Source organism: Streptomyces griseoruber (genome assembly GCF_001514205.1).
GTDB lineage: Bacteria > Actinomycetota > Actinomycetes > Streptomycetales > Streptomycetaceae > Streptomyces > Streptomyces griseoruber.
This window is the reverse complement of record NZ_KQ948764.1, coordinates 54,278-111,325: the sequence shown is the minus strand read 5'-3', so window position 1 is coordinate 111,325 and position 57,048 is coordinate 54,278. Positions and strand designations below refer to the sequence as shown.

Sequence of the window (57,048 nt, the reverse complement as noted above, 5' to 3'; positions counted from 1 at the left end):
CGAGGACGCGGCGTACAAGATCGCCCGGCCCTGGGTGCCGTCGTACGAGACGACCGCCTGGCCCTCCCTCGTCGTCCGGGACACCTGGATCGACCCCGGCATCGACGCGGCCGCCCCCTACACCAACATGCGGGACGCCTACCCCTGGCAGACCATGCGCTTCCGCGAGCGCGCCAACTCCGGCCCCGGCGCGGAGATCTCCGTACCGGAGAACCGCCCCCAGCTCACGGCCGAGGAGGCAGCCCTCCACACCCCGCGGACCTACCTCGGGAACTGGAGGCCGTATGACCGGCGGCCGTGACCGGCTGGGACGGCGGGCGTTCGTGACCGGGGCGGGTGCGGCCCTGCTGGCCGGGGGAGCGGCGGGGCCTGCGGCGGCGAAGGACACCGGGTCGGCGGGCGCCGGGCCGAGCGGCGTTGTCACGTCGGCCGGTGGCGGGGCGGCGCGCGCGGGGGCGGGGCGCGCGGGGCCGACCGGCGTTGTCCCGTCGGCCGGTGCCGGGACGGCCGAGGCCGAGGCGACCGGTGCCGAGGCGACCGGCGTCGCGTCGCAGGCCGGCGCCGCCGCCGAGACTTCCGCCGACACCACTGCTGCCGAGACTTCCGCCGACACCACTGCTGCCGAGATCTCCGCCGACACCACTGCCGCCGAGACGGCCGGCGCCGGGGCTGCCGACTTCGAGGCTGCCGTCGCAGAGACCGCCGTGGTCGACGGCCCGCTCCCCGGCTTCCACCCCGCGCTCGAGGCCGCCCTGACCTTCCCCCTCGCCTGGGGCACCGCCCCGGTGCGGGACTTCCGGGCCTGGCGCCGGGCCGCCCGCTCCAAGGTGGACGAGCTGCTGATCGTCGACCGGGAGGACGGGACGCCGTACGCCCCCGAGTTCGGGGAGCCCGTCCGGCAGGACGGCTACCGGGCCCAGTCGGTCACCCTCTCCCTCACCCGGCACGAGCGCGTCCGCGCCGCCCTGCTCACCCCCGACGGACCGGGCCCCTTCCCGGCGGTCCTGCTGCTGCACGACCACGGGGCGAAGTTCGACATCGGCAAGGAGAAGCTGGTCCGGCCCTGGGACGACGACGTCCGGCTGGCGTCCGCGCAGGCGTGGGCGCAGAAGTACTTCGGTGGACGGTTCGTCGGCGACGAACTGGCCCGGCGTGGGTATGTCGTGCTGTGCGCGGACGCCCTCGGCTGGGGCGACCGCGGCCCCCTCGCCTACGACCAGCAGCAGGCGCTCGCCTCGAACTTCTTCAATCTGGGCTCCTCGCTCGCCGGCCTCATGGCCCGCGAGGACGCCCGCGCCGCCGGCTTCCTGGCGGGCCTCGACCGGGTGGACGCCCGCCGGGTCGCGGCCGTCGGCTTCTCGATGGGCGCCTACCGGGCCTGGCAGACCGCGGCCCTGACCGACGCCGTGCGCGCCGCCGCCTGCGTCTGCTGGATGACCGGCCTCAAGGAAATGATGGTGCCCGGCAACAACACCCTGCGCGGGCAGTCGTCGTACTACATGCTCCACCCGGGACTGCCCCGGTTCCTCGACTTCCCCGACGTGGCGAGCATCGCCGCACCCCGGCCGATGCTGTTCTTCTCCGGAGCACTGGACCCGCTGTTCCCCACCGACGGCGTCCGCACCGCCCACGAGAAGCTGCGTGCCGTCTGGCGCTCACGCCACGCCGAGGAGCGGTTGCGACTGGAGACCTGGCCCGACCTCGGCCATGTCTTCGTCGACCGCATGCAGGACGAGGTCTTCGACTGGCTCGACCGCGTCCTGTGAACCACCCCTCTCCCCACACGAGAAAGGACCCGCACTCCATGTCTCGTCGCACCGCCTTCGCGCTCGGCGCGGCCCTCGCGCTCGGCGCAGGTCTCGCCGTCCTCCCGACCCAGGCGCAGGCCGCCACGGTGGTCGTCAGCAACTCCACCGACCTGTCCAACGCCATCAAGAACGCCACCGCGGGCACGGTCATCCAGGTCCGGGGCGGCACCTACTACCCGACGGCCACCCTCCAGTCCACCGCCAACGGCAGCTCCTCCTCGCCGGTCACGCTCACCGCGTACGGCTCGGAGACCGTGAAGATCGACGGCTCCTCGCTCCCCGACGGCGACTGGATCTTCAAGCTGACCGCCGACTACTGGAACGTCTCCAACATCACCTTCCAGAACTCCCCGGACAGCGCGGTCGTCTGCCAGTCCTGCACCGGGACGAACTGGAACAACATCAAGACGATCAACGGCGGCGACTCCGGCTTCACGCTCACCGGCGACGGCACGGTGAACAACACGGTCAGGAACATCGACTCCTACGGCAACTACGACGCCGCCAACCACGGTGAGAACGCCGACGGGGTGGCCGTGAAGTTCGGCTCCGGGACCGGCAACCTGATCACCGGGGCCCGCCTCTACAACAACGCGGACGACGGGATCGACTTCTGGTCCTTCTCCTCGCCGGTCACCATCGAGCACACCTGGTCCTTCGGCAACGGCGTCAACCGCTGGTCGGACTCCGCGTTCGCGGGCGACGGCAACGGCTACAAGCTGGGCGGCGACGGCGAGGTCGTCGCGCACGTCATCAACAACTCGGCCGCCTGGGGCAACGCGGGCAACGGCTTCACCGAGAACTCCAACACCGGGGCGATCGTCATCAACCGCACCACCGCCTACGCCAACAGCAAGTGGGGCTACTACTTCGCGACCAGCTCCGCCAAGCTCGGCAAGAACCTCGCCGTGAGCAACGGCGGCGGCTCGGTCAACAAGGGCTCCTCGGTCACCTCGGCCGGCAACAACTGGGACAGCGGCGTCTCGACGCCCGCCTTCCGGTCGACGGACGCCTCGACGACGTACAACGCCCGCAGTTCCAGCGGCACTCTGCCCACCACCACGTTCCTGACGACGGGTTCGACGACGATCGGGGCGACGATGGACTGACCCCGCCGCTGAGCCAACCGGGCGCTTGACCCGATTTTTGCCCGCCGAACGGGTATCGATCGGGCAACGGGTCTCGCGCCCGACCGCGTGACGCGCGTAGAAAGCCTGTCATGCATAAGTCACTGCGCATCGCGGCCTCCGTCGCCGCCTGTGCCGTCGCCGGTGCCGCGCTCTACGGCGCCGGCGCGGCCACGGCCGGCCAGTCCACGGCCAACTCCACCCACGAGCCCTACAACATCGGGCTCCTGGTGAAGGACATCGACACCTACTACGGCACCGCGGCGGACGCCAACGGCGTGTACCAGGCGTCGCCGACCAGCCCGTACGCCAAGGACCTCGCGGCGATCGACAAGTCCGCGCGGAAGTACATCGACCAGGCGGCCCGCAAGGCCCGCCACCACGGCGAGAAGCCCGCGGTCGTCTTCGACATCGACGACACGCTGCTGCTCAGCCTCGACTACGAGAAGAAGACCAACTACACCTACAACTCGGCCACCTGGGCCGAGTACGTGGCGAAGGCGGACCGTCCGGCCGTCTTCGGCAGCCCCGAGCTGGTGCAGTACGCGAAGTCCAAGGGCGTCGAGGTCTTCTACAACTCGGGCCTGAAGGAATCGCAGCGCGTCTCCGCCGTGGAGAACCTGAAGAAGATCGGCGCCGATGTGAACCTCGACGCCGACCACATGTTCCTCAAGGACGCGGCCAACCCGCCGGCCTACCTGAGCGCCTGCGCCACCCCGAACAGCTGGACCTGCACCACCGTCCAGTACAAGGCGGGCACCCGCAAGCACATCGAGAACGACCTCGGGTACGAGATCATCGCCAACTTCGGCGACCAGTACTCGGACCTCGAGGGCGGCTACGCCGACCGGCGCTACAAGCTGCCGAACCCGACGTACTTCGTCAGCTGAGACCGCGTACGCACCCCGGGTTGGACGGTAGGGCCGGCAAAGGGTTCGAGCGCCCGTGAACCTCAGCTCGTGAGGGCTGGAATCCCTTGGCTTCGGCCAACCGAGGATGTCAAGGGGTGCTGACCGGTGGCCAGGATGCCGTGATTCGGGATGCTTGGACAGGATCGTCCCCCGCTCGGTCCACGGGCCCAGCGGGGACGGTCCCGTCGCGCTCGGCGACCGCCGGCGCCCAGGCGTACCTCTCCGCCCAGCCCACGGCGGACCCCGGATCGAGGATCACCCCGTGGTCCTTCCGGTGGACCAGGTCCTTCGAGGCGCGTCCCGTCGGCCGCCGTCACCGTGTACGTCCGCGGTCCGCGGAAGTCCCGGCGGGTGCCGGAGCGCGGGCTCACCGTCGCCCCCTCGCCCACCCACAACGCAGGTGCCGGTGAACGCAGTTCCGCGTCCGGCCGCATCGGCGTACTTCGAGTGCGTCACGGACGGGGCTCCCGAGGGTCTGTGGGGCGTCGGGCCTTCGGAGTGTCACCAGCGGCGGACGGCGCGTCAATCGGTGCGGGTGCGGGTGCGGGTGCGGGTGCGGGTGCGGGTGCGGGTGCGGGTGCGGGTGCGGCGGGGGGCGGCGAAAGTTTCGTCGATCCTTTCGCCCGGCGCGGCAACCCTTTTCGGCCATGGCGGCGACTGGTGTGCGGAAGCGGGCCGGGGCGGCCCCTCCGGCCCGCTTCCTCCCGGCAGCCCCACGTTGAAAGGAACGCCCGTGCGTTTGAGCACCGGACGCCACCGCAGGACGCGCACCCTCTCGATCGCCGCCGCCGTGGCGCTCGCCTCGGGGGGCGGCGGGGTCTACCTCGGCCTGTCGGGCGGCGGCGCCCAGGCCACGTCCGCCACCGTCACCGTCTCCACCACCGCGCAACTGGAGTCGGCCGTGAGGAACGCGGTCGCCGGCACGGTCATCCAGGTCCGCGCCGGCACCTACTACCCGACGGCCACCCTCAAGTCCACGGCCGACGGCACGAGTGCGTCGCGCATCACGCTCCAGGCCCACGGCGGCGAGAAAGTGAAGATCGACGGCTCCAAGCTGCCCGACGGCTCCTGGCTCACCGGCATCTACGGCAGCTACTGGACCGTCCAGAACCTCACCTTCCAGAACTCCCCGGCCCAGGGCTTCGTCGTCACCTCCTCCACCGGCGGTGTCTTCAGGAACCTCGTCACCGCGAACAACGGCGACTCCGGGTTCACCCTGCGCGGCGACGACACGGTCGGCAACCTCGTGCAGAACCTGGACAGTCACGGCAACTACGACGCCTCCGGGCACGGTCAGAACGCGGACGGCATCGCCGTCAAGTTCGGCTCCGGCAGCGGCAACAGGATCACCGGCGCCCGTCTGTACAACAATTCGGACGACGGGCTCGACCTCTGGCAGTTCTCCACGTCCGTCACGATCGAGCACAGCTGGGCCTTCGGCAACGGCAGGAACCGCTGGGGCGACTCGGCGTTCGAGGGCAACGGCAACGGGTTCAAGCTGGGCGGCGGGGGTGTCGCCGTCGCGCACGTCGTCAACAACAACGCGGCCTGGGACAACACGCTCAACGGGTTCACCGAGAACTCCAACACGGGCGCGATCGTGCTGAACCGCAACACCGCTTACTCCAATGCGGCGGCGGGATTCTATTTCGCCACGGGTAAGGCGCGGCTCGCCCGGAATCTCGCGGTGAGAAACAAGGGCGGATTGTCGAAGCTGGGGTCGTCGGCGGTGTCCGCCGCGAACAACTGGGACAGTGGGGTGACTGCGCCCAAGTTCGTTTCCACCGACGCGAGTTCCGCGTACGGGGCGCGGAAGTCGGATGGGGCGTTGCCGGTCACGACGTTTCTCACCACCGGGTCCACGATCATCGGGTCCACCATGAACTGAAGAAGTCGGGAAAGCCCCCGCCGGGTTCCAGCGACGGGGGCTTTCCCTTTTTGCCGACCTCAGAGGGGCTGAAGCCGGCAAGTCCTTTTCAGGCGAGGAGATCCATGCAGTCGAAGGACGTGCCCGGGCTCAGATACGCCGTGCCGGACGAGCCGCTGACGATGGTGAGCTTGAGGACGTTGTACTGCGAGACGTCCGTCCTCCAGGCGGTCGCCGGGACGTGGTACGTGAAGGTGTGGTTGTTGCCCCGGTAGGACCCCGTGGTGAGGGAGCGGGTCGAGGGCTGGGTGACGGCCGCCGGGACCGCGGAGACCCAGTCGTTCACGCTGACGCGCGGACGGCCGTTCGCGAAGGCGTCGGTGACGCCGATGCGGAGGGTGTGGGCGGCCGCCGCCTGTTCCCCGGTCAGCTTGAAGTAGATCAGGACGCCGTCGTTGACGTCCTTCCACAGGTACGCGGGGAAGGACCGGGCGGGGTCGCCGCTGCCGATCGTGACGTTGCCGGTCCACTTCGCCGCGCGGGCGTCGGAGGGGTGCGCGTACGTCATGAGCCGGGCGTTCTTGAACTCCCCGGGCGTGCCGTCCCAGTCGCCGAGGCGCCAGACGGTCTTCGCCGTGGAGGGGTCGCCGGTGATCGTGAGGGTGTGCAGGCTCGTGGTGGTGCCCGCGGTCACCTTCACCTGCTGGGTCAGGACCGCCAGTTCGCCCTTGAAGACGGTCAGCGTGTACGTCCCCGGCAGCATCCCCTTGCAGGAGAACGCACCGGTCCCGGCCGCCGCCCTCGCCCAGTACTGGGCGTCCTTGTTGGCGAAGCCGACCGTGTACGGGTACTGCGCGTCCATGCCCTTCAGGCCCACGCCCGCCACCTTGCCGCGGCCGGCCTTCCCGACCCAGCCGGTGATGCCGAGGCCGTCCACCCAGGAGGTGTCCAGGTTGGCGGCGGAGAGGGACGAGGGGGGCGTGCCGCCGTCCGTGAAGGCGAGGACGTACGGGCCCTGGAGGCCGAAACGCTCCGCCTCGGTCTGGGCCTCGTTGTAGTGCAGGATCTCGTAGAGACCCGCGCCCTTGTCGTTGGAGTGGCGCAGCAGCGAGCGGTAGAAGGGGCCGCCCGAGGCCTTCTCGTGGTGGGAGCGGACCAGGTACAGGCCGACCGAGCCGGTGGTGAAACCGATGTGGTCGTAGTCGATCGTCCGCTTGCCCGAGTAGTGCTTGGAGTGGGTGGTGCCGTCCGCCCGCTTCCAGACGTCCCCGGCTTCGATGACCGTGTCCGAGGCCTCGATCCAGGAGTCCGGGCCGGTGTTGGGGAACATGCCGGGCTTGAGGCGGACGATGTAGCGGGTGGCGGTGAAGGAGGCGTCCGCCTTGTCCGTCCACAGGTAGACGTTGTTCTCGCCGTTGCGGGCCGCGTACCACTGGGTGATCGCGCCGTGCACCACCTTGATCAGGATCGTGGACCCCGACTGCCTGATCGTCACCGTCGAGGCGCCGAGGCCGGACTCCACGTGCGAGTGCCGGCCGCCGTAGCCCTCGTACTCCTTGCCCCGGTAGACCAGGGAGGTGAGGTCGCCGGTGGTCTTGGAGACCTTGAAGACGAGCGAGGACCCGGTGTCCACGACGTAGTTCCGGCCGTCGTCCCGGTAGCCGAACGCGGCGGCGGACGCGGACGGGAGCAGTCCGGCACCGCCCGCGACGGCGGCACCCGTGGCGGCGACCCCGATCGCGGAGGCCCCGAGTACGCGTCGCCGCGTGAGAGGTCGTCTTCTGTGCGTGCTCAAGGGCCGTTCTCCGTCGCTCTGTGCGGAATGTGTCACTTGTACGTGAGGGCAGATGACGAGAACCTGCAGGTGGTTCCGTCCGCACCGGACCCGATCTCGGTGGGCTCCCTGTCGGTGTTGTTGCCCTGGAACCGCACGCAGATCCTGACCTTCTTCTTCGGGTCGTTCTGGATGCGGATCTTCGACAGGGTGGCGGTGTCGCCGTGGTTGGCGTTGACGCCGACGATCGCCTTCAGCGGGGCCACCACGTCGATGTCGCTCAGCACGACGTGCGCGCCACCGCCGATGACCTTGTACACGGCCGAGGACGACGTGCCCTTGAAGCTGGCCGCGTCCTCACCGACGTCCGGCCACCACACGTTCCGCAGCGTGCAGGAGCCCTTGCAGTGGACGCCGTCCGCCGCCGGGGACCCGATGATCACGTTCTTCAGGACCGCGCCGTCGGCCAGTTCGAAGAGCGCACCCTGCGACTCGTCCTGGTCGGAGGTGCCGAGCGCGCCCTTGCCGTAGAACTTCCGCAGCCTGCCGTCGTGGGTCCCCGAGACCTTGATCGTCGAGGGGACGGCCTTGCTGCCGGTCGCCGTGGGCCAGGCGGTCGTGGCGCCCGCCGAGGACAGCGGCGTCGTGGTGACGAGCGCCGCGCCGGTGATGCCCAGGGCGGTGGAGCCCGCGATCAGCGCCCGCCGCCCGGTGACGCTGCGGCGGTGCCGGATGCGCGGTTCTGCGGAAGCAGTCATGTGCCGGATCCTCGGGTGGTGGTGACTCTTGCGCCGTGTGGTCGCCACCGGTGAGGAAAGGGTTGCCGCCGTTCCGGAAATTTTCTAGGAGTCGCCGCCGGAGGTGTCCTGGGCGGCGAAGCCGCTGCCCAGGGTGAGGGCCTTGCCGTCCGACCGGCCCGTGATGACATAGCTGTCGCCGCCGGCGTCCCGGCCGCCGCGGTCGTGGTCGTACTGCCCGGCGAACACCCACTCGCCCACGGGGACCGTACGGCCCTCCTTGAGCACCCAGGTGTAGACCAGGAAGCCGTCCTGCTCGGTGACCGTGAGGTCGAAGTCCTGCTCCGGCAGCGACCGCCAGGCCCCGGTGTTGGACACCCCGCCGGTCTGGGCGATCCTCAGCTGCACGGTGAGCGCGGTGGCCACCTGCTTCGCCCGGACGGTGATGTTGCTCTGCGCCCAGAAGTCGTTGCTGTGCGGATCCACGGAGCCGTCCGACCAGAGCGGCCCGTCGTCATCGTCGTCGGTGCCCGGCAGGAGCACGACGGCCGATGTCGTCGGGGACGAGGTGGCGGAGGGCGTCGGGGAACCGCTCGGCTTCTCCGGATCCTTCGCCCCGCCGCCGGACCCGGAGGTCGGGGTGGCCTTCGGGGAGGCCGGCGGCCGGCTCGTGGCGTCGGGGGACTGCACCGGCGTCGGCGAGACGGAGACCGTCTGCTCCACCCGGGTGTCGTCCTTCACCGCGGACGCCACCGCGTAACCGCCGACCGCGAGCATGCCCGCGACCGCGGCCGTGGCTCCCACGACCCGCGTCCAGCCCCAGACCAGCGGGCGGGTCGCGCGGTGCGCGCGCCGGTCCTGGACCTGGGTCTCGCCCGCCATGCCGCGCTCGACCCGGGCGAGGATGCGCGCCCGGTCCGGCTCGTAGCCCTCGGCCGCCTGGTGCAGCCGGGCGCGCAGTTCGTCGTGCACGTCCCGCTGCATCGTCATCGGTTCCTTCCCGAGGTCTCGCGGGTGCGCGCCATCGCGTGCACCTTGAGCGGAGCTCCCTGTGCGCCGAGCAGCTTCTGCAACTCGGCCATTCCCTTGGAGGTCTGGCTCTTCACCGTACCCACCGAGACCCCCAGAGCGAGCGCGGTGTCCTTCTCCGAGAGGTCGAAGGCGTGCCGGAGCACCACGCAGGCCCGTTTGCGGAAAGGGAGTCTACGCAGCGCGGACTGCACGTCCACCACGCCGGCGACATCGGGGTTCTCGGTCTTCTCCTCGCGCTGCGACCAGAACAGGGCGATCCTGCGGCGCTCGCGGACCGCGCTGCGGATCCGGGTGCGGGCCAGGTTGGCGACGACGCCGCGGGCGTACGCCACCGGGTGCTCGGCCGCGCGCACCCGGTCCCAGCGGTTCCACAGCGCGAGGAGCGCGTCCGCCGCCAGGTCGTCGGCGGCGTCCGCCTCACCTGTCAGAAGGTGGGCGAGCCGGGCCAGTTCGGCGTAGTGGCGGTCGAAGAAGGCATGGAATTCCACGGAGGCGGCGTCGTCGACGACTGTGCCCACGGGTGACCTCTTCTCGATGGCTGCTGTGCGTGTCATGCGAATGACATGGGGATGTCCCGGGGAGGGTCTGGGACGAGATCCGGAAGCGTAGCAGTGATCATCCACTTGGTTTGGTACTGGGGTTCGAACATCATGTGGCCGCCCGGAGCTGCGCGGGAGCCCGATTCCGTAACACGCAGAAAACCTGAGCACGGTTCAACGACGCAACAATCCAGCCGGCATCCGCACACGTTCGAACAGGCAGCAGGGAGTTACACGTGGACAGAGTCGACCAGTTCTTCAAGATCTCCGAACGGGGTTCCACCTTAGGCCGGGAGATACGCGGCGGCTTCGCCACGTTCTTCACCATGGCCTACATCCTCGTGCTGAACCCGATCATCCTCGGAAGCGCGAAGGACAAGTTCGGCCACAGCCTCGACACTGTCCAACTCACCACCGCCACCGCCCTGGTGGCCGCCGTGATGACGATCATCATGGGTGTCGGCGGCAATCTGCCCCTCGCGCTCGCCGCCGGCCTCGGCCTCAACGCCGTGGTCGCCTTCCAGATCGCCCCGCTGATGAGCTGGGACGACGCGATGGGCCTGATCGTCCTCGAGGGCCTGCTGATCTGTGTGCTCGTGGTGACCGGCCTGCGCGAGGCCGTCATGCACGCCATCCCGCAACCGCTGAAGCAGGCCATCAGCGTCGGCATCGGCCTGTTCATCGCCTTCATCGGCTTCGTCGACGCCGGCTTCGTCAGCCGGATCCCCGACGTCGCGAACACCACCGTCCCGGTCCAGTTGGGCGGCACCGGCACCCTCACCGGCTGGCCGGTGCTCGTCTTCTGCCTCGGTGTGCTGCTGACCGTCGCGCTGCTCGCCCGCAAGGTCAGGGGCGCGATCCTGATCAGCATCGTGACCATGACGCTGCTCGCGATCGTGATCGACTCGATCGCCGACATCAAGTCCTGGGGCCTGACCACCCCGTCCTGGCCCGACAAGATCGTCGACGCCCCCGACTTCGGGCTGATCGGCCACTTCAGCCTGTTCGGCGCGTTCGGTGAGGTCAGTGCGGTCACCGTCGTCCTGCTGGTCTTCACCCTGCTGCTGTCCGACTTCTTCGACACCATGGGCACGGTCGTCGGCATCAGTGCGGAGGCCGGACTCCTCGACGAGGACGGCAAGGTGCCGAACCTGGGCCGTGTGCTGCTCATCGACGGCGCGGCCGCGGTGGCCGGCGGCGCGTCCTCCGCCTCCTCCGCGACCGCCTACATCGAGTCCGCGGCCGGCGTCGGCGAGGGCTCGCGCACCGGCTTCTCCAACCTCGTCACCGGCGGCCTCTTCGGCCTCGCCCTGTTCCTCACCCCGGTCCTGACCATCGTCCCGCTGCAGGCCGCGGCCCCCGCCCTGATCGCGGTCGGCTTCCTGATGATGACGCAGGTCAAGAGCATCGACTGGGACAAGTACGAGATCGCCGTCCCGGCGTTCCTCACCATCGCCGTGATGCCTTTCACGTACTCGATCACCAACGGCATCGGCGCGGGCTTCGTGGCCTACGTCCTGATCAAGACGGTCCTCGGCAAGGCCAAGGAGGTCCACTGGCTGCTGTGGACGGCGTCGGCGCTGTTCGTGGTGTACTTCGCGATCGACCCGATCGAGCAGATCCTGGGCGTCAAGTAGCTTCACGGGGTCAGTTCTTGAGTGCCGCCTCCATCATCGCCCTGGCGACGGGGGCGGCCAGGCCGTTGCCGCTGACCTCCGAGCGGGCCGCGTCCGACTGTTCCACCACCACCGCCACGGCCACCTCCTTGCCGTCGGCCTTGCCGTAGGACGTGAACCAGGCGTACGGGGCCTTGCTGTTGTTCTCCCCGTTCTGGGCCGTGCCCGTCTTGCCGCCCACGGTGACGCCGTCGATGAGCGCGTTCGTACCGGTGCCCTTCTCGACGACCGTCTGCATCGCCGACTGCAACTGCTCGGCGGTGGAGGAGCTGACGATCCGCGTGGTGGACGCCTCGTCGTCGTAGTCCTTCAGCACGTCACCGCCGCTGTCGGTGATCTGCGCGACCATGTGCGGCGAGACCAGCTCACCGCCGTTGGCGATCGCGGCCGACACCATGGCCATCTGCAACGGGGTCGCGGTCACGTCGAACTGGCCGATACCGGTCAGGGCGGTGGACGACTCGTCCATGCCGGAGGGGTACACGCTCGCGTACGCGCGCACCGGCACGTCCAGCGTGTCGTCGTTGAAGCCGAACTTCTCGGCCATCGCCCTGAGCTTGTCCTGCCCGAGCTGCACGGCCAGGTGCGCGAAGACGTTGTTGCAGGAGTACTGGAGCGCCACCCGGATCGAGGCGTTCTCACAGGGGGCGGAGGTGTTCTCGTTCTTCAGGACCGTCCGGGTGCCGGGGAGCGTGTAGGGGTCCGGGCTGTCCGTCCTCTCGTCCACCGACGAGTACAGGCCGTCCTCCAGCGCGGCCGCCGCCACCACCAGCTTGAACGTCGAACCCGGTGCCAGCGGCTGCCGCAGCGCACGGTTGACCAGCGGCTTGTCGGAGTCGGAGGTCAGCTTCTTCCAGGCCGTGCCCGCGGTGTTGGCGTCGGTGAGCGAGGACGGGTCGTACGACGGGGTCGACACGACGGCCAGGATCCTGCCGGTCCTCGGGTCGATCGCGACCGCCGCGCCCTTCTTGTCGCCGAGGGCGTCGTACGCCGCCTTCTGCACGGCCGGATCGATGGTCGTGAGCACATCGCCCGGGTCGGCCCGCTGGTCGGTGACCGTGTCCATCACGGTCTTCAGCCGGGTGTCCGTCCCGTTGAGCAGGTCGGCGTAGATGCCCTCGAGCTGGGTGGGGGCGTAGGCCTGTGAGGCGTACCCCGTCACCGCCGCGTACAGCTCGCCGTTCGTGTACGTGCGCTTGTACCTGAGGTCGCCGCCCGTCGTGCGGGCCGAGCCGGTGACCGCCTTTCCGGCCACGATGATGTTCCCCAGCGGCTGCGAGTACGTCTCGATCGCGTTGCGCCGGTTGTGTGTGTCGTCCGCGAGAGCCTGGGCCTCGTAGTACTGCACCCAGGTCGCCCGGATCAGCAGGGCGAACACCAGCAGCAGCGAGAAGACCGAGGCACGCCTGATCGTCTTGTTCATTGCGATCAGGAAGACGAACGGGCCGAAGCGCATCGTTCCCTTCGGCCTGTTTTCTCACCGTACGTTCATGCGTCCAGCTTCAGGACGACCTCCGGGATCTCCTCGCCGCGTGCGGGGGCGAAGCCCGAGGCGTGTTCCGTGACCCGGAAGCCGCACTTCTCGAGCACCCTGAGGGAAGGGGCGTTGTCGGCCGCCGCCCGGGCGTACAGCGGGCGCTCGGGGGCCTCGGCCAGCAGCGCCCGCAGCGCCGCCGTCGCGATGCCCTTGCCCCAGTGGGCGCGGTCCACCCAGTACGTCACCTCGCGCTCGCCCGGCTCCCCGTACACCGCCGCATGACCGACGACGTCCCCGTCGGTCAGTACGGTACGGACCAGCGCGGAGGAGGACCTGACCCGTTTCCAGTGCGCCTCGAAGAGGGACCGGTCGGCGGGATGCTCCGGGGTGAAGGCGGCCATCCGCAGAGCTTCGGGGTCGTTCAACTGCCGGTAGAACACCGGCAGATCACTGTCGTGGACCGGGCGCAGCACGATTTCCATCACCCGAGCCTACGCCGGTCGGGCTCAGAGCCGGCGGGTGGCGAGCGTCAGCCGGTCCCGCGCGTCGAACAGGGCGTCCTTCACCAGTTGCTCGTGCGCCGGGGTGAGGCGGGCCACCGGCACCGAGCAGCTGATCGCGTCCCGGGACGGGGTGCGGTACGGGATCGCCACCCCGAAGCAGCGCAGGCCGAGCGTGTTCTCCTCGCGGTCCACGGCGAAGCCCTGCTCGCGCACCTGGTGCAGCTCCTCGATGAGCTTCTCGCGGTCCGTGATGGTGTGCTCGGTGAGCGCCGGGAGTGTCTCGGGGAGCAGCTTGCGGACCTGCTCGTCGGTGTACGTGCTCAGCAGCGCCTTGCCGAGGGAGGTGGAGTGGGCGGGCAGCCGGCGGCCGACCCGGGTGAAGGGGCGCAGATAGTGCTGGGACTGGCGGGTGGCGAGGTAGACCACGTTCGTGCCGTCGAGCCGGGCCAGGTGGATCGTCTCGGTGGTGTCGTCCGAGAGCCGGTCCAGGGTCGGCCGGGCGGCGGCCACGACCTCGTCGCCGTCGATGTAGGAGGTGCCGACGAGCAGCGCCCGCACCCCGATGCCGTACCGGGTGCCCGTCGCGTCCGTCTCCACCCAGCCGAGTTCCACGAGCGTGCGCAGCAGCATGTAGAGGCTGGACTTGGGGTAACCGACGGCCTCCTGGACCGCCGCGAGGGAGTGCATCCCGGGGCGGCCGGCGAAGTATTCCAGCAGCTCAACCGTCCGCACCGCGGACTTGACCTGGGCCCCGCCCCCCGTCTCGCCAGCCGACATCGCCCTTGACCCCTTCGTTCGACGGGAAATAGTCTCCGACAGCATATTCACCATGAGAAACGCTGTTCAGTATATCGAACATCCCTGGTGAATCAGCCAGTACCAAACGTGGCCAGTAGCAAGCGTGGAGGGACCCGCGGTGGCAGCAGCACCAGTCTGGAGTGTCGACCCCCGAACCGGGAAGCAGCGTGAACAGGTTGCGGTGGAGGCCACGGCCCAGGAGGTGGACACCGTCGTCCGTGCCGCGCACGCCACGCGCGGCTCCCTCGCCGACCGTGCCGTCCGCGCCGCCTTCCTGCGTACCGCCGCCGACAAGCTGGAGGCGGCCAGGGAGCAGCTGGTCGAGGTCGCCGACGCGGAGACCGCGCTCGGCCCGGTACGCCTGAACGGCGAGCTGGCCCGCACCTGCTACCAGCTGCGCGCGTTCGCCGGGATCGTCGACGAGGGCGCCTTCCTCGACGTCGTGATCAACCACCCCGACGACACCGCCACCCCGCCGATCCCGGACCTGCGCCGCTACAAGGTGCCGCTCGGCGTCGTCGCCGTCTACTCGGCCTCCAACTTCCCCTTCGCCTTCTCCGTCGCGGGCGGTGACACCGCGAGCGCGCTGGCGGCGGGCAACCCGGTCGTCGTCAAGGCGCACCCCGACCACCCGGCGCTGTCCGAGCTGGTCGCCAAGGTCCTGCGCACGGCCGCCGCCGCGCACGGCATCTCCGAGGACGTCCTCGGTCTCGTGCACGGCTTCGAGGCCGGCGTCGAGCTGATCAAGCACCCGCTGGTCGCCGCGGCCGGCTTCACCGGGTCCATCCGGGGCGGACGCGCGCTGTTCGACGCGGCGGCGGCCCGGCCGGTGCCGATCCCCTTCCACGGCGAGCTGGGCTCGCTGAACCCCGTGGTCGTCACCGAGGCCGCCGCCGCCGAGCGCGCGGAGGCCATCGGCACGGGCCTCGCGGGCTCGATGACCCTGGGTGTCGGCCAGTTCTGCGTCAAGCCCGGACTGGTCCTCGTACCGTCCGGCGCGGCCGGTGACGGGCTGGTCAAGTCGCTCACCGACGCGGTGAGCGCCACCGATGCGGGCGTGCTGCTCGACCACCGGATGCGGGACAACTTCATCGCCGGGGTGGCCGAGCGGGCGGAGCTGCCCGAGGTCGAGTCGCCGGTGACGCCCGGCGCGGGCTCGGAGCACACCGTCAGCGCGGGCTTCCTCACGGTGCCGGCGAGCCGGCTGACCGCCGCCGGCGACCACGATCTGCTGCTGGAGGAGTGCTTCGGGCCGGTCACCGTGGTGGCCCGCTACGAGGACGACAGCGAGGTCAGGGCGGTGCTGTCGCGGCTGCCGGGGAACCTCACGGCGACCGTGCAGCTCTCCGACGAGGAGGCCGCCGGGGCGGGACGGGGCGGGGAGATCCTCGCCGAGCTGACGCCGCTGGCGGGGCGCGTCCTGGTGAACGGGTGGCCGACCGGGGTCGCCGTGGCCGCCGCCCAGCATCACGGTGGGCCCTACCCGGCCACGACGTCCACGTCGACCTCCGTGGGCGGGACCGCGATCGAGCGGTGGCTGCGGCCGGTCGTCTACCAGAACGCTCCGGTCGCGCTGCTGCCGGTGGAGCTTCGGGACGAGAACGAACTGGGGCTGCCGCGGCGGTTCAACGGGCGGCTCGAGCGGTAGCGCTCCGCGCGTGCTCCGTAGGGGCGCGGGTGGACCGGCGGGTGCGGCGCCGTCGCGGCCGTTCACGCAGTTCCCCGCGCCCCTGAGTTGCTCCGGTCGCCTGGATAATCGGTTCATGGACGTCTCGCTTCCCGAACTGCCTTTCCCCCTTCGTACCTATGGGCCCGATGGGCACTGGGCCCATGAGGACGGGGTGCTCAGTGCCTGGGCCGGGCCGCGGCAGGATCGGTTCGTCACGCCCACCGGGGAGGCGCTGGAGCCCGCCGGGGACGCGCCCCGGCTGCTCGGCGCGCCCGAGGGGGACTTCCAGCTGATCGCACGGGTCACCGTGGGCTTCAACTGGGCTTTCGACGCCGGGGTGTTGTACGTCCATGTCGGTGAACGCGCCTGGGCCAAGCTGTGTCTGGAGTACTCGCCGGATGTGGCGACCGTCTGCACGGTCGTCACCCGGGGGCACTCGGACGACGCCAACTCCTTCACCGTGGAGGGGAGTTCGGTCTGGCTCCGGGTGAGCCGGACCGGGCGGGCCTTCGCCTTCCACGCCTCCCGCGACGGCAAGCGCTGGACCTTCGTCCGGCTCTTCACGCTGGGCGACGAGAAGGAGACCGGCGCCGCCCTGGTCGGCTTCATGACCCAGTCGCCGATGGGCGAGGGCTGTGTGGTGACGTACGACCACATCGAGTTCCGGGACCGCTGGCCGGACGATCTCCGGGACGGCAGCTAGGGCCCGGGCCCGGTCGGAACCGGGACGGTGGCTGTGTCGTCCTCCCGGGCATGATCGGAGAACCCCCCACCCCGAGCCGAGTGATCCGCACCGTCGTGCCCGCCGAGGCGGAGGCCGTCGTGGCGCTGCACGCGCGTGCCAGGGCCACGTACTACCCCGACGGGATCCCGCAGGACGGCAGTGACTGGCTCGCCAACTGGCGCGCGGCCATCGAACGGCCCGACGGCCAGGTGCTGTGCGTCGTCGAGCAGGGACGGATCGTCGGCCTGGCCTCGTTCCGGGTGCCGGAGGGCGCCGACGCGGACACCGTCAAGCTGTTCCAGTTCCATGTCGACCCGGACCGCTGGCGGGCCGGCATCGGTGCGGCCCTGCACACCGCCTGTGTGGAGCAGTGGCGGGCGGACGGGCGTCGTTCGGCCGTGCTCGACGTGCATGTCGGCAACCGTCGCGCCCAGGCCTTCTACGCGCGTCAGGGCTGGGTCCCCGACCCGGAGAACCCGCCCGCGGACGGCGACCACCATCTCTTCCTGCGCTTCCCCGTGAACGGGGAATGAACCCCGCTGCTTGAACGTTCATGCACTCGGCGGAGGGAGTCTCCGTCCCCCGTACGAGCTGGAGAGAGCCGAGAAGATGCGCGTCGAGATCTGGTCGGACATCGCCTGTCCCTGGTGCTACGTCGGCAAGGCCCGCTTCGAGAAGGCCCTCGCCGCCTTCCCGCACCGCGAGCAGGTCGAGGTCGTGCACCGCTCCTTCGAGCTCGACCCGGGACGCGCCAAGGGCGACGTCCAGCCCGTGATCACGATGCTCACCAAGAAGTACGGCATGAGCGCGCAGCAGGCCCAGGCCGGTGAGGAGAACCTGGGCACGCAGGCCGCCGCCGAGGGACTGGAGTACCGGACCCGGGACCGCGACCACGGCAACACCTTCGACATGCACCGCCTGCTGCACTTCGCCAAGGAGCGGGGCCGCCAGGACGAGCTGATCCAGCTCCTCTACCGGGCGAACTTCGCCGAGGAGCGGTCCGTCTTCACCGAGGGCGACGAGCGGCTCGTGGAGCTGGCCATCGAGGCAGGCCTGGACGCCGACGCCGCCCGCGCGGTCCTCGCCGACCCGGCCGCCTACGCCGACGACGTCCGCGCCGACGAGCGCGAGGCCGCCCAGCTCGGCGCCAACGGCGTCCCCTTCTTCGTCCTCGACCGCGCCTACGGCGTCTCCGGCGCCCAGCCCGCCGAGGTCTTCGCCCAGGCGCTCACCCAGGCCTGGGGCGACCGCTCCCCGCTGAAGCTGATCGACGACGGCGGCGCCGAGGCCTGCGGCCCGGACGGGTGTGCCGTGCCCCAGCACTGAGAACCGCAGGTCGGGAGGGACGTATAAGCGTTCCTTAGGAGTTCCGCGCAGAAATCCGCAATGGACTTCGACTTCACCCGGCCGCACAGTGGTGCCATGGAGACCTTCGAGAGCCTCGTCCGTTCCGAGTTCGCCCCGAAGAACACCTTCCTGAACACCGCGAGCAACGGACTGCTGCCGGCCCGTACCGTGGCGGCCCTCCACGAGGCCGCCCTGCTGCGGGCCGAGGGCAGGCCGCTGACCTCGCTGTACGCCGATGTCGAGGCGGCCCGCGCCGGCTACGCCCGGCTGGCCGGCGTTCCCGTCGAGCGGGTCGCGGCCGGTGCCTCCGTCGCCGCCCACACCGGGGTGATCGCCGCCTCGCTGCCCGCCGGCGCCGAGGTGCTCACCGCCGAGGACGACTTCACCTCCGTCCTCAACCCGTTCCATGTCCGCGGCGACCTCAAGGTGCGCTCCGTCCCCCTGGAGCGGATCGCCGAGTCCGTCCGCCCGGGCACCGCGCTCGTCGCCGTCAGCGCCGCCCAGTCCGCCGACGGACGGATCGCAGACCTGCCCGCGCTGCGCGAGGCGGCCCGCGACCACGGGGCCCGCACCTACGTCGACTTCTCCCAGGCCGCCGGCTGGCTGCCGCTGGACGCCGACGCGTACGACTACAGCGCAGCCGTCTGCTTCAAGTGGCTGCTCGGCCCGCACGGCGCGGCCTTCCTCGTCGTCCCGGAGGACTTCGGCGGGCTGACCCCGGTGCTGGCCGGCTGGGTCGCGGGCGAGCGGCCCTGGGACAGCTGCTACGGGCCGGTCGCCGAACTCGCCCGCTCGGCACGGCGGTTCGACCTCACCCACGCCCTCTTCACCTACGCCGGCCTGCGCCGCTCCCTCGAACTCCTCGAGGAGCTGGGCCTGGACGCCGTACGCGCCCACGACCTCGCCCTCGCCGACCGCTTCCGCGCCGGACTCGCCTCCCTGGGCCACGAGCCCGTGCCCGCCCCCGGCTCCGCGATCGTGTCCGTGCCCGGACTCGGCGTGCGCCAGCCCCGGTTGAGCGAGGCCGGCATCGAGGTGTCCGACCGCGCGGGCAACCTGCGCGCCTCCTTCCACCTCTACAACACACCCGCCGACGTCGACCGCCTGCTGGACGCCCTGTCGGACTGACCCCCTCTTGCCGCCCGCGTGCCCGGGACGCTAGGAAAGGCACCAGGGGTGGTGGTGCCGGTGGATCCGACGGACGCGGACACGGATGGTGCGGCGGGGGCGGGCCGTGCGCGTGCCCGCCCCGCCGCGGACGCCGAGCTGCACGGACGGCTGGTGTACGGCGACGCATCCGCGCTGGCCGAGACATACGCCGTGTACGGCGGACTGGTGCGGCGGATCGCCCTGCGCGTCACCCGCAGCCCGGCCGCCGTCGAGGACATCGCCCAGGAGGTCTTCACCGAACTGTGGTCCCGGCCCTACGCCTTCGACGCGCGCCGGGGCAGCCTGCGCACCTGGCTGTCGATGCTCGCGCACCGGCGGGCCGTGGACTGGGTGCGCCACGAGGCACGGCACCGCAAGGCCGCCCCCGCCGACGACAGCGCCCTGCACACCCTCCCGGACGCGGCGCCCGGCCCCGTCGAGACGGTCATGGACCGCGAACGCTCCCTGCTGCTGCACTCCGCGCTCGCCGAACTCCCGCCGTCCCAGCGGGAGGTGGTACACCTCGCCTATTTCGCGGGCCGCACCTACCGCGAGGCCGCCGCCGAACTCGGCATCCCCGAGGGCACCGCCAAGACCCGGCTGCGCACCGCCCTGCGCAGACTGGCCGAGACACTGGCCGACCCGCCCGAACCGTCCCTGGGAAGAGGCGCATGATGGCGACGGCGGAGACGGCGGAGACGGCGGAAGGAGGCGACCGGTGAGCACGCACGACGGGCAGGACGACGCGGACGACCACGACGAGCTGCGCGATCTGGTGGCCGCCGCGGCCTTCGACGCCGTCACGCCCGCCGAGCGGGAGAGGGTGACACGGCACCTGGGCGGCTGTGCCGAGTGCGCGGCCGAGACGGACCGGCTGCGCGAGACCGTACGGCTGCTGGACGTGCCGCCCGGGGAGGGCACCGGACCGCACGGGCCCGCGCCTTGGTGGTCGACCGAGGAGAGCGGGTCCGAGGACGTGGTGGCGGGACTGTTCCACGGCCGCCGCCACACGTGGCGGACCTCCCGCCCGCAGGCCACCGAGGTGGCCGCGCACGCCGCTGTCTATGCCGGAGCCGTGGCCGCCCTCACCGCGCTGCTGCCCCATGTGGACGTCAGGTGGGGATACGACCGCTGGAAGGTCCCCGTCGTGCACGACTGGAACGTCCAGGCCACCCTCGCCCATCTGCTCGCCGCCGACGAACAGCTCGCGGTGGAGCTCGGTGTGGAGCCGAGAGTGCCGCCGTCACCGGCCGTGCGGGACGAGACCTGGGAGGCGTACTGGAACCGGCGCACGGCCGACACCATCCGCCACGAACTCGCTCACGCGGCCGAGCTGACACGCCACGCCTGGCAGTCCCAGACGGCCGCGCTGCTCGCCACACCCGAGGCCCACGACGCCGAACGGGCCGCGCGCCCCGTGGAGTTGATGGGGATGCGGCTGCCCGTCGCCGACCACTTCGCCGTCCGGGCCTTCGAGACCTGGATCCACACCGACGACATCGGCCGCGCCCTCGGCCTGCACGTCCCGCCGCCGCCCGCGCCGCATCTGGAGCGGCTGGTCCGGCTGGCGGCGGGCGTCCTCGGCCAGGCCCTCGGCCCCGGCACGCCGCCCGTGCGCTTCACGGTCACCGGCATCGGCGTGTGGACCCTCGGTGCCCCGGCCGTTCCGGTGCGCGCCGAACTCGCCCTGGAACCGGTCGACTTCTGCTTCCTGGCGGGCGGCCGGCGCGCCCCGGACACGGTGCCGCACAGGGCCACGGGCGACGCCGCCGCCGTACGGGACGTACTGGAGCGGACGGCGTCGCTGGCGTGGCTGTAGTACCCGGCCCTCGGCGGCGGGCCCGGTCCTCAGCGCACCGGGGTGAAGTCCCTCGCGCCGATGAACTCCGGCCGCCGCACAGGGGCCGCGAACGGGTCGACCGCGGTGTTCTCCACGCTGTTGAACACGATGAAGACATTGCTGCGCGGGAACGGCGTGATGTTGTCGCCCGAGCCGTGCATGGCGTTGCAGTCGAACCAGGTCGCCGAGCCCGCCCGGCCGGTGAACAGCCGGATGCCGTACTCGCCCGCCAGCGCGGTCAGCGCCTCGTCCGACGGGGTGCCCGCGTCCTGCATCCGGAGCGACTTCTTGTAGTTGTCCTTCGGGGTGGCGCCCGCGCATCCGAGGAACGTCCGGTGCGAGCCCGGCATGATCATCAGGCCGCCGTTGGTGTCGAGGTTCTCGGTCAGCGCGATCGACACCGACACCGTCCGCATGCCCGGCAGCCCGTCCTCGGCATGCCACGTCTCGAAGTCGGAGTGCCAGTAGAAGCCACCGGCCCCGAAGCCCGGCTTGACGTTGATCCGGGACTGGTGGACGTACACGTCCGAGCCGAGGATCTGCCGGGCCCGCCCGACGACCCGCTCGTCCCGCACCAGCGCCGCGAAAACCGGGCTCAGCCGGTGCACCTCGAAGACCGAGCGGATCTCCTGGGAGCGGGGCTCCACGACCGACCGCTCGTCGGCCCGGATCTCCGGGTCGGAGACGAGCCGCTCCAGCTCCCGCCGGCAGACGGCCACCTCGTCGTCGCCGATGAGCTGTTCGACGGTGAGGAAGCCGTCGCGTTCGTAGGCCCGCAGGCCGTCCGCCGGGATCGGGCCCGGTGTGCCGGGGGAGCCCCAGACGACGGGGTCCCGGCGGGGGACGGCCACCTCGGTGGTGCCGCGGGTGGGATAGAGATCGGTGACGGTGGTCATGACGGTCACACCTCCTCGGGTTCGGTGAGCTCGGGTTCGGTGAGCAGGGGATAGACGCCGTTCTCGTCGTGGTCCTCCCGGCCCGTCACGGGCGGGTTGAACACGCAGAGGCAGCGGAAGTCCTCCAGGACACGCAGCGTGTGCCGCTCGTGGCCGTCCAGGAGGTACATGGTTCCGGGAGTGATCGCGTACGACCTCCCGCTCTCGTGGTCGGTGAGCTCGGCGGCGCCCTCCACACAGACCACGGCCTCGATGTGGTTCGCGTACCGCATCGATGTCTCGGTACCGGCGTACAGAATCGTTTCGTGCAGGGAGAACCCGACCCGCTCCCGGGCGAGGACGATCCGCTTGCTCTCCCAGGTGCCGGACGCGGCCCGCACATGCCGGTCGGTGTTCTCGATGTCCTCGAACGAACGGACGATCATGGTGTCCCTCTCCCTGTCAGACGGTCTCCCGGACGGCACGGGCGAGCACGCTCAGCCCCTCGTCCAGTTCCTGCGGGGTGATGGTCAGGGCCGGCAGCAGCTTGACGACCTCGCTCTCCGGGCCGGAGGTCTCGATCAGCAGCCCCAGCTCGAAGGCGCGCCGCGCGACCCGCGAGGCCCGCTCCTTCTCGTGGAACTCCAGCCCCCACACGAGACCGCGCCCCCGGTACTCCTTCACATCGGCGAGGTTCTCCTCGGTGATCGAGATCAGCCCCTCCTCCACCTGCTCGCCGCGCGCCCGGGTCTGCTTCTCCATCACGGACCCGTCGGCCCAGTACGCCTCGAGCGCGGCCGTCGCGGTGACGAACGCCGGGTTGTTGCCGCGGAAGGTGCCGTTGTGCTCGCCCGGCTCCCACACGTCCAGCTCCGGCCGGAACAGGCACAGCGACATGGGCAGCCCGTACCCGCTGATGGACTTGGAGACGGTGACGATGTCGGGTGTGATCCCGGCCTCCTCGAAGGAGAAGAACGCGCCGGTGCGCCCGCACCCCATCTGGATGTCGTCGACGATCAGCAGCATGTCCTGCCGCTCGCACAGCTCCTTGAGGGCGCGCAGCCATGCGGGCCGGGCCACGTTGATCCCGCCCTCGCCCTGCACGGTCTCCACGATCACCGCGGCCGGCCTGTTGAGCCCGGACCCCTGGTCCTCCAGGAGCCGCTCGAACCACAGGAAGTCCGGGACGGTCCCGTCGAAGTAGTGGTCGAAGGGCATCGGCGTGCCGTGCACCAGCGGAATCCCGGCCCCGGCCCGCTTGAAGGCGTTCCCGGTGACGGCCAGCGACCCGAGCGACATGCCGTGGAAGGCGTTGGTGAACGACACGATCGCCTCGCGCCCCTTCACCTTCCGCGCCAGCTTCAGCGCGGACTCCACCGCGTTGGTGCCGGTCGGCCCCGGGAACATCACCTTGTACGGCAGGTCGCGCGGCCGCAGCACCAACTGCCGGAAGGTCTCCAGGAACGTCCGTTTGGCGACGGTCGACATGTCGAGCGCGTGGGTGACCCCGTCCCGCGACAGGTAGTCGATCAACGCCCGCTTCAGTACGGGGTTGTTGTGGCCGTAGTTGAGGGATCCGGCGCCGGCGAAGAAGTCCAGGTACCGGTGGCCGTCCTCGTCGTACAGGAGGCTGCCCTGCGCACGGTCGAAGACGACGGGCCAGCCGCGGCAGTAGCTGCGCACCTCGGACTCCAGGGTCTCGAACACGCTCAGGTCGGGCTGGGTGATGGTCACGACGAATCGCTCCTCGGTGTGGGGGAGGGAGGCTGACGTTCTTCTCCGCGGCGGTGGCAGGGGGTCAGCGGGGACGGGAGAGGGGTCCGATGCGGTACAGCACCTCGGGATCGTGCGGTCCGTCCGGGAACAGCCCGGCGCCGAACAGCACCTCGCGGCCGACCTCGGCCCCGTGCCGGGCGGCGTACGAGGCGAACAGCCGCTCGGAGGCGGTGTTGCCCGGGGTGATGGTGGTCTCGACGGCCGTGATCGGGCGCTCGGCCATGAGCCGCGCCGTCAGCCCGTCCAGCAGGGCGGCGGCCAGACCGCGGCCCCGGTACGCGGCGTCCACGGCCACCTGCCAGACCAGCAGGGTGCGGGGGTCCGCCGGCCGTACGTACCCGGTGACGAACCCGACCGCATCCCCGCCCTCCGCACGCACCACCGCCGAGGTGCCGGCGAAGTCGCGGCACCACAGCAGATAGCTGTAGGACGAGTTCAGATCCAGGCTTCCCGATTCCCTGGCAATACGCCAGAGTGCGGCGCCGTCGGCCACGGACGGACGGTCGATGCGGAGTTCTGCTGGTGCGGCAGTCATGCGGAAGGAACTTACCCAGGCGAATGAGAAAACGCATGGAGAGGCCGTGGGGATTCCGTGATACAGGTGGGACGTGGGAAGGTTATGCGGCTTTTGTGGTAGCCCAAAAGCCGCATAACGCCCCACCTGTGCAATGTGTCACGCATGTATGAGGGGTGGAGAATCTCCTGGGTTTAGCAGTGGGAAATGAGGGCAGAAGAACTTGGGAATTCCCTGGATTAAGGCGCCGGTAATTCCGTCGATATGTTCCCGGAGAATGTCCGGACCGGCCCTATGCCCAGGCCTCCTCCACCGCCCGCAGCGCCCCCGCCACATCCACGTCCAGCCCCGCCCCGGCCAGCGCGTGCCCCAGTCCCACCAGGCTTCCCCGCACCGCACCCCGCGTCGCATCCACCCCGTAGTGGTTCACCCGGATCATCTCCTTGGCCAGCACGCCCCCGCCCGCCGCCAGCGGCAGCGCCGGATCCACCGCCAGCGCCCGCCCCACCAGCTCCGACGCCACCAGCCCCGCGGGGACCCGCAGGGTCGTGGCCACCGGCGCCGCCTCCGCCGCCCGGTGGACGTACGGCTCCAGACCCCCGCCCAGCGCCACCGCCCCCGCCCGCGTCGCCGCCGCGGCGGTCGCGTGGCGGCGCATCACGGTCGCCGGTCCCTGCGCCTCGATCCGCTCCAGGCACGCCTCCAGCGCCAGCATCTCCAGCTGTGCCGGGGCGTGCGGCAGCGCGGCGCGCCCGCCGTCGATCCACCGCGCCTTCCAGTCCAGCAGGGAGAGGTACGACCGCCGCGGCGCCCGCGGGTTCGCCGCCATCCGGGCCCACGCCCGCTCGCTGACCGACACCGCCGACACGCCCGCGGGCCCGCCCATGGCCTTCTGCGCGCCGATCACGCACAGGTCCACGCCCCACGCGTCCGGCAGCACCGGCTCGGCCCCCACGGAGGCCACGGCGTCCAGGTAGAACAGCGCCCCCCGTTCCTTCACCACCTCGCCGATCTCCGCGACCGGGTTGGTGTTGCCGGTCGCCGCCTCCGCGTGCACCAGCGAGACGAAGTCGATCTCCGGGTGCTCGGTGAACGCCTCCCGGATCCGCGCGGCCGTCACCGCCGTGTGGAACGGCACCGCCAGATCGATCACCGTGGCGCCGCAGTCCCGCAGCCAGTCGCCGAAGGTCTGCCCGTAGGGACCGGTGATCACGTTCAGCGCCACGGTGCCCGGCCCCGCCGTCCCCCGGATCGCCCCCTCCAGCGGCAGCAGCGCCTCCCCCTGCATGATCACGACGTCCTGCTCGGTGCCCAGCAGTCGCGCCACCCGGTCCTCGATCGACGCGAAACGGGCGGCGCTCAGCGGGGCCAGGTCCAGGAACGGGTGCGTCACAGTGGTGCTCTCTTCTCACTCACGGGGTAGAGGTCACGAGAGTAACCGCCACCCCACCCCGACCCCCGACCGGCGACTTCTTAGGTCGAGCAGCCCTGTAACCATCGGTTTGATTTGAGAGACCCAAACATCTCCTTATAATCGGAACCCATAGTTCCCTCACAGGAGGTCCCCGTGAACACCGTCCCCGGCCGCCGGGCCCGCACCCTGCCCCGCGTCCTGGCCGCCCTCACCGCGACGGCCGGTCTGGTGCTCGTGTCCGCCTGCACCTCCAGCGACAGCGGCTCGAGCGGCTCCAAGACCGCCGCCGGCGGGGTCGAGCTGGTCAAGGCCGGACAGCTCACCACCTGCACCCACCTCCCGTACCCGCCCTTCCAGTCGGAGATCGACGGCAAGGTGCAGGGCTTCGACGTCTCGCTGATCGACCTGGTCGCCAAGGACCTCGGAGTGAAGCAGCAGATCCTCGACACGCCGTTCGAGAACTTCAAGACGGGCGCCTTCCTGAACGCGGGCGAGTGCGACCTGGCCGCGGCCGGTATGACCATCACCGCCGAGCGCAAGAAGAACGTCGACTTCTCCGACCCGTACTTCGACGCCACCCAGGCCGTCCTGGTCGACCGGAACGCCGGGGTGAACTCCCTCGCCGACGTGAAGTCCAAGAACGTCAAGCTGGGCGCCCAGGCGCAGACCACCGGCGAGGACTACGCCAAGAAGCAGGGCTTCGACCCGGTCTCCTTCGAGTCCTCCGACGCCGTCCTCAACGGACTGCGCACCGGCCAGGTCAAGGCCGTCGTCATCGACTACCCGGTGGTCCAGGGCTGGCTGAAGGACAAGGCCAACGCCGACGCCTTCGAGGTCGTCGACAACCTCAACACCGGTGAGCAGTACGGCTTCACGGTGAAGAAGGGCAACACCGAACTCCTCGCCGCCATCAACAAGGCGCTCGCCGACGCCAAGGCGGACGGCACGTACAAGAAGCTCTACGAGCAGTGGATCGGCCCCTACGACGCCTCGGCCGCGTCGCCGTCCGCGTCGCCGTCGGCGTCATGACCGCCGCGGACGTACCGATCCAGCCGAAGAAGAAGGGCCTGACCCGGCGCCAGAAGCGCAGACTCTCCCGGGGCGCGCAGTACGTCGTCTTCGTCGCCGCCGTGATCGCCTTCGCGGTCTCGGCGGACTGGGGCCGGCTGAAGAACCAGTTCGCCCAGTGGGACATCGCCCGGCAGATGTTCCCGGACGTCATCACGCTGGCCCTGAAGAACACCGTGCTGTACACGGTGTCCGGCTTCGCCGTCGGACTGGCGCTCGGCATGCTGATCGCGCTGATGCGGCTGTCCTCCGTCGGCCCCTACCGCTGGCTGGCCGGGATCTACATCGAGATCTTCCGCGGGCTGCCCGCCCTGCTGATCTTCATCTTCATCGGCGTGGCCGTCCCGCTGGCCTTCCCCGGCACGGAGATCGTCGGCGGGACGTACGGCAAGGTCGCCCTCGCGCTCGGCCTGGTCGCCGCCGCCTACATGGCGGAGACCATCCGCGCGGGCATCCAGGCCGTCCCCAAGGGGCAGATGGAGGCGGCCCGTTCCCTGGGCTTCTCGCCCGCCCGCGCCATGGTCTCGATCATCGTCCCGCAGGCCTTCCGGATCATCCTCCCGCCGCTCACCAACGAACTCGTCCTGCTCTTCAAGGACTCCTCGCTGGTGCTGTTCCTCGGTGTCACCCTGGAGGAGCGCGAACTGTCCAAGTACGGCCGCGACCTCGCCAGCACCACCGCCAACTCCACCCCCATCCTGGTCGCCGGCCTGTGCTATCTGCTGGTGACCATCCCGCTCGGCTTCGTCGTGCGCCGTATGGAGGCCAAGGCCCAGGAGGCCGTGCGATGAGCCGACCGGAGATCCAGGTCAAGGGCCTGCACAAGTCCTTCGGCGACAACGAGGTGCTGCGCGGCATCGACCTGGAGATCGGCCAGGGCGAGGTCGTCTGCGTCATCGGCCCCTCCGGCTCGGGCAAGTCGACCCTGCTCAGGTGCGTGAACCTGCTGGAGGAGCCGACCAAGGGCCAGGTCTTCGTCGGCGGCACCGAGGTCACCGACCCCGACGTCGACATCGACGCCGTACGCCGCCGTATCGGCATGGTCTTCCAGCAGTTCAACCTCTTCCCGCACCTGACCGTGACCGAGAACCTCACCCTGCCGCAGCGCCGGGTGCTCCGGCGCGACAAGGCCGGTGCCGCCCGGACCGCCGCGGAGAACCTCGAACGCGTCGGGCTCTCGGAGAAGGCGGACGCCTATCCCTCCTCCCTCTCCGGCGGCCAGCAGCAGCGCGTCGCGATCGCCCGCGCGCTCGCCATGGGGCCCGAGGTCATGCTGTTCGACGAGCCGACCTCGGCGCTCGACCCCGAACTCGTCGGGGACGTCCTCGCGGTCATGCGCAGGCTCGCCCGGGAGGGCATGACCATGATGGTGGTCACCCATGAGATGACCTTCGCCCGCGAGGTCGCCGACCGGGTCGTGTTCATGGACGGCGGAGTGGTCGTCGAGGACGGCGCCCCCGCCCAGGTCATCGGCAACCCGCAGAACGAGCGCACGCGTCACTTCCTCTCCCGGCTGCTCGACCCGGCGATGGCGGAGGTGGAGGAGGAGAAGTCCTGACGGAGGCCGGGTGTCAGTGCTCCGTGACAGGCTGCGGAGCATGACCGAGACCACCTCTCTCACGTGGGACGAGACCGTCGCCGTGTTCGAGCGCCGGGGCCTGCCCGAGTCGTCGTACGAGAACCTCTACGACGAGACCTACGACCTGCGCCCCGGCCCCCTCGTGATCCGGGGCGCGCTCGACCTGGGCGCCGAGGACTGGACGCAGGACACGGGCGTCGTCGTCGACGGCGATCTCACCGTCGAGGGCAACCTCCTCACCGTGGACGACGGCTGCCCCGCGCTGATCGTCCTCGGCGACCTCAAGGCGGCCGACGTCTACCTCGAAGGGGACGTGAAGCTGCTGGTGCTGGGCTCGGTCACGGTGGAGGGCGCCTTCATCGGGAACATGACCGAGAAGCTGGTGATGATCCAGGGCGACCTGAAGGCGGCCGTGACCGTGCTGTCCAGCGAGTTCGAACCCGATCTGATAGGCGGCACCCTGCACGGCCCGGTCCTCGCGCCCGCCTACCTCGACCTCGCCCAGGACGTCGACCCGGCCGCCCTCCTGGTCCCGGAGGTGCTGCGCGCCGAGGGCGACGACGACTCCGGCGACCTGCGCTGCTTCGACGCCCCGCGGGTGCACGGCGGCCGGCTGCTGGCCCGTATCGAGGAGGGACTGCCCGTCGTCCTAGGCTGACGCCCATGAGCGATCACGCGGTGCTGCACGTGAAGGGCAGGGTCCTGGCCGGACCCGACGACGTCCGCGACGAACTGTGGGTCGTCGCCGGCCGGATCTCCTACGACCGTCCGGCCGGCGCCCGCGACGTACGGACCGTCCAGGGCTGGGTCCTGCCCGGGCTGGTCGACGCCCACTGCCATGTGGGCCTCGGACCCGGGGGCCCGGTCGGTCCGGACGTCGCCGAGAAGCAGGCGGTGACCGACCGGGAGGCCGGCACCCTGCTGATCCGCGACGCCGGCTCGCCCTCCGACACCCGCTGGGTCGACGACCGCGCCGACCTCCCGAAGATCATCAGGGCCGGCCGGCACATCGCCCGCACCCGCCGCTACATCCGGGGCTACGCCCACGAGATCGAGCCCGAGGACCTCGTCGCGTACGTCGCCCGGGAGGCGCGGCGCGGCGACGGCTGGGTCAAGCTGGTCGGCGACTGGATCGACCGCGAGGCGGGCGACCTGGCCCCCAGCTGGCCCCGGGAGGCGGCCGAGGCGGCCATCGCGGAGGCCCACCGGCTGGGCGCCCGGGTCACCGCGCACTGCTTCGCCGAGAACTCCCTGCGCGACCTCGTCGAGTCGGGCATCGACTGCATCGAACACGCGACGGGCCTCACCGAGGACCTGATCCCGCTCTTCGTCGAGCACGGCGTCGCGATCGTCCCCACCCTCGTCAACATCGCGACCTTCCCCCAGCTCGCCGCGGGCGGCGAGACCAGGTTCCCGCGCTGGTCGGCCCATATGCGCCGGCTGCACGAGCGCCGCTACGACACCGTGCGCTCCGCCCACGACGCCGGCATCCCGGTCTTCGTCGGCACGGACGCCGGCGGCGCCCTCCCGCACGGGCTGGTGGCCGCCGAGGTGGCGGAGCTGGTGACCGGGGCGGGCCTCCCGCCCCTGACGGCGCTCGCCGCGACCACCTGGGAAGCCCGCCGCTGGCTCGGCCGCCCCGGCCTCGACGAGGGCGCCCCGGCCGACCTCGTCGTCTACGACGGCGACCCGCGCGCCGACGTCCGGGTCCTCGCGGCACCCCGCCGGGTGGTGGTCGACGGCAGGGTCGTGGGCTGACCCTCCGTGCCGCACGAGTCGAAGACGTGTGCGGCAAACTCACGTTGGAGTGAACTCCCGTCAGCTCACTGACCGTTCACCCTTCGTACGTAATTCTTGCGGGGTCCCGAAGCGCGTCTCTTCTGGGGGTCCCACCCATGAGCACCCTGTCCTTCCGCCTGCCCGCACGCCGTCTCGCCGTCGTCGCGGCGGCCGGCGCCCTGGCCGCCGGCCCCCCCGCCCTCGCCGGCGCGGGCCCGGCACACGCCACCGACGCCGAGGGGAGCGCGAGCGCCGCCGTCCTGCGCACCGGCCTCGACGTGGCCCTGGCCGACAGAACCGTCGTCATGCCGCTCGCCGTCTCCCTCAACGAGGTGCGGGCACCGCAGAGCGCCGAGAGGACCGCTCTGACCGCCGAACTGGACGGCGTCGACGGCGGGCAGCCCTTCAGCGTCCTGCGCGCCGACGTCGCCGAGGCGAAGGCCGTCGTCGACGGCACCGGGGCCGAGGCCTCCACCCGGCTCGCCCGCGCCCGGCTGCACGTCCCCGGCCTGCCCCTGCTCTCCCTGATCGAGGTCGACGCGGTCAGCTCCACGGCGACCTGCGAGGCGGGGAGGACCCCGGTCGCCACCTCCCGGCTGCCCGGCTCGGTGACGGTCCTCGGCAAGAAGGTCGCGGTGAGCGCCGGCGGCCCCACGGCCGTGAGGGTGCCCGGCGTGGGCGAGGTCCGGCTCGCGTGGTCCCAGCGCGAGACCACCTCCCGCACGGCCGCCGCGACCGCCCTGCGGCTCACCGTCTCCGTCGACCCGCTGAAGCTGAACGTCGCCGAGGTCACCGGCACCCTGACCCTGGCCGAGGCGCGCTGCGCGACCCCGCCCGCGGTCGAGCGGACGGCCGGGCCGAGCCCGACCCCCGAGACCGACGTCAAGCCGCAGAGCGCGCCCGCCGGGGCGGACCTCGCCAGCACCGGCGGCAGCCCGCTCACGCCGTACCTCGCGGGCGCAGCGGTGGCGCTGCTGGCGGCGGGCGGGGGAGCGGTGGCCCTGGCCCGCCGGAACCGCGGCTGAGAGCCCCTCGGAGCCGGGTCCGCGGGCGGGCGGTCAGCGGTGGGCCAGGGCCATCGCCCGGTCCAGGGCCTGGAGGAACGAGTTGACCGTGCTCCGGTCCCGGACCGCGAGCCGCAGCCACTCCTCGTCGAGCCCGGGGAAGGTGTCCCCGCGCCGGACCGCGAACCCCAGGTCCCGCAGATGCCGGCGCACCGCCACCGCCCTCGGCAGCCGGACCAGCACGAAGGGGCCCTCGGCCGGTCCGGCGACCCGCACCCCGTCGGAGGCGAACTCCTCCAGCCCGGCGACGAGATGGGCCCGGTCCGTGGCGACCCGGTGCGCGGCGTGGGCCGCCTCCGCCAGCGCCCGGGGGGAGACGCACGCCTCGGCCGCGGCCAGCGCCGGCGTGGACACCGGCCACAGCGGCTGGGCGCGCTCCAGGGCGGCGACCGTCTCCGGGTCGCCGAGGACGTACCCGATCCGCAGTCCGGCGAGCCCCCAGGTCTTGGTGAGGCTGCGCAGCACCACGAGACCGGGCACGTCCGTGCGCCCGGCGAGGGCCTCGCGCTCACCGGGCACCGCGTCCATGAACGCCTCGTCGACCACCAGCGTCCGCCCCGTCCGGGCCAGCCGCGCGATCGTCTCCGCCGGGTGCAGCACCGAGGTGGGGTTCGTGGGGTTGCCGATCACCACCAGGTCGGCGTCCTCCGGCACCGCCGCCGGATCCAGCCGGAAACCGTCCCCGGCCCGCAGCACCACCCGGTCCACGCTGTGCCCGGCGTCCCGCAGCGCCGCCTCCGGCTCGGTGAACTGCGGGTGCACCACGACCGGCCGGCGCACCTTCGGCGCCCGGGCCAGCAGCACGAACGCCTCCGCCACGCCGGCCGTCAGCAGCACCCGCTCCACCGGCAGCCCGTGCCGCGCCGCCACCGCCGCCCGCGCGGCCCGCCCGTCCGGGTAGGCCGCGAGGCCGGTGAGCGAGGCGGCTATGTGCTCGCGCAGCCAGTGCGGGGGCGTGTCCGCGCGGACGTTCACCGCGAGGTCGACCAGCGCGGAGCCGTCGTCGCGCACCTCGGCGTCCCCGTGGTGCCGGAGATCGTGCCCGTCAGTGCGCATGGGCGTGTCCGCCGTGATGGTGGTGCCCGTGAGGGTGACCGTCGTCGTCGGGGTGGAAGTGCGGCTGCTGCGCCAGGCCCACCTTGTCCTCGAACCCGGGCAGCGCGATCCGGTACACGCACGAGTCGCAGTTCATCCGCAGATCGCCCTTGAGCGCCTCCTCGTACCGCTCCATCACCAGGTCGAGCAGCTCCGGCTCGGGCCCGATGACGTCCGCCGAGCGCACCTCCACCTCCGGGTGCGCGGCCGCCCAGCCCTCGGTCTGCCGGCGCACCCGGTCCGGCAGGATGCCGGTGAAGAGGAAGTAGGGCAGGACGACGATCCGGCGGGCGCCCAGGCGGACGCACCGGTCCAGGCCGCTCGGTACGTCCGGCGCGGCCAGCGACACGAACGCCGTCTCCACGCCCGCGTATCCGCGTCCCTCCCACAGCAGCCGGGCCGCCTTGTGCACCTCGGCGTTGGCGTCCGGGTCCGTCGACCCGCGCCCGACCAGCAGCACCGTGACGTCGGACCGGTCGTCCGGGGTGCGCCCCGCCGGGCTGCCCAGCGCCTCGTCGAGGCGCCGCTCCAGGACGTTCAGCAGCGCCGGGTGCGGACCCAGCGGACGGCCGTAGGTGTACGAGATCCCCGGGTGCCGTTCCTTCTCGCGGGCCAGCGCGGCCGGGATGTCCCCCTTGGCGTGCCCGGCGGACACCAGCATCAGCGGGACGGCGGCGAACCGGCGCACCCCGCGCTCCACCAGCTCGGTCACGGCCTCGCCGAGCGGGGGAGGCGACAGCTCGATGAATCCGCCCGCTACGGGCAGTTCGGGGTGGCGGCGCCCCAGCTCCCGTACGAAGTCGCGGAACGCCTCGGCTCCGGCCTCGTCCCGGGTGCCGTGGCCGGCGATGAGCAGGGCGGGCGGCGGGGTGGTCACTGTTTCTCCTCGGCGGGAACGGGGTGCTTCGAAAGGGTCTGGTCGGGCAGGGGGCCGTTCACTCCGGCTCCTCCTGCCAGCGGTAGCCGCGGGGCGTCACCATGCGCCCCGCGACGGTCCGGGTCGCGGTGTTGCCGACGGTCACGACGGTCATCATGTCGACCGTCGCCGGGTCGAGGGCGGCCAGGGTCGTCACCCGGGCGGTGCCGTCCGGGCGGGAGGCGTTGCGCACCACCCCGACGGGCGTGCCCGGCTCCCGGTGCTCCGCGAGGATCGCGAGCGCCTTGGGCAGCTGCCAGTCGCGGCCCCGCGAGCGCGGGTTGTAGAAGGTGACCACGATGTCCGCCTCGGCCGCCGCCCGCACCCGCCGCTCGATGACCTCCCACGGTGTGTGCAGATCGGACAGGCTGATGGAGACATGGTCGTGGCCGAGCGGCGCGCCGAGCAGCGCGGCCGCCGCCAGCGCCGCGGTCACCCCCGGCACCCCGACCACGTCGATGTCGGCGGAGGCCTCGGCGAGCGCCGGGGAGGCCATGGCGTACACGCCGGCGTCCCCGCTGCCGATCAGCGCGACGGCGTGCCCGCGCCGGGCCTCGGCGACGGCCGTACGCGCCCGCTCCTCCTCGGCGCCCAGGCCCGACTGAAGGATCCGGGTCCCGGGCCGCAGCAGATCGCGGATCTGGTCGACGTACTGGTCGAGCCCGACGAGCACGGAGGCCCGCCGCAGCTCGTCCCTGGCGCGCGGGGTGAGCAGGTCCCGGGCGCCCGGGCCGAGCCCGACCACCGCGAGCCGCCCGCGCCCCGGACGCCGTACGACGGCACAGGTCGCCATCGCGGGGGAGCCGCCCGACTTCCGCTTGGGCACGAGGAGTTCGCCCCCCTCGCGCAGGGCGGCGGCCTCGGCGACGGAGGGGGTGCCGACGGCGGCGAGCGGTGCGTCGGAGGGGTTCGGCACCGCCACGGACGCCAGCTCCCCGGCGGTGTACGTCACCACGGGCACCCCGAGCCGCGCGGCGGCCTCCAGGATGCCGGGCTCCTCGGCCTTGGCGTCCACGGTGGCGAGCGAGGCGACGCTACGAGGGGACAGCCCCGCCTCCCGCAGCGCGCTCTCGATCACCTCCAGGACCTCCTCGGCGGGGGCACCCCGGGACGCGCCGACGCCGACGACGAGGGACGGCGGCCGCAGCAGCACCTCCCGGGCGCCGGGCTCGACCGCGCGGTCCGTGAGCCGTACGACGTACGTCCCCGCGGCGGCGAACGGCAGCGGCGGCAGCGGCCACGCCACCTCCGTCTCCAGCGCCACCGGCTCCCCGTCCAGCAGGGCCCGGGTCACCGCGGCGACCCCGCCCTCCACGGGCAGCCCGAGGGTGTCCAGGCCGGGGATGCCGACGGCGTCCGTCGCCGTGGTCACCACCGGCTGGGCGCCGAGCAACTCGCCCACTTCCAGGGCGAGTTCATTGGCGCCGCCGGCGTGCCCGCCGAGCAGCGGCACGGCGAACCGCCCGCCCTCGTCGACGCAGACCACCCCCGGGTCGGCGGCCTTGCCGCCGAGCAGCGGGGCGACGAGCCGCACCACGGCGCCCGTCGCGAGGAAGCACACGAGCTGCTCGCACTCCGCGAACGCCCGCCGGACGGCGTCCCCCACGGGCCCGTCGTACACGCGCGTGCGGTCCGGCCACGCCACGGCCAGCCGGTCCCGCGCCGCCGCCCCCGCCGCGGTGGCGGAAATGAGGCCGATCACTGAGCTACTCCTTCACTGGACACCGGGGCGCGCACACCCCACAGCAGAAAAACGGGATTGGTCGCCGCGAGCCGGGTCACGTCCCCCGGCAGCGGCGCGAGCCGTGAGGACTGGAGCAGGACGCCGTCCACGTCATACCCGGCGTCCAGCAGCGCGGCCCGCGCCGCCGGCACCCGGTCCAGTGCGGCCAGCGCGACCACCACCGTCCGCCGAGCCCGCCGCGCGCACACGCCCACGATGTCGGCCAGCTCCGCGCCGCCGCCGCCCACGAACACGGCGTCGGGCTCGTCGAGGCCGGCCAGCGCCTGCGGCGCCCGGCCGTGCACGGCGTCGACGTAGACACCGTGCGCGAGGGCGTTGGCGCGGATCCGCTCCACCCCGTCCGCCGCCCGCTCCACCGCGTCGACGGCCGCCCCGAGCCGGGCGCACTCCACGGCCACCGAGCCCGAGCCGGAGCCCACGTCCCACACCAGGTCGCCGGGGCGCGGCCCGAGCCGGGCCAGGGCCAGCGCCCGCACCTCGAACTTGGTGATCATCGAGTCGCGGTGCGCGAAGCCGTCCTCGGCCAGCGCCCACCCGGCCGGGCGGACGGCGGGCCCGGCGAGCGTCCGCACGGGAGAGAGGACCCGGCTCTCGTCCAGACTGAGGACGACACTCACCGCCGTACCCCACTCCCGTTCCGCGGCCTCGGCGGCGGAGATCCGCACCACCCGCTCGCCCTCCGGGTCACCGAGCGCGGAGGCGACCACGAGCGTCCGCCCCGACCGCGCGAGCGCGGCCCCCAGTTCGGCGGGCCCGGCGCCGGGCCCGGTCAGCACGGCCGCCTTCGGATACGCCCGGCACACATGGACCGCCGTCCGCAGATCCCGTCCGTGCGCGCTGACCACGACCGCGTCGTCCCAGGTCAGCCCCAGCCGGGCGAACGCGGTGGCGACCGACGACACCCCGGGGCGCACCTCCAGCCGCGCCGGCCCGAACCGCTCGGCGAGCGCCCGCACGATCCCGAAGAACCCCGGATCGCCCGAGGCCAGCACCACCACCGCCCGGTCCTTCGCGTCGTACTCCGCGATCGTCTCCAGGGCGGGCGCGAGCGGACCGAGGACGATCCGCTCGGCCCCGACGGGCAGCCGCACGGCGTCCAGATGGCGCCGCCCGCCGACGACCAGTTCGGCGCCGGCCAGCTCCTCGGGGCCGGGCGGGGCGCCCGTGCCCGTGCCGATGACCGTGATCACGTACTCGCACCCCGCTCGCGCAGTGCCCGCCGCGCCTCGGGGTCGGCCTTGCGGAAGCCGTGGAAGTGGCCCGGGTGGTACAGGTGCGAACGGGTGCCGTGCGCGTCCAGGGCGGGGCCGACCAGGAAGAGGGTGTGCTTCCAGAGCTTGTGCTCCTTGACCGTCTCCTCCAGCGTGCCGATCGTGCACTTCACGACCAGCTCCTCCGGCCAGGTCGCCTGGTACGCGACCACGACCGGGGTGTCCGTCGGGTAGCCGCCCTCCAGCAGCTCCCGCACCAGCTGTCCGCTGCGGGCGGCCGACAGGAACACCGCCATGGTGGTGCCGTGCCGGGCGAACTCCCGCACCTCCTCGCCGGGCGGCATCGGCGTCTTGCCGCCGCCGAGCCGGGTGAGCACGACGGACTGCGCGACCTCGGGGATCGTCAGCTCACGCCGGGCGAGCGCGGCCACCGCCGAGAACGACGACACACCCGGCACGATCTCGGTCTCGATCCCGAGCGCCTCGCACCGGTCGAGCTGCTCCTGGGTGCCGCCCCACAGGGCCGGGTCGCCGGAGTGGATCCTGGCCACCCTCAGCCCCTCCCGCAGCGCCCGCCCGTACACGGCCACGACGTCCTCCAGGGACATCGTCGCCGAGTCGAGGATCTCCGCACCCTCCCGCGCGTGGTCCAGGACCTCCGCCTGCACCAGGCTCGCGGCCCAGATCACGACGTCCGCCTCGGCGATGGCACGCGCGGCGCGGAACGTCAGCAGATCGGCGGCGCCGGGGCCGGCACCGACGAAGGTCACCTTGCCGGCGGGGGCATCGGCCATGGTCTCGGGTCCTCTCATAACGGGTCACTACGGGGCACAACGGGTCGTGGGGCGGGTCAGGGACGTGGGCGGATGTGCGCGGCCGGGGGCTGATCGGATACGAAGGGCCCATGGCGGTCTTCGTCGCGCTCGGCGCGTTCCTCATGACGCTGGCCGGCGGCTGGACGGCACAGCGTGTCACCGACCGCCGCCATCTCGTCCTCGGCCTGGCCGGCGGCCTCATGCTGGGCGTCGTCGGCCTGGACCTGCTGCCGGAGGCCCTGGACGCGGCCGGCACCGAGGTCTTCGGCGTCCCGGCGGCGCTCCTGCTCTTCGTGGCGGGCTTCCTGCTGGCCCATCTGGTGGAACGCCTGCTCGCGGTACGCCAGGCCGCGCACGGCGCCGACGAGCAGGACGGCCGGGCCCCCGAGGTGGGCCTGACGGCCGCCGCGGCGATGGTCGGCCACAGCGCCATGGACGGCGTGGCGATCGGCGCGGCCTTCCAGGTCGGCGGCGGCATGGGCCTGGCGGTGGCCGTGGCGGTGATCGCCCACGACTTCGCCGACGGCTTCAACACGTACACGATCACGAGCCTGTACGGGAACGCCCGCCGACGGGCCCAGCTCATGCTGCTCGCGGACGCGGCGGCACCGGTGGCCGGCGCGGCGGCGGCGACCGTCGTCACCGTCCCGGAGCAACTGCTCGGCGGCTATCTCGGCCTCTTCGGCGGTGCGCTGCTCTACCTCGCGGCCGCCGAGATCCTCCCCGAGGCCCATCACGAACACCCCGCCCGCTCGACCGTGCTGTGCACGATCGCGGGCGCCGCCTTCATCTGGCTGGTGGTGGGCCTGGCGGCCTGAGCCGGCCGCTCTCACAGCTTGCCGCCCCGCCCGCTCTCGCGCCGCGCGGGCGCGATCAGCGTCGAGAGGTAGGGCAGCGGCTCCCCGTCCAGCTCACCGGCCGGCCGGATGGACTCCTCCGGGAGCCCCAGCGCCGACCCCCACACCGCGTCCTCGATCCGCCCGGTCTCCCGCAGCGCCTCGGCGACCTCGGCGGCCTGCCGCCCGAACTTGTACGCCACGACCGTCCCCGGCCCGGCCAGCGCGTCCTTCAGCACGTCCGACCCGGCGGTCACCGGCACCAGCGTCAGCGGCTCGGTGCCCTCGGTGAGCACCGCGCCCGAGCGCGCGGCGAGGTCCTGCATGGCGGTGATCCCCGGGACGGTCCCGATCTCCGTCCCCGGCACCAGCTCGGCGATCGTCTGCGCGAGATAGGTGAAGGTGGAGTACACGTTCGGATCCCCGATGGTCGCGAAGGCGACGCTCCCGTGCCGCCGCAGCAGCTCGGCGACCCGCTCCCCGGCCGCGTCCCAGGCGGCCTCCCGCCGCCCCCGGTCGGTCCGCTCGTTCAGCGCGAACACCACCCGGACGACCTTCTCCCGCGGCACGTAGTGCAGCACGGTCGCCTCGGCGCGCCCCCGCTCCCCGGTGTCCATCACCGGTACGACGACGACATCGGCGGCCCGCAGCGCGTTGACACCCTTGACGGTCACCAGCTCCGGATCCCCGGGACCCACCCCGACCCCGACCAGCCTGCTGCGCTCGCTCATGACGTCCGGCACCTCTCCACGAACCTACGGGCCACACCGGGCTCGGCCGCCCAGTGCGTGTGCAGATAACTCGCGTGCACACCTTGTTGTACGAAGCCTTCGACGCGCCGTTCGGGGGCACGCACCCCCCACGCCGGAGCCGCCCCGGCCCCCGGCTCGACGACCGTCCGGTGGAACTCGTGCCCCCGCATCCGCGTCCCGGCGGGCGCCAGCACACTGTCGCTCACGGCGACCGCGTCCCGATAGCCGAGGGTCAGCCGCTCCGACATCCGCGCGGTGGCGTCCAGCACCCCGCACATCGGCTGCCCGTCCAGCTCCCGGCACAGATACAGCAGCCCGGCGCACTCGGCGGCGACGGGCGCGCCGCGCTCCGCGAGGGCCGCGACGGACTTGCGCAGCGGCTCGTTGGCGGACAGCTCGGCGGCGTACACCTCGGGGAACCCGCCCCCGATGACGAGCCCGGCGGTCCCTTCGGGCAGCTCCTCGTCCCGCAGCGGATCGAAGACGACGACGTCGGCCCCGGCGGCGGTGAGCAGCTCGACGTGCTCGGCATAGGAGAAGGTGAAGGCGGCCCCGCCGGCAACGGCGACGACAGGTTTTCCGTCGGTCTGCTTCTCGCCCGACCGTGGCGGGTGGCCGTGGGTGGTCAGGACGGGAGTCCAGGGGGCGGAGCCCCCTGGGACGGCACGGGCGGTGCGGGCCAGTCCTTCCAGCGACGCGAGGTCACAGCCGTCGGCGACCAGCGCGCCCATCGCCGCGACCGCCTCGACAGCGGCACCCCGCCGTTCGGCGACGGGAACCAACCCGAGGTGCCGAGAAGGGGTCTCCATGGGCGCGGCCCGCCGCAGGGCGCCGAGCACCGGCACCCCCGCCGACTCCAACGCCTCCCGCAGCAGCGCCTCGTGCCGGTCCGAGGCGACCTTGTTCAGGATCACGCCCCCCACCCGCACCCCGGGATCCCAGGAGACGAACCCGTGCACCAGCGCCGCCACCGACCGTGACTGCGAAGACGCGTCCACGACGAGCACCACCGGCGCCCCCAGCAGCTTCGCGACCTGAGCGGTGGACGCCAGTTCACCCTCCCCCGCGGCCCCGTCGTACATCCCCATCACGCCCTCGACGACGGCGAGGTCACACCCGCGCGCCCCGTGCAGGAAGAGCGGAGCGACCAGCTCCGGCCCGCACAGGTACGCGTCGAGGTTGCGCCCCGGTCGCCCGGTCGCGAGCGCGTGATACCCGGGGTCGATGTAGTCCGGTCCGACCTTGTGCGGGGACACGGTGAGTCCCCGCGCGGCGAACGCGGCCATCAGCCCCGTGGCGACGGTGGTCTTGCCGCTGCCGGACGACGGCGCGGCGATGACCAGCCGGGGTACCGCTGTCACCACTCGATGCCCTTCTGGCCCTTCTGGCCGACGTCCATCGGGTGCTTGACCTTGGACATGTCGGTCACCAGGTCGGCGAACTCCACCAGCTTCTCCGGGGCGTTGCGGCCGGTGATCACGACGTGCTGGGTGCCGGGCCGGTCACGGAGCACCTCGACCACCTCGTCCGTGTCCACCCACCCCCAGTGCATCGGGTACGCGAACTCGTCGAGCACGTACAGCCGGTACGTCTCGGCGGCGAGGTCCCGCTTGACCTGCTCCCAGCCCTCCCGGGCCTTCTCCTCGTTGTCCATCTGCGCATCGCGCTGCACCCACGACCAGCCCTCGCCCATCTTGTGCCAGTCGACGGACCCGCCCTCGCCGGAGGCGCCCAGCACCCGCAGCGCGTTCTCCTCGCCGACCTTCCACTTCGCCGACTTGACGAACTGGAACACCCCGATGGGCCACCCCTGGTTCCAGGCCCGCAGCGCGAGCCCGAAGGCGGCGGTGGACTTCCCCTTGCCGATCCCGGTGTGCACCACGACGAGCGGCCGGTTGCGCCGCTGCCGGGTCGTCAGACCGTCATCGGGCACGACACTCGGCTGTCCCTGCGGCATTACGCGGCCCTCCTCGAACGACTGTGCACGTCCTTCACCAGTCCGGCGATCGAGTCCGCCCGCAGTTCGTCGAGCGTCACCGCCGCCCCGCCCAGGTCACCCGCGAGCTGCCCGGCGAGCCCGAGCCGCACCGGCCCCGACTCGCAGTCCACGACCACGGACGCCACGCCCTCGGCGGCGAACAGCCGGGCCGCCCGCCCCGCGAGCGCCACCGGCTCCGGACCGCCGGTGGCCCGCCCGTCCGTGACGACCACGACCAGCGCCCGCCGCGCGGGATCCCGCAGCCGCTCCACCCGCAGCACGTCGTGCGCCTTCAGCAGCCCGGCGGCGAGCGGAGTACGGCCCCCCGTCGGCAGCGACTCCAGCCGGGCCGCGGCGGCGTCCACCGACGAGGTCGGAGGCAACGCGACATCGGCCGCCGTCCCCCGGAACGTCACCAGCCCCACCTTGTCCCGCCGCTGATAGGCGTCGAGCAGCAGCGACAGCACGGCGCCCTTCACGGCGCTCATCCGCTGCCGCGCCGCCATCGACCCGGAGGCGTCGACGACGAACAGCACGAGGTTGCCCTCGCGCCCCTCCCGGGTCGCCTGCCGCAGATCGTCCCGGCGCAGCACCAGCCCCGGCCCGGACCGCCCGCGCGCCCGCTGATGCGGCGCCGCCGCCTGCACGGTCGCCGCCAGGTGCAGCTTGGTCAGGGTGCCGCGGGGCCGCCGGGCCCCGGTGGTCCGCCCGTGCTCGGTCCGCGCCCGCGAGCGCCGCCCGGCGGCACCCGCACCGATCCCGGGCACGCTCAGCACCTTCGTGCGGAACGGCTCGGCGGCCCGTACGGCCGACTGCTCGCCCGCGCCGGAGGCCTGCGGCTCACCGCCCTCGCCCTCCTCGGGCCGTGCCCCGGTGTCACCGCCCTGCGGACCGGCGTCCGGGGCCGGCTGCCCACCGCCGCCGCCGGGGCCGTCCGGCTCCGGGTCCTCGTCGTCGGAGCCGCTGAACTCCTCCAGCGTCTGGTCCAGCTTGTCCTCGTCCAGTCCCGGCGCGTCGAAGGGGTTGCGGCGCCGGCGGTGCGGCAGCGCGAGCAGCGCCGCCTGGCGCACGTCCTCCGCCAGCACCTCGGTCCGCCCCGCCCACGCGGCCAGCGCCGTCGCGGTGCGCGCCATCACGATGTCGGCGCGCATGCCGTCCACCTCGAAGGCCGCGCAGGTCGCCGCGATCTGCCGCAGCGCGCCGTCGCCCAGCCGCACCGACCCCAGCAGCTTCCGCGCCGCCACGATCCGCGCCCGTACGGCGGCCTCCTCGTCCGCCCACCGCGCGGCGAAACCCGCGGGATCGTCGTCGTGGGCGAGCCGCCGCCGTACGACCTCCACCCGCTGGTCGGGCTCCCTCGAGGCGGCCACCTCCACGGTCAGCCCGAACCGGTCGAGCAGCTGCGGCCGCAGTTCGCCCTCCTCGGGGTTCATGGTCCCGACGAGCAGGAACCGCGCGGCATGCCGTACGGAGACACCCTCGCGCTCCACGTACGAGGCGCCCATCGCCGCCGCGTCCAGCAGCAGGTCGACCAGGTGGTCGTGGAGCAGGTTGACCTCGTCGACGTAGAGGATGCCGCGGTGCGCGTCGGCCAGCAGTCCCGGCTCGAAGGCCTTCACGCCCTCGGCGAGCGCCCGCTCGATGTCGAGGGCGCCGACCAGCCGGTCCTCGGAGGCGCCGACGGGCAGCTCGACCATCCGGGCCGGCCGGGTCTCGAACGCCCCCGGCTCGTGCGGACCGTCCGGGCAGCCCGGGTCGGGGGAGCCGGGGTCGCAGGAGAACCGGCAGTCGCAGACCACGTCCAGCGCCGGCAGCAGTGCCGACAGGGCGCGTACGGCCGTGGACTTGGCGGTGCCCTTCTCGCCGCGCACCAGCACCCCGCCGACCGCCGGTGACACGGCGTTCAGCAGCAGCGCGAGCCGCAGGTCGTCCTGGCCGACGACGGCCGTGAAGGGGAAAGGGGTGCTGCTCACTGGTCGCCCTCCAGGTCGCCTTCCAGCTCCAGATACGTGGCCCGCAGCCGCTCCAGGGTGTCGGCGTCCGGTTCCGCCCACAGCCCGCGCTCGGCGGCCTCCAGCAGGCGTTCGGTGATCCCGCGCAGGGCCCACGGGTTGGACTTCTTCATGAAGTCCCGGTTCTCCGGGTCGAAGACGTACTCGGCGCTGAGCTTCTCGTACATCCAGTCGTCGACCACACCCGCCGTCGCGTCGTAGCCGAAGAGGTAGTCGACGGTCGCCGCCATCTCGAAGGCGCCCTTGTAGCCGTGCCGGCGCATCGCCGCCATCCAGCGCGGGTTGACCACCCGGGCGCGGAACACCCGGTGCGTCTCCTCGCCCAGCGTGCGGGTCCTCACCTGGTCCGGTACGGCGGAGTCGCCGACGTACGCCTCGGGGCTGGCGCCCGTCAGATGCCGCACCATGGCGACCATGCCGCCGTGGTACTGGAAGTAGTCGTCGGCGTCGACGAGGTCGTGCTCACGGGTGTCGACGTTCTTGGCGGCGACGGCGATCCGCCGGAACGCGGTCTCCATGTCCCCGCGCGCCGCCCGCCCGTCGAGCCCGCGCCCGTAGGCGTAGCCGCCCCAGACGGCGTACACCTCGGCGAGGTCGGCGTCGCTGCGCCAGTTGCGGGCGTCGATCAGCGGCAGCAGACCGGCCCCGTACGCCCCCGGCTTGGAGCCGAAGACCCGGGCCGTCGCGCGCCGCCGGTCGCCGTGCGCGGCGGTGTCCTCGTCGGCGTGCGCCTTCACGAAGTTGCTCCCGGCCGGCTCGTCCAGCTCGGCCACCGTCCGCACGGCGTCGTCGATCAGTCCCACCACGTGCGGGAACGCGTCCCGGAAGAAGCCGGAGATCCGGACCGTGACATCGATGCGCGGCCGGCCCAGCTCGGCCGGGGGGATCACCTCGAAGCCGGTCACCCGGCGCGAGGCGTCGTCCCAGACCGGACGGCAGCCCAGCAGGGCGAGGATCTCGGCGATGTCGTCGCCCTGTGTCCGCATGGCGGAGGTGCCCCAGACCGTCAGGCCGACGGACTTCGGGTACGCACCGGTGTCCTGGAGGTAGCGCTGCACGAGCGAGTCGGCGAGCGACTGCCCGACCTCCCAGCTCAGCCGGGACGGGATCGCCTTGGGGTCGACGGAGTAGAAGTTGCGGCCGGTCGGCAGGACGTTGACCAGACCGCGGGTCGGCGAGCCCGACGGGCCGGCCGGGACGTAACCGCCGTCCAGCGCCTTGAGGATGTGCCCGATCTCGTCCGTGGTCCGCGCCAGCCGCGGCACCACCTCGGCGCAGGCGAACTCCAGCACCGCGACGGCGTCCGGGAGTTCGGTGCCGAGGACGTCCCGCACCAGCGACCGGGCGGCCGTGACGTCCCAGCCGCGCGACTCCATGCCCTCCGCGACCCGCCGGCACAGCTGCTCCAGCAGATCGATCGCGTCGGCCGCGGTCCGCGCCGGCCCCTCGACCAGGTCCGACAGCTCCACCGGCACCTTCACCGGCGCCCCCGGCTCGGCCAGCAACTCCTTCTCGACCAGGCCGAAATGGGCCGCGAAGGACGCCCGGAGCCCCGGCAGCGCGTTCGCCTGCCCGCCCCACACCTGCGAGGCCCGCAGCACCGCCAGCACCAGGTTCACCCGTGCCTCGTCGACCGGGCCGCCGCCCAGGATGTGCAGACCGTCGCGGATCTGCACGTCCTTGATCTCGCACAGATAGCCGTCGATGTGCATGACGAACGCGTCGAAGTCGTCCTCGTCCGGCTGCTCGTCCACATGGAGGTCGTGGTGGAGCTCGGCCGCCTTCACCAGCGTCCAGATCTGCGCCCGCACCGCCGGTGCCTTCACCGGGTCCAGATCGGAGACCAGCGCGTACTCGTCGAGGAGCTGCTCCAGCTTCGCCAGGTCGCCGTACGTGTCCGCCCGCGCCATCGGCGGCACCAGATGGTCGACGACGGTGGCGTGCCCGCGCCGCTTGGCCTGGGTGCCCTCACCGGGGTCGTTGACGATGAACGGGTAGATCAGCGGCAGATCGCCGAGGACCGCGTCCGGGGCGCAGCCGCCGCCGAGCCCGAGGCCCTTGCCGGGCAGCCACTCCATCGTGCCGTGCTTGCCCATGTGCACGATCGCGTCGGCACCGAAACTGTTCTCCAGCCACCGGTAGGCGGCCAGGTAGTGGTGCGACGGCGGCATGTCGGGGTCGTGGTAGATCGCGATCGGGTTCTCTCCGAAGCCGCGCGGCGGCTGGATCATCACGACGACGTTCCCGAACTGGAGGGAGGCGAGGACGATGTCGTCCCCGTCGACGTAGAGGGACCCCGGCGGCTCACCCCACGCCTCCAGCATGGCGTCCCTGAGCTCGGGGTCGAGCTTGTCGAACCACGCCCGGTAATCGGCGAGCGGCACCCGGGCGGGCGCGGCGGCCAGCTGCTCCTCCGTCAGCCACTCCACGTCGTGCCCGCCGGCCTCGATCAGCCGGTGGATCAGCTCGTCGCCCTCGGCGGGGTACGCGGTGAGGCCGTAGCCGGCGTCCCTGAGCGCGTCCAGCACCCGTACCGCCGACGCGGGCGTGTCCAGCCCGACCGCGTTGCCGACCCGCGAGTGCTTGGTGGGGTACGCGGTGAAGACCAGCGCGATCCTCTTCTCGGCGTTCGGCTTGTGCCTGAGCCGCGCGTGCCGCACCGCGATCCCGGCGACGCGCCCGGCCCGCTCGGGGTCGGCGACGTACACCGGGACGCCGTCCGGTCCCTGCTCCTTGAAGGAGAACGGGACGGTGATCAGCCGGCCGTCGAACTCCGGGATCGCGACCTGCATCGCCGCGTCCATGGGGGAGAGAGCGGCGTCGGACTCGTCCCAGGCCTGCCGCGACGAGGTCAGGCACAGTCCTTGCAGCACGGGGACGTTCAGCTCGGCGAGTGCCCCGATGTCCCAGGCCTCCTCGTCGCCGCCCGCCGAGGCCTGCGAGGCGTGCGTACCGCCCGCGGCGAGCACGGTGGCGACCAGGGCGTCCGTCCCGCCGAGGATCTCGTACAGCCCCGCGTCCGCCCCGCGCAGCGAACCGCAGTACACGGCGAGGGCGTTGGCCCCCTGCGCCTCGATCGCCTCGCACAGCGTGTCCACGAACGCGGTGTTGCCGCTCAGCTCGTGGGCCCGGTAGAAGAGCACGCCGACGGTCGGCCGGCCCGCCACGAAGGCACGCTCCCCGTGGACGCCGTACTCGGGCATCTTCCGCGGCTCGACGAACCCCTCACCCGTCAGCAGCACGGTGTCCGAGAGGAACCGGGCGAGTTCGGTGAGGTTGTCGGGGCCGCCCTCGACCAGGTACCGCAGCGCCTCGGCCACCACACCGGCCGGCACCGAGGACTCGGCCATCAGCTCGGCGTCCGGCACGCTCTCGCCGCCCAGCAGCACGGTCGGGATCCCGGACGCCTTGAGCACGGCCAGCCCGTCCTCCCAGGCCCGCCTGCCGCCGAGCAGCCGTACGACGGCGAGGTCGGCGCCGTCCAGGAGAGCGGGCAGCTCCTCCGTGACGTCGACGCGGGTCGGGTTGCCGATCCGGTAGCCGGCGCCGGTGGCGGCCCGGGCCGCCAGCAGATCGGTGTCGGCGGTCGACAACAACAACACAGTGCTCATGCGGGCGCTCCCGGTGGAATGAAAGGCAGTCCTTGCGGCGCGCCCGACTCGATGAGCCGCCAGAGCGCGTCGGTGTCCGCGTGCTGTTCGATCAGGTCGCCGAGCCGGTCGAGCTGCTCCTCGCGCAGCGCGGCGAACGAGGTGTCCGGGGCCGGCACGAACCGGCGGCCCGCGGCGGCCGCCACCTCGCGCAGGAACGCCCGCCGGAACCCGTCGGACTCCAGCGAGCCGTGCCAGTGGGTGCCCCAGGTCTGCCCGACCCGGCAGCCGTCGAGGAAGGCCTCGCCGCCGCCGACCTCGGCGACCCCGTGGTGGATCTCGTACCCCTCGACCCGCTCGCCGAGGGCTTCGCCGACGGGCCGGGTGAGGGTCTTCTCGCGGGCGAACCGGACGCGGACCGGCAGGACTCCGAGCCCCGCCACCCGTCCGCGCCGGCTCTCGACCTCGTCCTCGATGTGCTCGCCGAGGATCTGGAAGCCGCCGCAGATGCCGAGCACGGGCCGTCCTTCGGCCGCCCTGCGCACCAGGGCGTCCGCGAGCCCCCGCTCCCGCAGCCACTCCAGCGCCCTGACGGTCCCCCGGGTCCCCGGAATCACGACGAGGTCGGCGTCGGCCAGCTCCTCGGGCCGGTCCACGAACCGCACCACGACCCCGGGTTCGGCGGCGAGCGCGTCCACATCGGTGAAGTTGGACATCAGCGGGATCGCGCACACGGCGACCCGCAGCACGTCCTCGCCGACGGGCGGCGAGACGTTCGACTCCCGCACGGTCCCCCGCAGGGAGACCCTCAGCCCGTCCTCCTCGTCGATCCCGAGCCCGTGCCGGAACGGCAGCACCCCGTACGTCCGCCGCCCGGTCAGCCCGTGGAGCATGTCGAGCCCCGGCTCCAGGAGGGAGACGTCCCCCCGGAACTTGTTGACGAGGAACCCGGCGACGAGCGCCTGGTCCTCGGGGGAGAGCAGCGCGACGGTGCCGAAGAAGGAGGCGAAGACCCCGCCGCGGTCGATGTCGCCGACGACGAGGACCGGGAGCCCGGCGCCCCGGGCGATCCCCATGTTGACGATGTCGGTCCGCCGGAGATTGATCTCGGCGGGAGAGCCGGCCCCCTCACAGATCACCGCGTCATACGTGCCCCGCAACTCGGCGAGACAGTCGAGAACGGTCCCGAGGAGTTTGTGCTGCCGCCCCCCGTGGTAGCCCCGCGCGCTCATTTCGCCCACCGGCCTGCCGAGCAGCACCACCTGGCTGCTCTGCTCGCCACCGGGCTTGAGCAGCACGGGATTCATCAGCGCGGTCGGTTCGACCCGGCAGGCCTGCGCCTGCATGGCCTGCGCCCGTCCGATCTCGGCGCCCTCCCTCGTCACGAAGGAGTTCAGCGACATGTTCTGCGCCTTGAAGGGCGCGACCTTGACCCCCTGGCGGACCAGCCACCGGCAGATCCCGGCCGTGACGACACTCTTGCCGGCGTCGGAGGTGGTGCCGGCGACGAGGAGACCCCCGCTCATGACCTGTGCCCCCTTGCGATGAGGCGCCCGGCGACGCAGACGCCGAGCGCGAGCAGACCGACGCGCCGGGAGAGCCGTACGGCCCGCTCGATGTCGCCCGTCGCGACCGCGCGTCCTTCCCCGTTGAGCACGGGCCGGTGCTCGACCCGGCCCCCGTACGACAGCGTCCCGCCGAGCCGCACCCCGAGGGCCCCCGCGAACGAGGCCTCGACGGGCCCGGCGTTGGGGCTGGGGTGCCGGTCCGCGTCCTGCCGCCAGGCCCGAACGGCACCTCGGGGATCGTCGCCGGTCACCGCGGCGAGTACGGCGGTCAGCCGCGCCCCCGGCCACCCGGCGAGGTCGTCGAGCCGGGCCGAGGCCCACCCGAACCGCCGGTACCGGGCGGACCGGTGACCCACCATCGCGTCCAGCGTGTTGACGGCCCGGAACCCGAGCAGCCCCGGCACCCCGCCGACGGCACCCCACACCAGGGCGCCCACGACGGCGTCGGAGGTGTTCTCGGCGACGGACTCCACGACGGCCCGCGCGATCCCGTCGGCGTCGAGCGCCTGTGGATCCCGCCCGCACAGATGCGGCAGCCGGGCCCGCGCCGCCTCGACGTCCCCCGCCTGAAGGGCCCGCCCGACGGTCCGGGCCTCACGGACGAGCGAGGTCCCGCCGACCACGGCCCAGGTGGCGGCGGCGGTCAGGAGGACGGAGCCGGCAGGGGAGCGGCGTACGGCCCGCTCGGCGACGGACCCGAGAGCGACCACTCCCCCCGCGCACACGGCGGTGTGCAGGGCGCCCCAGCCCCGGTGGTTCCGCCACAGCAGCCGCTCCGCGGCACCGGCGGACCGCCCGAACGCGGCGACCGGATGCGCCCGGCGGGGATCGCCGAGGAGCAGGTCACCGAGGAGGCCGGCGGCGGCGCCGTACGCGAAGACGCGATCGGCTCGCATCGGCTCAGCCGGCCGTGGGGGCGGGCAGCGATCCTGGGCTGTACCTCGAACGGCAGGCGAGCATGGCGATATGTCCTCACTCAGGGTGTCCACGCCCTGGTTCGACGAGACCGGCGGCGAGAGTTCCTGGCTCCCGGGGCTACCTACCCCGGTGACAGTGGCGGGACCGCGCCGGATTCTCACCGGCTTCCTCTTCTGCCGCCGTACATGGCTCCGGCAGTCCACCACGCCCCCGGAAGGGCCGTCAACTTGCCGTTGACCTGCGTGGGGAGAGTGTGCAGAACCCCACACGGGGGTGGTTCGCGAGGTCATGCAGAAGGGGTGCGGGACGGCGAACCGTCCCGCACCCCGGGGGTGTCCTGTGGGTGTCAGGCCACGATCAGGGAGATCCCGTACGCCACCGCCGCCGCGCAGGCCGCGAAGCACACGTACGCTCCCGTCACCGCGAGGCCGGCCGAGCCGCCCTCGGCGGTGGCCCGCTCCTGGCGGGACAGGCCCATGACGCCGAGGGTGAACAGGGCCACCAGGGCCACCGTGACCACGAGGCTGACGCCGAAGACGGAGCCCAGGGCCGCCCAGTCGATGTCCATGCTGTTTCTCTTCCTTCGTACCGGGAGGGTGGCGGGCTCAGGCGGCCGGAGCCGTCGGCTCGGTGGTGGTGGCCGCGGCGGCCGGGGACGGGATGGTGGCCGTCAGGTCCTCGGAGACCGTGCCCGCCGGGGGCGGGGTGACGGCCGCGATCGCCGTGGTGACCACACCGGCCGGCTCGTCGGTCGCGTTGACGTTCGAGGCGTCCACGACCTCGCGGCGGGAGATCTTCCAGATCGCGGCGCTGGAGGCGATCAGGAAGACCGCGACGACCGCGGTGCCCCAGTCGCCCAGGTCGGTGACCGACTCGGCCAGCGCGCCCACCAGGGCGGCCGCCGGGAGCGTCAGGCCCCAGGCCACGAACATCCGGGTCGCGGTCGACCAGCGGACCACACCGCCCTTGCGGCCCAGACCCGCGCCCATCACCGAACCGGAGACCGAGTGCGTGGTGGACAGGGAGAAGCCGAGGTGGGAGGAGGCCAGGATGACCGTCGCCGCGCTGGTCTGGGCGGCGAAGCCCTGCTGCGGCTGAAGGTCGGTCAGGCCCTTGCCCATGGTGCGGATGATGCGCCAGCCGCCGAGGTAGGTGCCGAGCGCGATGGCCATGCCGGCGGAGAGGATGACCCAGGTGGGCGGGTCCGAGTCGGGGGCGACGGCGCCGCCCGCGACCAGGGCCAGGGTGATGATGCCCATCGTCTTCTGGGCGTCGTTCGTGCCGTGCGCCAGGGAGACCAGGCCGGCCGAGGCGATCTGGCCCGCGCGGTAGCCCTTCGCCGCGGCCTTGCCGTCGGCCTTCCTGCCCAGCGTGTAGGACAGCCGGGTCGCGAGCATCGCGGCGACGCCCGCCACGATCGGGGCCGCGACCGCCGGGATCAGGACCTTGGTGACCAGGACGTCACCGTGCACCGCGCCCAGGCCGGCCGAGGCGATGGTGGCGCCGATCAGGCCGCCCATGAGGGCGTGCGAGGAGCTGGAGGGCAGACCCACCAGCCAGGTCAGCAGGTTCCAGAGGATCGCGCCGACCAGGGCGGCGAAGATGACCTCGGGACGGATGCCGGTCTCGTCGACGAGACCCTTGGAGATCGTGTTCGCGACCTCCACCGAGAGGAAGGCGCCCACAAGGTTCAGCACGGCGGACATGGCCACCGCGACCTTGGGCTTGAGTGCACCGGTCGAGATGGTCGTGGCCATCGCGTTGGCGGTGTCGTGGAAACCGTTCGTGAAATCGAACGCGAGTGCGGTGACCACCACAATCGCGAGGATCAGCGAGAAGTTTTCCATTTACCCAGGCAATCGTTCGAAGTCATTGGTTTGTTGAAGGTAAGTAACCTGGGTAAACGGGAGGTGAACTGAGGGGGGCGTCAGGGTGTCCGAATGTGGTCGTCGTCACTAAGTTCGAGTGCCGGCCCAAGTGCCGCCCGGCCCCTGCCCTCACCGTCAGGCCCGTCCGGCCGCGGAGAGACACTTGTCACCCGGCTGCTTCCCGTGTCGGGCGGCCGCGCCCCCTGGCAGGATCGGGGCATGGGCGAACAGCTGAGCGACGAACGGCAGGCATGGGCGGCGCTCGTCGCGACGGCCCGCCGCACCGTCACCGACGGCCTGGTCGTCGGCACCTCCGGCAATGTCTCCGTACGGGTCGGCGACACCGTGCTCGTCACCCCTTCGGGCGTGCCCTACGACCGCCTCACCCCGGACGACGTCACGGGCGTCGACCTCACCGGCCGGCAGGTGCGCGGCACCCTCGTCCCGACCAGCGAGCTGCCCATGCACCTCGCCGTCTACCGCCGCACCGACGCCCGCGCGATCGTGCACACCCACGCCGTGCATGCCACCGCCGTCTCGACGCTCGTCACCGAGCTCCCGACCGTCCACTACATGGCCGGCGCCCTCGGCGGCCCGGTCCGGGTCGCCCCCTACGCGGCCTACGGCACCGAGGAGTTGGCCGAGCACACCCTGCGCGCCCTCACCGACCGCACCGGGTGCCTCCTCCGGAACCACGGCACCCTCACCTACGGCGCGACCCTCGACCAGGCATTCGATCGAACGGCCCAGCTGGAGTGGATGTGCCACCTCTGGCTCACCGCGTCCTCGGTCCCCGGCCACACCCCCACCCTCCTGACGAAGGCCCAGGTCGCGGAGGCGGGCGACCGCCTGCGGGGCTACGGCCAGCGGAGCTGACCTCCTGCCCCGCACCGCCCGGCGGCCTTGCGCCACCCCACCGGCTCCGCCCCGCTTCACCCCCACCCCCGCCACCACTGGCCGCCACGAGGGATGGCCAGGACACTGGACGGGTGCGCACTGTCACCGCGACGGCCGCCGCCGTCACCGCAGCCCTGGCCGCCGGCGCCGCCAGTGTCGCCGCCGGCCGGCTCGCCAGCGACGCCGCACTCAAGGCGCCGCCCGGCCGTCCCCTGCCCACCGAACCCCGGCTCACCGTGCACGGCACCGCCGCCGGCCAGGTGACCCTCACCCGGCACCTCGCCACCCTGCGCCCCGGCACCTACGGCCTCGCCGGCGACGGCTCCCACGCGGTCGTCGGCCCCGTCCTCCCCGGCGCCGCCCACTCCGCCGACACCGTCGTACGCCGCCTCGAACGCGTGACGCACGGCACCCTCGACCCCGGCGACGCGGTCTGGCTCACCCCCAACCTGTACGTCGGCACCCCGAGCGGCACCCTGGGCCTGGACCACGCCGACGTCGACGTGCCGGGAGAACTCGGCAACCTGCCCGCCTGGTTCGTCCCCGGCGCCCGCCGCACCTGGGTCATCGCGGTGCACGGCCTCGGCACCACCCGCGAGCAGGCCCTGAACCTCCTCGGCTTCCTGCACCACCGCCGCTTCCCCGTGCTCGCCCTGTCCTACCGCGGCGACCTCGGCGCCCCCCGCCCCACGGACGGCCTCAACCACCTCGGCCAGACCGAGTGGCGCGACCTGGACGCGGCGATGCGCCACGCCGTCCGCCACGGCGCCGAGCGCCTCGTCCTGCTCGGCTGGTCCACCGGCGCCACCATGGCCCTGCGCGCCGCGGCCCGCTCCGGACTGCGCGACCGCGTCTCCGGCCTCGTCCTGGACTCCCCGGTGCTGGACTGGCAGTCCACCCTGCGCGCCCTCGCCGCCGCCCGGCACACCCCCGGCGTGCTGCTGCCGCTCGCCGTCCGCGCCGCCCAGGGCCGCACCGGTCTGCACGCCGCCCCCGACGGCCTCGGCGACGACATCGCCGACCCGGCCCGGCTGACCGTGCCGACCCTGCTCTTCCACGGCCCCGACGACACCGTGGCCCCCTGGCACGTCTCCCGTCGCCTCGCCGCCCGCCGCCCCGACCTGGTCGCCCTCCGCACCGTCGCCCAGGCCCCGCACGGCGCCATGTGGAACGCCGACCCCAAGGCCTACGAAGAGGCCCTCCGCCGCTTCCTCACCCCCCTCAGCTGAACCGCGCGACACCGCCCCGCCGCACCGGTCCCGAAGGTTCCGTTCAAGCCCGTACCACTGGCCGGAACCCGTCTCCTCGCCGCTCCTCGGACCTCGTGCGTTGGCCAGTCCCGTCGCCCGCCGTGACATTCCGTTTGGGTTTTCGGACCGTCAACCGGAAGACTGCACCCGTGACGTCCCGTATCCCGCGCGACTCCAGGCTTCGACTCGTCCGCCCGCGACCCCTGGCCGCCGCCCCCACAGCTGTGAACCAGCGGCGCCCGCGCCGCCCCGCGCCCCGCCCCCCGGAGGGCACTCCGGCACCGGCGGTGCTGGCCAGAATGGCACGCTCAGGTCTGGCCGCCGCGGCGCGTGTCGCCCGCTGGGCCGACACCGCCCTCGGCCCCGGCGGCGACGCCGCCACCGCCGACGGCAAGGCCACGCTCTCCGGCCCGACCGCCGAACGCGCGGCCCGCGATCTGGGTCTGAGCCTGGATCAGGTCCGCCACGACTGGGACACCGCCCGGCTGGCTGGCCTCGTCGAGGTGCACGGCGACAGCGCCCGCCCCGGCTGGCGGCTGCGCGCCTGGGACCGCGACGACACCGCCGTCCTGCGCGGCTGGGTCGCCCTGTTCGACGCCTGGTCGCTCGCCACCCCGGAACCCGCCGAGGAGGAGCCCGCAGCCGTCGCCGAGGTCGTCTCGGCCATGCCCCAGGTGCTCTCCTTCCTCCAGCTGTCCGCCGGGCCCGTCCCCGTGGACCAGCTCCTGGACCTGCTGCGCCAGCGCGTCACCGAGCTGCGCACCGAGCGCTGCGAGGTCCCCTACGCCGCCGACGCGGCCGGTCCGCCGGCTCCCGCCGCCCCCGGGCCCTCCGCCGACGCCGACCCGGCGGAGCCCGCCCGGGACGCCGAGCTCGCCCCCCTGCTCGACTGGGCCCTGCACGCGCTCGCTTCCGTGGGCGCCCTCACCTGCGGCGACGGCCAGGCCACCCTGACCCCGCTGGGCAACTGGGCGGTGTGGGTCAAGCTGGAGCAGATCTGCGTGGCCGCGCAGAGCCCCGCCGGCAACATCGAGCAGGCCGCCGAGGACATGCTCCGCGGCTGCGCCCAGCTCCGCCCCAACGCGGCCCGCGCCGAGTACCGGGCCTGGCTCGCCGCCCGCCCCGTCGGCAGCGCCGTCACCGAGCTGCTCGTCGCCGCCCGCGGCGAGGACGCCCTGCTGCGCGGCCTGGCCTTCGAGGCGCTGCGCGTCGTGGGAGCCCCCGCCGAGCCCGACGTACGCGCCGTCGTCGACGTGGCCGCCCTCAGACCGTACGCACTGCTCTGGCTCGCCGAGCACGACGGCGTCGACCCCGAGGACGCCCACGAGGTGCTCACCCGCGAGGAGGCCACCTGGCTGTGGGTCGACACCGCCGCCGCCGTCGCCGACCACGGCGAGGCCCCGATGCTGGTCCGGCACCTGGAGTCCGCGCTCCAGCCGACCGTGCCCGCGCTGCTCGCCGAGGTGCGCGCCGTCGGACACCCCCGCACCGTGCAGGTGCTGGTGGCGCTGGCCGCCGCGCACCCCGACCCGGCGCTGGCCAAGGCCGTCCGCCGGGCCGCCTTCCAGGTGCACACGGGCGGCTGAGCCCCGGGGCCCCGGGCGGGGCCCCGGCCGTCGGGCCCGTCAGGCCTGCCCGTCAGGCCTGCCCGTCAGGCCTGGATGTCCGGCGCGTACGAGCCGAAGCTCCAGACATTGCCCTCCAGATCGCGGGCCAGGTAGTCGCGGGAGCCGTAGTCCTGGTCCGTCGGGGGCATCAGGACCTCGGCGCCGTGCTCCACGGCCCGCCGGTGGTGCGCGTCCACGTCGTCCACGACGACGTACACCCCGATCGGGCCCGCGTCCTTCATCGCCGTGTCGAAGACACCGCCGCGGCCCTTCGAACCGAGCATCACCGCGCCGTTGCCCTGCACCAGCTCGGCGTGCATCACGGCCCCGTTCTCGCCCTCGTACACCGACAGTTCGGTGAACCCGAAGGCCTCGGTGAGCTGGCGTATCGCCGCCTTCGCGTCGGCGTACAGCAGCGTGGGGTAGACGCTCGGGCGGCCGCTCGTACCTGTCATGCAGATCACTCCCTCGTCAAGATCGAACGCCTGAACACAGAAAAAGTGCTTGCACGGGGCCGTTAGACTGGCCTCATGGCCATTCTCCTCGCGCATTAGACGGCGGGAACGTCCTCAGCCGCCCAACCCGCCACCGACCCCGCACAGGAGTCTGACCGTGATCTCCGCCTCCGGCATCGAGCTGCGCGCCGGTGCCCGCATCCTCATCGAGAGCGCCTCCTTCCGTGTCGCCAAGGGCGACCGCATCGGCCTGGTCGGGCGCAACGGCGCGGGCAAGACGACGCTGACCAAGGTCCTGGCCGGTGAGGGCATCCCCGCCGCGGGCCAGGTCACCCGCTCCGGCGAGGTCGGCTACCTCCCGCAGGACCCGCGCACCGGCGACCTCGACGTCCTCGCCCGCGACCGCATCCTCTCCGCGCGCGGCCTCGACGTCCTCATCCGCAAGATGCGGGAGAACGAACAGCGCATCGCCAACGGCCAGGGCGCCACCCGCGAGAAGGCGATGCGGCAGTACGAGCGCCAGGAGACGGAGTTCCTCACCAAGGGCGGGTACGCCGCCGAGGCCGAGGCCGCCACCATCGCCGCCGCCCTCAACCTGCCCGACCGGGTGCTCGGCCAGCCCCTGCACACCCTCTCGGGCGGACAGCGCCGCCGTGTGGAGCTCGCCCGCATCCTGTTCTCCGACGCGGACACGCTCCTGCTCGACGAGCCGACGAACCACCTCGACGCCGACTCGATCGTCTGGCTGCGCGACTACCTCAAGACCTACCGCGGCGGCTTCATCGTCATCTCCCACGACGTCGACCTGGTCGAGACGGTCGTCAACAAGGTGTTCTACCTGGACGCCAACCGCTCCCAGATCGACGTCTACAACATGGGCTGGAAGCTCTACCAGCAGCAGCGCGAGGCCGACGAGAAGCGCCGCAAGCGCGAGCGGCAGAACGCCGAGAAGAAGGCCGCCGCCCTGCACTCGCAGGCCGACAAGATGCGCGCCAAGGCCACCAAGACCGTCGCCGCGCAGAACATGGCCAAGCGCGCCGACCGGCTGCTCGCCGGCCTGGAGGCGGTCCGGGCCTCCGACAAGGTCGCCAAGCTCCGCTTCCCCGAGCCCGCGCCCTGCGGCCGGACCCCGCTGATGGCCGAGGGCCTGTCGAAGTCGTACGGCTCCCTGGAGATCTTCACCGACGTCGACCTCGCCATCGACAAGGGTTCCCGGGTCGTCATCCTCGGCCTCAACGGCGCCGGCAAGACCACCCTGCTGCGTCTGCTGGGCGGCGTGGAGCAGCCCGACACCGGTGAGGTCCGCCCCGGTCACGGCCTCAAGCTCGGCTACTACGCGCAGGAGCACGAGACCCTCGACCCGGAGCGCAGCGTCCTGGAGAACATGCGCTCCGCGGCCCCGGACCTGGACCTGGTCGAGGTGCGCAAGGTGCTCGGCTCGTTCCTGTTCTCCGGCGACGACGTCGACAAGCCCGCCGGTGTCCTCTCCGGCGGCGAGAAGACCCGCCTCGCCCTCGCGACCCTCGTGGTCTCCTCGGCGAACGTCCTGCTGCTCGACGAGCCCACCAACAACCTCGACCCCGCGAGCCGTGAGGAGATCCTCGGCGCGCTGCGTACCTACAAGGGCGCGGTCGTCCTCGTCACCCACGACGAGGGCGCCGTGGAGGCGCTCCAGCCCGAGCGGATCATCCTGCTCCCCGACGGTGTCGAGGACCTGTGGGGTTCCGACTACGCGGATCTCGTCGCGCTCGCTTGATCATCCGTCTTGGATCATTCGGCCCATGGGTGATCCATCATCTGTGTGAGATCTCCTCGTATCGAGGTGTGTCCTACATCCATTTTCCGGCCGATCCCTTTGTCGACAAGGGATCGGCCGTCGTGCGTCTCTGACCTGGTACTTCGCTGAAGAACCCGTTCGGCCGTACGAACGTCTCCGGGTGGAATCACAGGTTCCGCTTGTGGGGACGCGCTCCTGTCGTCAAAACCCTCTCGCACGGACCTTGCCGAATGGGTGGCCATCGGGCCCCGGAGGGGTGATCATGAGGGGACCAGAGCGCACTTCCCATGAGGAGGCACGGGTGGCCGAGACTCTGAAGAAGGGCAGCCGGGTGACCGGCGCCGCGCGCGACAAGCTCGCGGCAGACCTGAAGAAGAAGTACGACTCCGGTGCGAGCATCCGGGCGCTGGCCGAGGAGACCGGCCGCTCGTATGGCTTCGTGCACCGGATGCTCAGCGAGTCGGGCGTCACGCTCCGTGGGCGTGGCGGTGCGACGCGAGGCAAGAAGGCCGCCTCGTCCTGACCCGGGCGGCCCGCCGGCTTCGATGGTGCCACCCGGTCGGTTCTCCGATCGGCCGGGTGGTTACTGTGCAGTCACTTAGCTGTTCACCAGCTGACCGCTGACTGACCGCACGCATCGGAGGCGCCCCATGGCCACGCCCGACCAGGAACTCGTTCCCCTGCTCGACCAGGACGGCGTACGGCTCACCGT

53 protein-coding genes, 1 pseudogene and 1 riboswitch (2 of these 55 only partly in view) are annotated in these 57,048 nt (G+C 72.4%); of the genes and pseudogenes, 26 read left to right on the top strand and 28 right to left on the bottom strand.

What is annotated here, in order from left to right; genetic code table 11:
• The 4 genes from AQJ64_RS04885 to AQJ64_RS04870 all read left to right on the top strand — a co-directional run.
• Positions 1-301, top strand: partial view of a pectinesterase family protein gene (locus AQJ64_RS04885; protein ID WP_059202520.1) — the 3' end only. The gene continues 743 nt to the left of window position 1, outside the view; only the last 301 of its 1,044 coding nucleotides appear in the window; its start codon lies off the left edge, out of view; the stop codon is at positions 299-301.
• A 325-nt stretch (positions 302-626) separates the two neighbouring features.
• Positions 627-1,766, top strand: coding sequence for a dienelactone hydrolase family protein (locus tag AQJ64_RS04880; RefSeq protein ID WP_055639187.1), 1,140 nt, complete (start codon positions 627-629; stop codon positions 1,764-1,766).
• Positions 1,767-1,804: 38 nt separating this feature from the next.
• Entirely contained in the window at positions 1,805-2,917 is a 1,113-nt protein-coding gene (locus AQJ64_RS04875; protein ID WP_055639186.1) for a right-handed parallel beta-helix repeat-containing protein, read from the top strand.
• Positions 2,918-3,027: 110 nt separating this feature from the next.
• The gene (locus AQJ64_RS04870; RefSeq protein WP_055639185.1) at positions 3,028-3,825 is read left to right on the top strand and encodes an HAD family acid phosphatase; all 798 of its coding nucleotides are present in this window, start codon (positions 3,028-3,030) and stop codon (positions 3,823-3,825) included.
• Between the two features lie 202 nt (positions 3,826-4,027).
• Here the strand turns inward: AQJ64_RS04870 and AQJ64_RS50530 are convergent.
• Positions 4,028-4,283, bottom strand: a pseudogene (locus tag AQJ64_RS50530) (family 43 glycosylhydrolase); the annotation flags it as partial.
• Between the two features lie 296 nt (positions 4,284-4,579).
• Between AQJ64_RS50530 and AQJ64_RS04865 the strand changes: the two are divergent.
• On the top strand, positions 4,580-5,734 hold the full coding sequence (locus AQJ64_RS04865) for a right-handed parallel beta-helix repeat-containing protein (RefSeq protein ID WP_059202430.1): 1,155 nt from the start codon (positions 4,580-4,582) through the stop codon (positions 5,732-5,734).
• A gap of 88 nt (positions 5,735-5,822) precedes the next feature.
• On the opposite strand, the gene AQJ64_RS04860 is transcribed toward AQJ64_RS04865, so the two are convergent.
• From AQJ64_RS04860 to AQJ64_RS04845, 4 genes are all read right to left on the bottom strand, one after another.
• Positions 5,823-7,508 (bottom strand): rhamnogalacturonan lyase B N-terminal domain-containing protein, encoded by a 1,686-nt coding sequence (locus AQJ64_RS04860; protein WP_055632152.1) that lies wholly within the window; start codon positions 7,506-7,508, stop codon positions 5,823-5,825.
• 32 nt (positions 7,509-7,540) lie between these two features.
• Positions 7,541-8,245 carry a pectate lyase gene (locus AQJ64_RS04855; RefSeq protein ID WP_055632151.1) on the bottom strand — a complete coding sequence of 235 codons (705 nt, stop codon included), beginning with the start codon at positions 8,243-8,245 and terminating at the stop codon, positions 7,541-7,543.
• A gap of 84 nt (positions 8,246-8,329) precedes the next feature.
• Positions 8,330-9,214, bottom strand: a complete 885-nt coding sequence (locus AQJ64_RS04850) for a hypothetical protein (protein WP_055632150.1) — start codon at positions 9,212-9,214, stop codon at positions 8,330-8,332.
• A complete protein-coding gene (locus AQJ64_RS04845; protein WP_055632149.1) occupies positions 9,211-9,774 on the bottom strand; it encodes a SigE family RNA polymerase sigma factor in 564 nt (187 codons plus the stop codon). The genes AQJ64_RS04850 and AQJ64_RS04845 overlap by 4 nt, the downstream gene beginning before the upstream one ends.
• Positions 9,775-10,031: 257 nt before the next feature.
• On the opposite strand from AQJ64_RS04845, the gene AQJ64_RS04840 reads away from it, so the two are divergent.
• Positions 10,032-11,432: an NCS2 family permease gene (locus AQJ64_RS04840; protein ID WP_206189624.1), complete on the top strand. Its 1,401-nt coding sequence runs from the start codon at positions 10,032-10,034 to the stop codon at positions 11,430-11,432.
• 10 nt (positions 11,433-11,442) lie between these two features.
• Here AQJ64_RS04840 and AQJ64_RS04835 read toward each other — a convergent pair whose 3' ends face one another.
• From AQJ64_RS04835 to AQJ64_RS04825, 3 genes are all read right to left on the bottom strand, one after another.
• Positions 11,443-12,894: a peptidoglycan D,D-transpeptidase FtsI family protein gene (locus AQJ64_RS04835; RefSeq protein ID WP_055632157.1), complete on the bottom strand. Its 1,452-nt coding sequence runs from the start codon at positions 12,892-12,894 to the stop codon at positions 11,443-11,445.
• 65 nt (positions 12,895-12,959) lie between these two features.
• Positions 12,960-13,430 (bottom strand): GNAT family N-acetyltransferase, encoded by a 471-nt coding sequence (locus tag AQJ64_RS04830; RefSeq protein WP_055632147.1) that lies wholly within the window; start codon positions 13,428-13,430, stop codon positions 12,960-12,962.
• A 24-nt stretch (positions 13,431-13,454) separates the two neighbouring features.
• On the bottom strand, positions 13,455-14,228 hold the full coding sequence (locus tag AQJ64_RS04825; RefSeq protein ID WP_055632146.1) for an IclR family transcriptional regulator: 774 nt from the start codon (positions 14,226-14,228) through the stop codon (positions 13,455-13,457).
• Positions 14,229-14,367: 139 nt separating this feature from the next.
• Between AQJ64_RS04825 and AQJ64_RS04820 the strand changes: the two genes are divergently transcribed.
• The 7 genes from AQJ64_RS04820 (at position 14,368) to AQJ64_RS04790 (ending at position 20,957) form a co-directional block, all read left to right on the top strand.
• Positions 14,368-15,897: an aldehyde dehydrogenase (NADP(+)) gene (locus AQJ64_RS04820; RefSeq protein WP_079061475.1), complete on the top strand. Its 1,530-nt coding sequence runs from the start codon at positions 14,368-14,370 to the stop codon at positions 15,895-15,897.
• A 115-nt stretch (positions 15,898-16,012) separates the two neighbouring features.
• Positions 16,013-16,621 carry a DUF1349 domain-containing protein gene (locus AQJ64_RS04815; protein ID WP_055632144.1) on the top strand — a complete coding sequence of 203 codons (609 nt, stop codon included), beginning with the start codon at positions 16,013-16,015 and terminating at the stop codon, positions 16,619-16,621.
• A 50-nt stretch (positions 16,622-16,671) separates the two neighbouring features.
• Entirely contained in the window at positions 16,672-17,175 is a 504-nt protein-coding gene (locus AQJ64_RS04810; RefSeq protein WP_206189623.1) for a GNAT family N-acetyltransferase, read from the top strand.
• 76 nt (positions 17,176-17,251) lie between these two features.
• On the top strand, positions 17,252-17,968 hold the full coding sequence (locus tag AQJ64_RS04805; RefSeq protein WP_055632142.1) for a DsbA family oxidoreductase: 717 nt from the start codon (positions 17,252-17,254) through the stop codon (positions 17,966-17,968).
• Positions 17,969-18,064: 96 nt separating this feature from the next.
• Positions 18,065-19,117, top strand: a complete 1,053-nt coding sequence (locus AQJ64_RS04800; RefSeq protein WP_055632156.1) for an aminotransferase class V-fold PLP-dependent enzyme — start codon at positions 18,065-18,067, stop codon at positions 19,115-19,117.
• Between the two features lie 48 nt (positions 19,118-19,165).
• Positions 19,166-19,813 (top strand): RNA polymerase sigma factor, encoded by a 648-nt coding sequence (locus AQJ64_RS04795; RefSeq protein ID WP_397800406.1) that lies wholly within the window; start codon positions 19,166-19,168, stop codon positions 19,811-19,813.
• Between the two features lie 43 nt (positions 19,814-19,856).
• Complete coding sequence (locus tag AQJ64_RS04790; protein WP_055632141.1) at positions 19,857-20,957, top strand: zf-HC2 domain-containing protein; 1,101 nt, start codon at positions 19,857-19,859, stop codon at positions 20,955-20,957.
• A gap of 29 nt (positions 20,958-20,986) precedes the next feature.
• Here AQJ64_RS04790 and thpD read toward each other — a convergent pair whose 3' ends face one another.
• From thpD to AQJ64_RS04765, 5 genes are all read right to left on the bottom strand, one after another.
• Positions 20,987-21,874: an ectoine hydroxylase gene (gene thpD / locus AQJ64_RS04785; RefSeq protein ID WP_055632154.1), complete on the bottom strand. Its 888-nt coding sequence runs from the start codon at positions 21,872-21,874 to the stop codon at positions 20,987-20,989.
• Between the two features lie 5 nt (positions 21,875-21,879).
• Positions 21,880-22,299: an ectoine synthase gene (locus tag AQJ64_RS04780; RefSeq protein ID WP_055632140.1), complete on the bottom strand. Its 420-nt coding sequence runs from the start codon at positions 22,297-22,299 to the stop codon at positions 21,880-21,882.
• A gap of 16 nt (positions 22,300-22,315) precedes the next feature.
• Positions 22,316-23,587 (bottom strand): diaminobutyrate--2-oxoglutarate transaminase, encoded by a 1,272-nt coding sequence (gene ectB / locus AQJ64_RS04775; RefSeq protein WP_055632139.1) that lies wholly within the window; start codon positions 23,585-23,587, stop codon positions 22,316-22,318.
• 64 nt (positions 23,588-23,651) lie between these two features.
• On the bottom strand, positions 23,652-24,164 hold the full coding sequence (gene ectA / locus AQJ64_RS04770; RefSeq protein WP_055632138.1) for a diaminobutyrate acetyltransferase: 513 nt from the start codon (positions 24,162-24,164) through the stop codon (positions 23,652-23,654).
• A gap of 271 nt (positions 24,165-24,435) precedes the next feature.
• Positions 24,436-25,536: a pyridoxal-phosphate-dependent aminotransferase family protein gene (locus tag AQJ64_RS04765; protein WP_059202429.1), complete on the bottom strand. Its 1,101-nt coding sequence runs from the start codon at positions 25,534-25,536 to the stop codon at positions 24,436-24,438.
• 174 nt (positions 25,537-25,710) lie between these two features.
• Here AQJ64_RS04765 and AQJ64_RS04760 point away from each other — a divergent pair, with 174 nt between their 5' ends.
• From AQJ64_RS04760 to AQJ64_RS04735, 6 genes are all read left to right on the top strand, one after another.
• Positions 25,711-26,586, top strand: a complete 876-nt coding sequence (locus AQJ64_RS04760; protein ID WP_055635674.1) for a transporter substrate-binding domain-containing protein — start codon at positions 25,711-25,713, stop codon at positions 26,584-26,586.
• Positions 26,583-27,416, top strand: coding sequence for an amino acid ABC transporter permease (locus AQJ64_RS04755; RefSeq protein ID WP_055635693.1), 834 nt, complete (start codon positions 26,583-26,585; stop codon positions 27,414-27,416). Before AQJ64_RS04760 ends, AQJ64_RS04755 begins: the two co-directional genes overlap by 4 nt.
• Complete coding sequence (locus AQJ64_RS04750) at positions 27,413-28,183, top strand: amino acid ABC transporter ATP-binding protein (protein WP_055635675.1); 771 nt, start codon at positions 27,413-27,415, stop codon at positions 28,181-28,183. The genes AQJ64_RS04755 and AQJ64_RS04750 overlap by 4 nt, the downstream gene beginning before the upstream one ends.
• Before the next feature lie 40 nt (positions 28,184-28,223).
• A complete protein-coding gene (locus tag AQJ64_RS04745) occupies positions 28,224-28,862 on the top strand; it encodes a hypothetical protein (protein WP_055635694.1) in 639 nt (212 codons plus the stop codon).
• Positions 28,863-28,867: 5 nt separating this feature from the next.
• Positions 28,868-29,962 carry an amidohydrolase family protein gene (locus AQJ64_RS04740; RefSeq protein WP_055635676.1) on the top strand — a complete coding sequence of 365 codons (1,095 nt, stop codon included), beginning with the start codon at positions 28,868-28,870 and terminating at the stop codon, positions 29,960-29,962.
• A gap of 137 nt (positions 29,963-30,099) precedes the next feature.
• The gene (locus AQJ64_RS04735; protein ID WP_055635677.1) at positions 30,100-31,008 is read left to right on the top strand and encodes an SCO1860 family LAETG-anchored protein; all 909 of its coding nucleotides are present in this window, start codon (positions 30,100-30,102) and stop codon (positions 31,006-31,008) included.
• Positions 31,009-31,041: 33 nt separating this feature from the next.
• Here AQJ64_RS04735 and cobC read toward each other — a convergent pair whose 3' ends face one another.
• Genes cobC through cobM form a run of 5 tightly spaced genes read right to left on the bottom strand, consistent with a single transcriptional unit; the run spans position 31,042 to position 36,807 of the window.
• Entirely contained in the window at positions 31,042-32,103 is a 1,062-nt protein-coding gene (gene cobC / locus AQJ64_RS04730; RefSeq protein WP_055635678.1) for an Rv2231c family histidinol phosphate aminotransferase CobC, read from the bottom strand.
• Positions 32,093-33,019, bottom strand: coding sequence for a sirohydrochlorin chelatase (locus tag AQJ64_RS04725; RefSeq protein WP_055635679.1), 927 nt, complete (start codon positions 33,017-33,019; stop codon positions 32,093-32,095). Before AQJ64_RS04725 ends, cobC begins: the two co-directional genes overlap by 11 nt.
• A gap of 58 nt (positions 33,020-33,077) precedes the next feature.
• Positions 33,078-34,760: a precorrin-3B C(17)-methyltransferase gene (gene cobJ / locus AQJ64_RS04720; protein WP_055635680.1), complete on the bottom strand. Its 1,683-nt coding sequence runs from the start codon at positions 34,758-34,760 to the stop codon at positions 33,078-33,080.
• On the bottom strand, positions 34,757-35,992 hold the full coding sequence (locus AQJ64_RS04715; protein ID WP_055635681.1) for a bifunctional cobalt-precorrin-7 (C(5))-methyltransferase/cobalt-precorrin-6B (C(15))-methyltransferase: 1,236 nt from the start codon (positions 35,990-35,992) through the stop codon (positions 34,757-34,759). Before AQJ64_RS04715 ends, cobJ begins: the two co-directional genes overlap by 4 nt.
• On the bottom strand, positions 35,989-36,807 hold the full coding sequence (gene cobM / locus AQJ64_RS04710; protein ID WP_055635682.1) for a precorrin-4 C(11)-methyltransferase: 819 nt from the start codon (positions 36,805-36,807) through the stop codon (positions 35,989-35,991). Before cobM ends, AQJ64_RS04715 begins: the two co-directional genes overlap by 4 nt.
• A gap of 110 nt (positions 36,808-36,917) precedes the next feature.
• Here cobM and AQJ64_RS04705 point away from each other — a divergent pair, with 110 nt between their 5' ends.
• Entirely contained in the window at positions 36,918-37,646 is a 729-nt protein-coding gene (locus tag AQJ64_RS04705) for a ZIP family metal transporter (protein ID WP_055635683.1), read from the top strand.
• 11 nt (positions 37,647-37,657) lie between these two features.
• On the opposite strand, the gene cobI is transcribed toward AQJ64_RS04705, so the two are convergent.
• The 9 genes from cobI to AQJ64_RS04660 all read right to left on the bottom strand — a co-directional run bounded on the left by cobI (position 37,658) and on the right by AQJ64_RS04660 (position 50,329).
• Entirely contained in the window at positions 37,658-38,407 is a 750-nt protein-coding gene (gene cobI, locus AQJ64_RS04700) for a precorrin-2 C(20)-methyltransferase (protein ID WP_055635684.1), read from the bottom strand.
• Positions 38,392-39,780 carry a cobyrinic acid a,c-diamide synthase CobB gene (locus AQJ64_RS04695; protein ID WP_055635685.1) on the bottom strand — a complete coding sequence of 463 codons (1,389 nt, stop codon included), beginning with the start codon at positions 39,778-39,780 and terminating at the stop codon, positions 38,392-38,394. Before AQJ64_RS04695 ends, cobI begins: the two co-directional genes overlap by 16 nt.
• Positions 39,774-40,373, bottom strand: coding sequence for a cob(I)yrinic acid a,c-diamide adenosyltransferase (gene cobO, locus AQJ64_RS04690; RefSeq protein WP_055635686.1), 600 nt, complete (start codon positions 40,371-40,373; stop codon positions 39,774-39,776). The genes AQJ64_RS04695 and cobO overlap by 7 nt, the downstream gene beginning before the upstream one ends.
• Entirely contained in the window at positions 40,373-42,367 is a 1,995-nt protein-coding gene (locus tag AQJ64_RS04685; protein ID WP_055635687.1) for a putative cobaltochelatase, read from the bottom strand. The genes cobO and AQJ64_RS04685 overlap by 1 nt, the downstream gene beginning before the upstream one ends.
• On the bottom strand, positions 42,364-46,017 hold the full coding sequence (gene cobN / locus AQJ64_RS04680; RefSeq protein ID WP_055635688.1) for a cobaltochelatase subunit CobN: 3,654 nt from the start codon (positions 46,015-46,017) through the stop codon (positions 42,364-42,366). The genes AQJ64_RS04685 and cobN overlap by 4 nt, the downstream gene beginning before the upstream one ends.
• The gene (locus AQJ64_RS04675; protein WP_055635689.1) at positions 46,014-47,522 is read right to left on the bottom strand and encodes a cobyric acid synthase; all 1,509 of its coding nucleotides are present in this window, start codon (positions 47,520-47,522) and stop codon (positions 46,014-46,016) included. The genes cobN and AQJ64_RS04675 overlap by 4 nt, the downstream gene beginning before the upstream one ends.
• Positions 47,519-48,460 (bottom strand): cobalamin biosynthesis protein, encoded by a 942-nt coding sequence (locus tag AQJ64_RS04670; protein ID WP_055635690.1) that lies wholly within the window; start codon positions 48,458-48,460, stop codon positions 47,519-47,521. The genes AQJ64_RS04675 and AQJ64_RS04670 overlap by 4 nt, the downstream gene beginning before the upstream one ends.
• Positions 48,461-48,558: 98 nt before the next feature.
• Positions 48,559-48,701: riboswitch (cobalamin riboswitch) on the bottom strand.
• Between the two features lie 127 nt (positions 48,702-48,828).
• Positions 48,829-49,050, bottom strand: a complete 222-nt coding sequence (locus AQJ64_RS04665; RefSeq protein WP_055635691.1) for a hypothetical protein — start codon at positions 49,048-49,050, stop codon at positions 48,829-48,831.
• 37 nt (positions 49,051-49,087) lie between these two features.
• Entirely contained in the window at positions 49,088-50,329 is a 1,242-nt protein-coding gene (locus tag AQJ64_RS04660; protein ID WP_055635692.1) for an inorganic phosphate transporter, read from the bottom strand.
• Between the two features lie 240 nt (positions 50,330-50,569).
• Between AQJ64_RS04660 and AQJ64_RS04655 the strand changes: the two genes are divergently transcribed.
• The 3 genes from AQJ64_RS04655 (at position 50,570) to AQJ64_RS04645 (ending at position 54,083) form a co-directional block, all read left to right on the top strand.
• Positions 50,570-51,226 (top strand): class II aldolase/adducin family protein, encoded by a 657-nt coding sequence (locus AQJ64_RS04655; RefSeq protein ID WP_107120592.1) that lies wholly within the window; start codon positions 50,570-50,572, stop codon positions 51,224-51,226.
• Positions 51,227-51,339: 113 nt separating this feature from the next.
• Entirely contained in the window at positions 51,340-52,476 is a 1,137-nt protein-coding gene (locus AQJ64_RS04650; RefSeq protein WP_055639134.1) for an alpha/beta hydrolase, read from the top strand.
• A 170-nt stretch (positions 52,477-52,646) separates the two neighbouring features.
• The gene (locus AQJ64_RS04645) at positions 52,647-54,083 is read left to right on the top strand and encodes a hypothetical protein (RefSeq protein WP_211286460.1); all 1,437 of its coding nucleotides are present in this window, start codon (positions 52,647-52,649) and stop codon (positions 54,081-54,083) included.
• A gap of 65 nt (positions 54,084-54,148) precedes the next feature.
• On the opposite strand, the gene AQJ64_RS04640 is transcribed toward AQJ64_RS04645, so the two are convergent.
• Positions 54,149-54,559, bottom strand: coding sequence for a VOC family protein (locus tag AQJ64_RS04640; RefSeq protein WP_055638957.1), 411 nt, complete (start codon positions 54,557-54,559; stop codon positions 54,149-54,151).
• Between the two features lie 157 nt (positions 54,560-54,716).
• Here AQJ64_RS04640 and AQJ64_RS04635 point away from each other — a divergent pair, with 157 nt between their 5' ends.
• The 3 genes from AQJ64_RS04635 to AQJ64_RS04625 form a co-directional block, all read left to right on the top strand.
• The gene (locus tag AQJ64_RS04635) at positions 54,717-56,315 is read left to right on the top strand and encodes an ABC-F family ATP-binding cassette domain-containing protein (RefSeq protein ID WP_055638958.1); all 1,599 of its coding nucleotides are present in this window, start codon (positions 54,717-54,719) and stop codon (positions 56,313-56,315) included.
• Between the two features lie 322 nt (positions 56,316-56,637).
• Entirely contained in the window at positions 56,638-56,859 is a 222-nt protein-coding gene (locus AQJ64_RS04630) for a helix-turn-helix domain-containing protein (RefSeq protein WP_004002281.1), read from the top strand.
• Positions 56,860-56,986: 127 nt separating this feature from the next.
• Positions 56,987-57,048 carry the beginning of an enoyl-CoA hydratase/isomerase family protein gene (locus AQJ64_RS04625; RefSeq protein ID WP_059202427.1) on the top strand. 742 nt of this gene lie beyond the right edge of the window, so 62 of the gene's 804 nt are visible here — the first part of the coding sequence; the start codon lies at positions 56,987-56,989; the stop codon falls past the right edge of the window.

Coding starts and splice junctions, on each gene's coding strand:
- AQJ64_RS04665 (WP_055635691.1), bottom strand. CDS start 49,050: ATGGACATCGACTGGGCGGCCCTGGGCTCCGTCTTCGGCGTCAGCCTC.
- AQJ64_RS04640 (WP_055638957.1), bottom strand. CDS start 54,559: ATGACAGGTACGAGCGGCCGCCCGAGCGTCTACCCCACGCTGCTGTAC.
- AQJ64_RS04870 (WP_055639185.1), top strand. CDS start 3,028: ATGCATAAGTCACTGCGCATCGCGGCCTCCGTCGCCGCCTGTGCCGTC.
- AQJ64_RS04755 (WP_055635693.1), top strand. CDS start 26,583: ATGACCGCCGCGGACGTACCGATCCAGCCGAAGAAGAAGGGCCTGACC.
- AQJ64_RS04835 (WP_055632157.1), bottom strand. CDS start 12,894: ATGAACAAGACGATCAGGCGTGCCTCGGTCTTCTCGCTGCTGCTGGTG.
- AQJ64_RS04660 (WP_055635692.1), bottom strand. CDS start 50,329: ATGGAAAACTTCTCGCTGATCCTCGCGATTGTGGTGGTCACCGCACTC.
- AQJ64_RS04735 (WP_055635677.1), top strand. CDS start 30,100: ATGAGCACCCTGTCCTTCCGCCTGCCCGCACGCCGTCTCGCCGTCGTC.
- AQJ64_RS04810 (WP_206189623.1), top strand. CDS start 16,672: ATGATCGGAGAACCCCCCACCCCGAGCCGAGTGATCCGCACCGTCGTG.
- AQJ64_RS04780 (WP_055632140.1), bottom strand. CDS start 22,299: ATGATCGTCCGTTCGTTCGAGGACATCGAGAACACCGACCGGCATGTG.
- cobN (WP_055635688.1), bottom strand. CDS start 46,017: ATGAGCACTGTGTTGTTGTTGTCGACCGCCGACACCGATCTGCTGGCG.
- cobC (WP_055635678.1), bottom strand. CDS start 32,103: ATGCGCACTGACGGGCACGATCTCCGGCACCACGGGGACGCCGAGGTG.
- AQJ64_RS04875 (WP_055639186.1), top strand. CDS start 1,805: ATGTCTCGTCGCACCGCCTTCGCGCTCGGCGCGGCCCTCGCGCTCGGC.
- AQJ64_RS04855 (WP_055632151.1), bottom strand. CDS start 8,245: ATGACTGCTTCCGCAGAACCGCGCATCCGGCACCGCCGCAGCGTCACC.
- AQJ64_RS04740 (WP_055635676.1), top strand. CDS start 28,868: ATGAGCGATCACGCGGTGCTGCACGTGAAGGGCAGGGTCCTGGCCGGA.
- AQJ64_RS04815 (WP_055632144.1), top strand. CDS start 16,013: ATGGACGTCTCGCTTCCCGAACTGCCTTTCCCCCTTCGTACCTATGGG.
- AQJ64_RS04655 (WP_107120592.1), top strand. CDS start 50,570: ATGGGCGAACAGCTGAGCGACGAACGGCAGGCATGGGCGGCGCTCGTC.
- AQJ64_RS04675 (WP_055635689.1), bottom strand. CDS start 47,522: ATGAGCGGGGGTCTCCTCGTCGCCGGCACCACCTCCGACGCCGGCAAG.
- AQJ64_RS04745 (WP_055635694.1), top strand. CDS start 28,224: ATGACCGAGACCACCTCTCTCACGTGGGACGAGACCGTCGCCGTGTTC.
- AQJ64_RS04805 (WP_055632142.1), top strand. CDS start 17,252: ATGCGCGTCGAGATCTGGTCGGACATCGCCTGTCCCTGGTGCTACGTC.
- ectA (WP_055632138.1), bottom strand. CDS start 24,164: ATGACTGCCGCACCAGCAGAACTCCGCATCGACCGTCCGTCCGTGGCC.
- cobM (WP_055635682.1), bottom strand. CDS start 36,807: ATGGCCGATGCCCCCGCCGGCAAGGTGACCTTCGTCGGTGCCGGCCCC.
- thpD (WP_055632154.1), bottom strand. CDS start 21,874: ATGACCACCGTCACCGATCTCTATCCCACCCGCGGCACCACCGAGGTG.
- AQJ64_RS04750 (WP_055635675.1), top strand. CDS start 27,413: ATGAGCCGACCGGAGATCCAGGTCAAGGGCCTGCACAAGTCCTTCGGC.
- AQJ64_RS04850 (WP_055632150.1), bottom strand. CDS start 9,214: ATGACGATGCAGCGGGACGTGCACGACGAACTGCGCGCCCGGCTGCAC.
- AQJ64_RS04705 (WP_055635683.1), top strand. CDS start 36,918: ATGGCGGTCTTCGTCGCGCTCGGCGCGTTCCTCATGACGCTGGCCGGC.
- AQJ64_RS04800 (WP_055632156.1), top strand. CDS start 18,065: ATGGAGACCTTCGAGAGCCTCGTCCGTTCCGAGTTCGCCCCGAAGAAC.
- AQJ64_RS04670 (WP_055635690.1), bottom strand. CDS start 48,460: ATGCGAGCCGATCGCGTCTTCGCGTACGGCGCCGCCGCCGGCCTCCTC.
- AQJ64_RS04825 (WP_055632146.1), bottom strand. CDS start 14,228: ATGTCGGCTGGCGAGACGGGGGGCGGGGCCCAGGTCAAGTCCGCGGTG.
- AQJ64_RS04830 (WP_055632147.1), bottom strand. CDS start 13,430: ATGGAAATCGTGCTGCGCCCGGTCCACGACAGTGATCTGCCGGTGTTC.
- cobO (WP_055635686.1), bottom strand. CDS start 40,373: ATGCCGCAGGGACAGCCGAGTGTCGTGCCCGATGACGGTCTGACGACC.